Source organism: Candidatus Kuenenia stuttgartiensis (genome assembly GCF_900232105.1).
GTDB lineage: Bacteria > Planctomycetota > Brocadiia > Brocadiales > Brocadiaceae > Kuenenia > Kuenenia stuttgartiensis_A.
In genome coordinates, this window is record NZ_LT934425.1 from 1,845,184 (window position 1) to 1,902,854 (window position 57,671).

Here is a 57,671-nt window from a genome sequence, read left to right on the forward strand (position 1 = left end):
GTACGGGTGGAGGTATAATTTTACTTCCTGTTTTGGTCGCAATATTTGGGGTGCGCGATGCTGTTCCGATGTATGCCGTTGCCCAGCTTGTTGGCAACCTGAGCCGTGTTGGATTTAACCGGCGATTTATACAACTTCCTGTCGTTTTTTGGTTTGTTGCCGGAGCCATTCCTTTTTCCATTCTAGGCGCCTGGCTTTTCACCAAATTACCAGATACCGGTCTTCTCAGGATTTTGGGTGGCTTTTTAATCTGTTCCGTCATTTGGCGGCATTGGCGCGGACGTCTGATCACAGGATTCCGCCCGCATTGGTTTGCCCCCATTGGGTCCATGTTTTCTTTGGTTTCTGCAATTTCCGGCAGTGCCGGTCCTTTTCTTGCGCCGTTTTATCTTTCATACGGGCTCATCAAGGGTGCGTTCATCGGAACCGAGGCTTTAGGGACTGCGGCAATACACGTTGTAAAGCTTGTCTCTTATCAGAGTTTTGGTGCGATTTCATCATCTACCTGGGTATGTGGGCTTTCTATTTGTCCGGTAATGGTCATTGGCTCCTTCGTTGGAAAGAGCATATTAGAGAGATTATCTATTCAGGTATTTATGAGGATTATCGAAGTTGTGATTACCGGATTTGGACTATGGTTTCTCATAAAATGAAATTTTGGCAACACTTTGGTTTTTTGAAAATTTACTTGTTACGATTTTTTTTAATCTGTGTAAGCGGTGTAACCTGTGTAATCTGTGGTTCATCTTTCATATTTCGTATTTGTTTGGCACTGGTTTGTCTATGTTATGGTTGGGCGAATTATCGCTAAATTTCATTTAATTTGCTTTATTAATTTTGTATTATATTAAATACATTTTGTTTCATTTTTTTATCCATTGCTAAAAAAACTTCAATACTCATCAGCATCAATAGTAAACATAAGCAAAAAAAACAATGACCAAAAAAAAGAGAAAATACCTTTCTCCGGTAATGCTGGAGCATAAGGCCAGAGATGATTTTGAGAAAAAGAGATACCGGGAGGCAATGGAGAGTTTTGAAGAACTTTATTGGATGGACAATGAAAAATATCGTAGCGAACTCCTGGCCAGTTATCGTGCATTAGCGGATACATTTATTCAAAACAAAAAATGGGAGAATGTTGAGGATATTGTAGTTAAGATAAAAGAGATAACAGGCGGAGAATGCGATGATTTGTTAGCGGTAAAAATAGCAATTAAGAGGGGCGATTATGCCGCTGCGGCAGATGAGTATATTTCCCTTTTGTCGAAAGGCATAGAGGCGCCGGGCATTAACGAAATTCCAGGGATGGCAGATGCAATAGTCTTGCGTTTCCATGACAGTTCTTTTTTTAAGTCATACAATCCGGAAATATATAAAGAAATAATTGCGATACACAAGGCGCTGGAGAATATTGCACATGAACGTTATGATGAAGCCTGGGCAGAAGTAAAAGAGATAGGACGAAACTCCGTATTTTCGCATTGGAAGTTATTTATAAAAGGGAGTATTGCCTTTTATACAAATGAGGATGAAAAGGCGAAATTGGCTTTTTCCCTCATATCCGCAGACACGCTGTTGCACGATACCGCAAAGGCGTTTATGGTACTCATGGATAATACGCAGCAAAAATTGCCTGAGACTCTAAGCAAAAAGACTTTAAGGAAGATATGCTATTTGTCGGGATATCCAGAGCTTGCGCATGTATTGCCCGATGCGGATTATTTTTGGGAGGAAGGCGATCATCTTAATTCATACAGGTATATTCGTAACGGACTTTCGGATTTTCCTTCAGAGGAAACAGGCATTGTTGGCACCCTTACCAGGTTTTATTTCAGTAGTATTTACTATATGAGGGCAGATGATGCCGAGGACTTTATAGAAGGTATTATAAACAACCGCTCATTAACTGCTCAGGGAAAAATTGAAAATTTGCTCATAAAAAAAGCCGAATGTTTTCTCTCTAGGGGCTGGCGATTAAGTGATCTGGAATATGCAGGTATATGGGAAGATTTTCTCGATGTATATAAAGAGGTTTATGGCGAAAATAAAAAAATTGAAGCCATTGTGTACGCACATTTGGGGGGGAGTTTTGCCGTCGAAGAAAAAAATGAACCTTCCCCTTTTCATTGGATGGAACATAGGGAAGATGAAGTCTGCTTCCGAAATGCAAAACTCGCCGAACGCTATTTACTAAAGAGTATTGACCGTGACGAAGGCAGCAAGGATGCCTGTTTGCAATTATTAATAGTGTACGGGAAAACCCGCAAACTACAGAAGTTAAACAGACTGTTGGATAAACTGGTGGCTATATTCCCCGAGGACCCTTTTATATTAACCAACGCGGGGATTAGCTGTGTTAATCGCAATGTATTTGCGAAGGGAATAAAGTATTTGGAGCAGGCAAACCGCCTTGATCCGTTAGATAGCAAAATTAAGAAACAGTTGGCTCTGGCATATCTGCGAGCTGCCCCGCTAAATTTTGATAAAGGGCAGATACCACAGGGCAGAAAAATGTATGGCAAAGCAATTAACATTGGAATAAAAAGTTCGCATGATTTTAACAGAGGGATTGCCTATATTTACGCACGATGGTCTGGTCTTGAGTTTAAAAACCAGAACAAAGAGCGGGGGAATGAATTATTTCATTTGGCGCTAAACAACACAGAGAGTCCCTTCCCGCTTATTTATTTTACACAGTTGGTATACCGGTGTTATGGTGTGCCTGATATATATATACAAAAACGCTACGACGAGCTTGACAATGCATGGCGCAACGCACCCACCCCCGCCAATGTTGCTTTATTAATAGATATTTATTCTTATATATCGGAGATTAGCAAACCCCAATGGCTGGTTAGTGAAAAAAAAAGGATTGTTGAATATGCGTTTAAAACATTATGGGCGCCATGTTCCGAAACAGATGCATCAAGGATCGTAAAATTTGCATTACAAGAGAAAGAATTTAAACTCGGGGAAAGATATATTGCAAAAATGTTGAAGGAAGACAAAGAAGCCCCATTATTTCTTTACCATAAACTTACCTTAAGAGAGTTAGGCAAACGAGTAGTCCCGACAGAAAAAACCCTTCAGGAACTTGAACATATACTGCTTTTGGCGGAAAAGAGAAATAATTTGCAGTTGGTGCGTGAATTGAAAAGTGAGGTGGAGAACTTACGGGAATTTTTAGAGACTAAGAATATTTTGAATGGCCCCTTCCCCAAGGATATGCTTGATGCTTTCGACGAGGATGGCGACTCCGGTTTCGATATAATAAAAAGAATATTTGAAGGAATATCTCCATCAAAGAGGGCGCACAAAAAAAAGAAAAAATAGGATAACCATTAGTACTTTATCGTAACTATTACATTGTTTCGTTAAAATGTGTACGTAAAAAAATGTCATCGCGAGGAGTGTAGCGACGAAGCAATCTCTTGTTCCCAAAAGACTTAAGATTGCTTCGCTGTCGCTCGCAATGACGGTATCAATGTAGATATTTTAATGAAACGTTATACTATTCAGCGCAAACGATACACGGCTCGTTTCCAAACAGATACTTCACTATGTTCAGTACAAGGTTTGGAAACGCGTTACGTTCTGATCTCCGGTGGTTTAATAAATTACGCTGAATAGTTACACTTTATCAGTAATTTCTTTGCGTTTTTTGGCAAAATATTTAATAGTGAAACACGAAATGCTAAATACGAATCCACCCCCTTACCTCCTCCAAAGTGGGAGAATGTTCCCCGTCGGCGGGAGTAAGGGGGTGGATTTTGGAATTTGTTTCGTATTTCGTATTTTTTATTTCTTGCTATGCCAGCTTAGGTAATTATCAGATTTCAGATTATGGAAAGCAAAAGGTGATGAAAAATGACTCCGTATGAAATTTTAGGTATTGGCCTCTCAGCAGACGATGCGACGATCCGTAATGCTTATCTGGAGTTGGTAAAAAAACATCCGCCAGACAGGGCGCCGGAAATGTTCAAAAAAATTGCCAATGCATATGATCTGATACGGGATGAGAGAAAACGGTTGCACTATTATGTATTTAACAGAGATATGCCAATTAATCGTCCATTTGAGGCATTATTGCTGCATGCGGGAGTAACGAATAAGCGAAAACCCCCAAGTTTTGAAAGATTGAAGGAGCTGCTTAGTGATGTTTGATGAATCCCGAATGTGTGCATTTCAGGTTTTTTATAAATAATAATTTAGAGCAATTTTAATGGCGAACACTAATAAGATCCCCACTTTCTACTCAGATTTTCGAAGAAGATTGGTTAATTTTCTGGCAAAAGTTTTTTTCTCAGGTAGGTTACAAAAAAATGATAATATGCGCATCACGAAACCCGAAACCTCGATTCCGATGAAAGATGAATCCCAAATCCCGAATTCCCGGATTCCGGTTTCCGAAGAGGAATCTCTAATCGAAATCCAAAACCCCGAAATCCTGAATGTCGAAGATCTCGCCGGTAAAAATGAACCGGTAAATACAGACATTTGTTTAGAACTCCGGAAGACGGAAATGGAACGTGATTTCAGGCAATGGTTAAATGAATTATCTGAAATCCCCCGCGTAGAATTTACGGATGATGAACCGGATATCTATTCTTTCTATGAGGAGCTTTGTGTTCTCAGAAATGAGGTGAGAAAAGGCGGGCGGAGAAATCATGACGTTTTAACACGGTTTGGAGAAAGTCTGGCGGGTTTTCAAAATGTCCTTGTTGATATACAAAACCGGCTGGGTCAGGCAGATGCGAGAAAAAAGGAAGAAGAACTGCTTGCAAACAAGCGCCGTTTTCTGGCAGTGATTGATGTCTTTGAACGGATGGGAAGATTAAAAGAAAGATTATATACCCCGCCGAAAAAAAAACTTTTTAAAAATTACGGTAATTGGGAAAACGTTTGGAATCGGTTCCGGGAAGGTTTTGAGATTACGTATAGTTATTTAGAAAATTTATTGAAAAATGAAGGTATTACAAAAATGGAAACGCTCGGCAGATTATTTGATCCAGGCCAAATGAATGCAGTTGCCGTTGAGTATACGGACAAACATTTGCCTCATATGGTGATAGAAGAAATATCGCCTGGTTTCTTACAGGGAGAACGAGTTATTAAACTGGCAGAGGTAAAGATATCAAAAACGCAGGGGAGGGTATAGCATGGAAACAATAGTTGGGATAGATCTTGGCACCACGAATTCAGAGATATCCATTTTGGAGAATGGAAAACCAAAGGTTATTCCGGTGGACGATGATCTGATTATGCCGTCATGTGTCGGCATTGATATTACAGGCAAGCTTATTGTAGGGAAAACGGCGAAAAACCAGGCAGTTTCGAGTCCCGAATCTACAATCTTCTCCATAAAAAGAAAAATGGGCGAGGATGTCAAGGTACGTTTGGGGGAAAAGGAGTTCCGTCCCGAAGAGATATCTTCTTTCATCCTGCTTACGCTTAAAAAACACGCCGAAAAATATCTTGGCAGTGAGATTAAAAAAGCGGTTATTACCGTTCCTGCATATTTTGACGACCGCCAAAGGAATGCAACCAGGGACGCCGGACTGTTAGCCGGCCTGGATGTGGTAAGGATTATCAATGAACCTACATCTGCGGCTATTGCATACGATGCCGGTCACCCTGAAAATCACAAGCTTCTTGTTTATGATCTGGGAGGCGGCACGTTTGATGTGTCTCTTGTCGTTGTTGAAAATGGGGTAGTAGAGGTGCTGGCAAGTCACGGCGATACCAAATTAGGCGGAGATGATTTTGATCAATTGTTGTTCAATCATGTATTGCAGGTGTTTAAAAAAGAACATGGCGTCGATTTAAATGAAGATATAAGGGCAAGAAGAAGGCTTCTTAATACCCTGGAAAAGGCAAAACGTGAGCTTTCTGACCACCCTTTTGCGAAGATTAGAGAAGAATTTATTAGTAAGGAACTGCACCTTGAAATGGAGATATCCAGGAATGATTACGAGTCCATGATACGTCCGTTGTTGCAAAAAACATTGGACTGTATCCATATGTGCCTCAAGGATGCATCATTCATCCCGGGCGATATCGATAAGGTAATATTAGTCGGCGGTTCAACACGGACTCCTTTAGTCCACGAAATCATTACAAAGGAGATTGGAATAGAACCGCATTATGAAATCAACCCCGACCTGATAGTATCTATGGGGGCGGCAATACAGGGGGGTATTATTGCCGGACACAAAACGCAATCCATCCTTGTGGATATCACTCCTTACACCTTTGGCACCAGCGCTGTCGGAGACTATGACGGGGCAATTCATCACAATGTGTTTGTTCCTATTATCAAACGCAACACACCCCTTCCCGTGAGCAAAGGCGAAGTATTTGGCACTATGGTTGATAATCAGGAGGCGGTAGAGGTCAATATTTATCAGGGAGAAGAACCGCTTGCAGAGGACAACATTTTTATCGGCAATTTCATGGTTCAGGGGCTGAGCGAGGCACCCGCCGGGAATAAAATCATTTTAAACCTTGAACTGGATATTAACGGGATTCTGAAGGTTACTGCGGTTGAAAAAAATACGGGACTCTCAAAGGAAGTCACAATGGATACCAAAGACGTTGAATCAAACTTCAACATCATTGAGTCGCAAAAGAATGTTGCTTCGCTGTTTTCAGAGGAAGAATTTGACAGCGAAGAGTTTAAGCTTATAACGAAAGAGGATGGAGGCCATGAAGCTCCTGCAGAAGAAAGTGATGCCATTGCCAGGACTAAAGACTTGAGAAGGCGCGCCGAGAAACTTATGGACTCAATATCCCTGGAGGACGAAAATGATATTCGCAATTTACTGGAAAAGAGTGAAAAGGCTGTAAACGAACATGATCTCGTGGAGTTGTCGGAGATAAATGAATCCCTTGAAGACATTATATTTTATTTGGAGGAGTGATGGAGATTCAATGTCCTTCCTGCAAAAAGATAAATCCGGACTCACCGGAATGTGTAAGGTGCGGCTGTGAACTGGAATTATTAAAAACAATCCGGCAGGCTGCAGAAAAGGAAGTTTCACTGGGCAGGGAAAAGCTGGAAACGGGGAATGCAGGAAAGGCGCTAGACCATGCTACACGGTCATGGCGTTTAAAAAAATCAACCAATGCCGCAAGGCTGGCATTTCTGGCAAATGTTGCAGAAAAAAGATATGAGGACGCCATGCAATGGCATTGCCGGACCAAAAATCACTGCCATAGTGAAGAAGACTAATTCACTGATTGCGAATAGCGTAGGGGCGAAGCATTTACTATAAATTGTCATAAATGCGTTCATACCCAAACGGGCAAATGCTTCGCCCCTACTAAATTGTTACGATAGTTTTCCTGTAGTTCAGTAGTGTTTTTACCGCAACCCAAATAATGCCGAAAGAAAGGCCGAGAAGTACAACATCTGCAATAATAAGCGGCACATTGCCCTTTGGTATAAACTGGTGAACAAGCATTCCAACGAGCATTGTCAGCGTAGTGATGATCATAAATACCGCGGGTATTGCCGTGAGCCATAGATTCCTTCTTTTTGACAGCAGCCAGAATGAAATTATTATTAAGGTAAATGCCGCAAGAAGCTGGTTGCTCGTCCCGAAAATTAACCATATATTGCTTACCGTATTTTTGTATGCAAGCCCGATCATTAAACCAACCGCCATCCCCGAATTTACCCAATAATATCCAAGCATCTTCGGTGTGCGTTGAAAAACCGTTCTCCATAGTTCTTCAAAAAGATAGCGGTTTAATCTTACGGAGGTATCAAGAGTTGTAATGACAAATCCCTCTAAAAGAAGCATTCCGAAGAGGATCCCTAAAGGCAACGGCAATCCTAGCCCGATGTGAAGAGAGCGTCCGAGCGCAAGGGCAAAGGTTAATATCGGATTACATTTAAATCCTGATTCTTCAGAGGGAAATACAAGCTGTTTATACTGGACCATATCGAGTCCCATAATAACGGTAATGATAACACAAAGGGCAAGAAACGATTCCAGAAGCATCCCATAATAGCCCACCGTATGCGCAGCGCCTTCGGATTTGATTTGTTTTGCGGTGGTGCCGCCGGCGCAAAGTGCGTGGAATCCGGAAATAGCCCCGCACGCAATAGTGATAAAAAGTCCGGGCCACAGGAAACCGAGATACAATGCACCTTCTTTCATATTATTTGCCGGGAAATTTACTTCAACACCCCGTATCCCGGATGCAATAATTCCCAGAAAAAGCAATATCAGACCGATATAGAGAAGGTGCACATTAATAAAATCCCTCGACTGCAAAAATAACCAGACGGGTACACCGGCCGCAACGATGGTGTACAGGGAAATGAGGAACATCCAGTGTTTTGGTTCCATGGTTATCGGCATATAGATTCCGGCGGCAACCGAAACAATACAAATAAAAATAGCGAAAAGAGCGCATTTTATGACAGAAACGTTGCGTTTAATGTAAAGATAGCCCATCAGCGGCGCAAAAACGGTGACAATAATAACCGACATCGATGCTATTCCGCCGATAAGCACCTTGCCCCCTGCTTCATCTGCCCACCGAAAGAATTTCTGGTCTTTGCTGAGACCGATATGTGTACTATCAATGATTGAAGTCAGGGCGGTTGCGGATGCGTTGAGAAATGTTGCATTAACCAGAACCAGCATGACGATGGCGAAGGAAATGATCATAACAAACGCGGCCGGGCCAAATGACTTTCTGGCGATTTCGCCAATAGATTTCCCCCCTTCCCGCACACTTATAAAGAGAGCGGAAAAATCATGGACGGCGCCGAAGAATATCCCGCCTAGTAATATCCATAACCATGCGGGACCCCATCCGTAGATTAGTGCCATAACAGGGCCTATTATTGGCCCTGCTCCGGCAATTGCCGCGAAATGATGCGCAAAAACGATAGGGGTTGCAGTGGGCACGTAATCGCGTCCATCATTTATTTCTACCGCAGGGGTTTTTCTTCCGGAATCGACTCCCAAGGTATTTGATACGAATCTGGAGTAAAATCTACCCGCCAGCAAAAAGCAGACAACGGAAATGCACAGAATAAAAATGGGATTCATTGGTATGTTTTTTCGTAATATAAGTTAAAAAAATATGAGAACTACTATTCAGGTTTTGATAATAGCATCTTTTCCGTAACTATTCAGCGTAAACGATACACGGCTCGTTCCCAAACCTTGTACGGGGTGTAAATCTTCTCAACGCGTCCTGCCACCTTTTGTAATTGCTGATAGAGCTTCTCTATACCCTCATCATAATGCTCAATAACACTCGACGGCAAGGTTACTACAAGACAAATCTTTTCTAATGCGCTTACCGCCTCGGCAAGTTCCTGCATAAAGGCCTTGTTAGCATTTTCCCCTCTTTATCTCAATAATCCTTTGAGCTGCTTCATCTAAATCCATATCATAAAGCACAAGCGCCTCGTCTTCGTCAAAATTTATCTCAAAAGTTTTCTCTATTTCATACATTGGCTTAGTATCTTCGATTGTATCTGGGGGATTAACCGTTGACCACATACAACACATTTGGTGTGAGTCCGGGTTATGCTTATACTTCTTCTGATATTTTTTGTAAATTTTGTATAGCTTTGCGTATGTTTCTTTATATTCGTTGTCCATCTTTATCCTCGTATATCTTATGACTTCCGCTCTGTCGGGAAAAGTAAAATCCGGCTCTTTCTAATGCCTTGATTGTGTCTCCTGCGGTGACTTTTGGCAACTTCTCTGTCATACTGATACTTCCATGAGGGTCAAACTCACAGAGTCAGATTGTTGAATATCTTCACCGCTTGCGATTCTATCTTCTATATGAAGCCTTATAGCGTCTTTGATATTTTCCAATGCCTCATTATAAGTATTTCCCTGTGCATAGCAACCCTAGGATTCAGGACAAAAGGCAAAATAACCGTCACTGTCTTTTTCGATTATTACTGAAAATTTATATGTGACCATATGTTCGACCCCCTACATTACCGGAATTTTTCAAAAACCCAAATTATTGCCATGAATTAATACCTTCGTACTACTATCCATCAATTTCTTGTTTTTTATGCGTGTTTTTCATGCCGCCATTTCCGTAAGTGCTTTAATATCAAGGGCTGAAGCGGTCATCAGTGAACAAGAGAACTTCTGGCCTTTCTCCGTCAAAACATAGCGGTTGGCCCTCGGAACTTTGCGGATTAGACCGTGTGCCCGCAGCATCTTTATCCGTCGGGTCGTTCGTCCGGAATATTTCTTTTGCTGATCCTTGCCGGATTGTTCGGATTCCCGGTAAAGCCACTTACGCAAATCATGGTTGCGGAATCCATTTATCGCGTTTTCGCCTTTGGACAGGAACATCAGCATCTGGTAATCATCCTGCTGCCAGGGATTCAAACCTCGATACCTCTTGCCCTCTTTGACAACCTTGTTACAAGCGCTGCTCACCACTTCTTTCAGTTTCTCCTCTACCTGAGCCGCCGCCAAAGCATCCCCATAACGATCATTGCATTGTTGGCTCACCTCACACCGTCGATGAAGATCGCTTACGCCCTTACGCATCTTCTGCCATGACGCCGGTTTGCCTTCATCATCATTGGGACTCCGAAAGACCTTAAAGTCCCGCGTATTATTGATCGTTGTCTCAATACGCAAGAGACTACCGCTCTTGTTATACATCTTCACTGAATTATAATTCACACTGTGCTTGACCCGTATACCTTCATAGCGTCTTCGATAGTCGCTGATAACCTCATCAGGGGCAGCGCCTGCAAGGTTACGCCTACCCAAATACTTCATCACCGAAGAACTGTCGCAAACCCGCATCGCATGATGAACAAACGATGGAAACAACTCCTCCAATGCCTCAACCGATTTAAACATGATGTCCGTCGCCCACTCCGTCTCATCCGCAGACCAGTAATACTCCGGTTCCAACGGACGAAGAATCTGCGACAATGCCGGGCAACTGCCCAACGCAAGCCCGTTCAGCAGCTTCGCCCAGTCAGTCTTAAGCTGCTCATGGAGCAGAACCTGCGCAGCCGCAATATCCTCTATACGCACAAAACAGTTGCCGTCCTTAACATAATCAATACCTTGCTTCTGAAGTTGCCGCTCCAGCCAATGACGACCATTGAGACAAATGAAAATATTAAACGGCGCCCAACTCTGGATACGAACATGACCAAAACCAAACACTGGATCGTTAAAATAATGATACACAAAGACACACTTGCGGGGCGCCATTACCAACTCGAGCTTCTTGCTGGCCTTGTTGCCCTTGACCATCGGCGCAATACAAGGCTCTACCACACTCAACAGGCAGATGGAACCTTCCGTAATCCTCTTATCCGCCGCGATCTGGCGAGCCAACTTCTCCTTATCAACACCGCTGCTCATCAAATACCGCACCTCGATACCCAAATCTTTCGCCCGCGATTCACAACTGTCTCGCACCTGTGCCGTAAGCCCATTGACCCAACCGGAAAAATCCTTAAGCAGAATTCTCGCTTGGTTCATGAATGTTCCCATCCCACGCTCACTGGCCAACCACCGCAATGTCCCGCGAAAACGAATCCTGTCCAGACCGCTTATTGCACCCACGATCCTGTCTCGATATAATTCCATCAACTTATTCATAAGTAGTGTCCTCCAAATTGTCTGATTACTATTTACGAGGATACTACTATACTTTATAATAAACTAAAAATCACCTTTTTGGTTGCGGCCAAAGGCCGCGCTAGGTTCTTCGTGTCCTCTGTAGTTTATCCTGCTATACGACATCATTCACTTTAAAATATTTTCTACAAATTTCTATTAATTGATTATACAATTCTTCATTGTCACTTACACACCATTCCTTTTTGCGCTCTTCATTCATGAAATATATATTCCCATCATCCCATCCGTATAACTCTTTAAATTCTTCCTTGTTTTTCATGCCGTTACCATCTTTTTATTACCCACCTTACATCAACTTGTTAGATCAGATAACGAAACTGGCTTTATATCAAAAGCAAACTTGGTTGCACTCTTAGGCACTGTAAATAAATAAAGGTATCAAGTAGATCAATTTCATGCTCTGGAAACATGCAATCAAGGCTTCAAAGTGAGACGTTAATTTATTTACAGCGCCTTAACGGCGTGCATGTACGTGACAGCGCCGCCGAGAATTCTTGCGATTTCTCGACGTTTAGCAAAGAGCATCCTGCAACCGAACACTATTCCCGTGATGTTGCCTGGTAAATCATGTATTTGATTTCCTTTGTTGACTAGGATGCGCCACTCTCTCTCATATGACCAAAGCTTTGATTTTGTAGTCAATATCTTTGAGACAACCTTTTTATCTCCCAATTCGATGGGTTTAATTGTTGGAAGATTATCATCATACAGGACAGGCATACAATAATCCCAATTCCCCAATTCGTTAGAATCGGTTCGCTCAAATTCGATACAAAAACCAGTATGAGACTCTGAATAGTGCGACCACATCAAGATATTATCGTTAATCTCGCTAAACGGAAGCACCCCCATTTGTTTCATAGCTCTTATCGCTGTTTCGAGCGATACTTCATCTATCGGAAATCCATTTATATGCATTTCAGAAAGGTGAAAACTAAACTCAAATGGATCGTTTAATTTTTCTGCAGTTGAAAACCAAATCATTTTGTTTTTCAATATGTCGAGTGAACGATCGTAGAACCTTACATACTTGTATAGTTTATAGATGCCGATCTCATTGCAATTTGTGCAACGCAAACGACGCTTTTGAAACTCAGTTTGGCAGTTTAAACACTTAATCGTAGGTTCCGGCATTTGATTTCAAGGTCTCTCTTCGTACAAGTATTGCTGCATAATATTTATCTTTATCCCACAATTGCCCCACATGTTATTTTGTGATATAGCAAATATCAATCACAATCAGCAGGATTATGCTGAAAACCGAAAGATTTTTCATCTGAGAGATAACAATCCCCTGATTCCCCCTTTATTAAGGGGGACCTTAAAATTTTCCCCTTTGTTGAGAGGGACTTAATTGAAATCCCCCTTAACAAAGGGGGATATAGGGAGTTGTGTTTTTTTTCATTAAAGCAACTTCTTTTGTTTTGGCGTTGACGATTATTTCGTTATTTCATCCCTCAATCTTTCCTTACCAGCAAGAAGTCCATCCAACAGTTTCTTCTCCTTACTCTCAGAAGTCTGAAAGATAAGAATAAGGCACGTTGTCGTAATAGGGTGGGTCAGTAAAAACGGCATCAAAGAAATTATCTTTATAAGGCAGGGCAGTTGCAGATGCTTGAATAACAGCAACATGACTGTCCTGTGCAGGTTTAGATTTGAATCCTGAAGCCCAATGTTCCAGTTGGTGGTAATAGCTCATACTGTAAACCCTTTGCTTATAATAACAACGGCATAGTATCAACCTCGTTTATCCGCGTCAATTAATATCTATCTCATTGCACCACTTATTGTTCTAGCCATCCATTATAGCGTATTTTCTTCGTAACTTATTGGAAATATAGGACGTCATAGGTAAAAATAGTTTAATCTTCTTGAATGTCTTAGAATTATAGAAATGATAATTTATACATATACATTTATAGGTTTTTAAATTGTTTTAAGCCACTTGTTGTATACCCCTCCCTGCATACACCCTTTCGGGTCTACCCATTTTAGGGTATTGAAAAAAAAAGAAATTAGTTTAAAAATACTATTAATACCTTTTTTTATTAAAAGTATATTTATACTCAGGGATCTCCTAAAATGTGATTTGCGAAATGCTATAACTATTTATATTAACAAAGGTTAAATATATGTTAAAAATCACTGTTGGTGAACCCTTACGGTATATATGCTTTTTGTAATCATAAAGTCACCACTGTTGTTTTGTTAAATAAATTTACATCATTACTGTTTTAAACGAAAGGAGGCGTTGCATCATGAAGTATCATGCACTGTTTTTTTGCCTATTAACCGTGGGCGTTGTTGTAAATGTTCCTGTAAACTCTAAAGTGATTATGGCACAAGGGAAAGCAATGGAGCACGAAGAAGTTATAGCGCCAACAAAGGAATTAATGAAAGAAATAGAAAATCGGTTAAATAATATGTTGTCGGGAATTCTGGAGAATAATTTGAAATATGTTGCGAATGAAGCTGGTGCGATTGTTGATAAAAGCTACAAAATAAACCAGATTTTCTTTGATTTTAACAGGAAGGGAAATGACTGGTTTAAACGTGCAGGCATCGATCCGGCTGATACCGGGGAGATTGCAAAACGAGAAGAAGAATTTACATTATATCAGAGTGGAATAGTGTATAAGGCCTTGAACGTTCGAAAAATGGCCATGTCCGGGAATCAGGAAGAAACCTTAAGGGCATTTACGGATATGATTGAAACAACCTGTTTTGCTTGTCACAGAAAAAATAGGGACTGGCTGCTTGACCAACCAGGAAGTCACGGCCCTGGCAGGTAAAACGAAAGACTATGAATAAATATCTTCATGATTAAATTTGTCTAAATGCAGGAAAAACGCTGTTTTCAGGTTTACAAGAGTTTAATAATTATTGAATAATGACACGAGCATTAAACACTTTTGCTTCTTTTCATACATAAAATTTTCATAAGGAGAAAATGCATATGAGAAAAAAGGGTAAAAAACGAGCAATTATGGTTATTGTATCTTTTATAGCTTTAATAAGTGTTTTAGGTGTATTCATGGGTGGTATTGTTTCGGGAAAAGATATTGAAAAAAAACATAAGGCAGAATATGCACCAATAAGGTCGTTGATGTTTATAATAAGTTCTCATACATCAAATATTCTGGATGCTATCATGATGGGTGATTATGATTCGGTGAAAAAGGAAGCAGACATCGTCGTTGAGAAAAGCGAGAGCTTGTTGAGAAGTTTTTTCCCGGAAGGGGAACCTGTTGGTAAATGGATGGAAGGCTCTGGTATTTCAGGTTTAGATCAAAACAATCCAAAGATGGTACAGGCGGTGAAAGAGGATGTTGAAAAATACATACTCAAGATCACCAGCTCGGCAAAAAAAATAGCAGAAATTTCTACAAAACAAAATATTGCAGAGACGTATAATAGCTTTGATTTGATGCTAAGGGATGCTTGCTTTAAATGTCATGAGACCTATCGTTCCAAGTGGCCTGAATGGCCTGAATGGATGCAGATAGGCGGGGGATAAAAAAATTTAAGAAATCGTAAAAACCTTTTTTATGTTCTGCTGGAACATAGAAGGGAGGAGCAATGAGACCCGAACAAATAGAGCTGGTTCGGAAGACATTTGCAAAAATTCAACCTGTTTCCTACAAAGCAGCGGAAATGTTTTACAGGCATTTGTTTGAGACAGACCCTTCATTAAGACAACTTTTTAAAAGAGACATAAAGAAACAAGGGCGTATGCTCATGCAAATGATTGACTTTGCAGTCAAAGGTTTAGACGACCCGGAAATAATCCTGCCTGCAATTCAGGCGCTGGGAAAACGTCATGTTGGATATGGAGTAAAAGAAGAGCATTATGAAACTGTCGGCAATGCTTTGCTTTGGACTTTAGAGCAGGGTTTGGGAGATGCTTTTACCTTGGAGGTAAAAGAAGCATGGAGTGAGGCGTATAAATTACTGGCAGGTGTAATGATCGAAGCTGCAAGTGGCAGCAAATGCACCTAACTTTCGTTCTTTGAAAAAACATGGGCGAAGCATTTGCCAATTTGGGTATTTGCGTATTAATGACATCTTATAGCAAATGCTTCGCCCCTATATTAAAAATTCATTAATAAGGTTTCCTTACACCATAATTTTTTGTTTACTTTCTTCGACTGCAATTACCGTCCCGCAGCCGATTTCTTCATCTGTTAAGTAGCATGCGGGGTCATGCTCCCATATATCGCCGTAGAATGCCTCTGCCCTTGCTCTAAAGTTTCCTCCGCATATATTCAGCCATTTACACAAGGCGCAACGCCCTTTTATATAGGGGTTTTTATTTTTAAGTTTTGCCATTAGTTCATTTGATGTATCTTCCCATATTTCGCTGAACTTTCTCTTTCTCACGTTTCCAAAGGAATATTGCCTCCAGAATTGATCTGCGTAAACCTCGCCATCCCAACTAATACAGGCCAACCCTTTGCCGGAGCTGTTTCCCTCGTTCCACTGAAGAAGTTCCAATACATCCTTTGCCCTCTTCGCATCTTCTTTCAACAGACGTAAGTAAATATACGGGCCATCCGCATGATTATCTACCGTAAGCACTTCTATCTTCTTACCTTTGTCGTGGGATTCTTTTGTTTTATTTATTATTAAATCTACGACTTTCCGCGTTTCTTCGTGAGAAAGATCCTCTTCGATCAAATTGGAACCTCTTCCCGAGTATACCAAATGATAAAAACATACCCGTGGTATATTTTCCTTTTCAATAAGGTGGAATATCCCAGGGATATCATGCGCATTGCGCTTATTGATTGTAAAACGAAGTCCAACTTTTATGCCGGCTGCCATACAATTTCTTATGCCTTCTATTGCCAGGTCAAATGCTCCCGGAATGCCCCGAAAACGATCATTTGTTTCCCTAAGTCCGTCCAGACTGATCCCAACATAAGAAAGGCCGAATTTTTTCAGTTCATCCGCCTTTTCTTTCGTAATCAATGTGCCGTTAGTACTTATTACCGCCCGTAATCCTTGCGCTTTGGCATATTCTATCAATTCCAGAAGGTCTGGGCGCATGAGTGGCTCTCCACCGGAAAAAAGAATCACCGGGGCGCCGTACTCAGCTATGTCATCCAACATTGCCTTTGCCTCTTTTGTTGATAATTCATTTGGATATTCGATATCTTTCGATTGAGAATAACAATGTACGCATTTTAAATTACATCTTTGGCCTACATTCCAAACAACAACGGGTTTTTTATCTTTTGAAAATTGCAATAAATGTGACGGAAGTTTTTTGGATTCTCTTCCATATCTTAAAGCATCAGAAGGTTCAACCGTTCCACAATATAATTTTGATATACCAATCATATCTTTCTCCTGTTAATACGAAACATACACAACAACGACTAACAACACCTACTTTAAAATAGCATTATTTTCGCAGTATATATTTCTCTCTACGATGAATAAATTATCATTTATGTAATAATTTTTATTCTAACAAAATAACGTCCATAAATATATTCTAAAATCTACTGCCCAACTGCATAAAGGCGCCAGTCGGCGCAGCCAATGTAAATATTGTTTCGGGAATCTATTGCCGGCGAAGAAAGCAATGAGTTTTTAAAATCAAGTTTCCACTTAAGAGAGCCGTCTTTATTTATAGCGTATAAATTACCATCCCATGACCCGACATAAATAATGTCCTTTGCATCAACCGTTGGAGTTGCGGTGACAGGTTTATTTGTTTTAAACTTCCATTTTAAACTTCCATCATTCTTCACTGCACATACACCGCCATCGTGTGTGCCAATGCAAATTGTTCCATCAGAGCAGAGTACCGGCGAAGAGTGCGTGCGGGAGTCAAGATCAAATCCCCATTTCAGGGTACCGTCCAGATTAACTGCATATAATTTTCCAGTTACATCGGCAATATATATTACACTGTTGCCAATTGCGGGAGAAGCGTCTATTTTGCCTTCTGTCCGGAATTTCCACATCAAACCACCATCCCTTTTAATGGCATACAGGTGTTTATCCCACGAGCCGACATAAATTGTATTATTTTGCCCGATAGCAGGAGAAGATGCAATAATTGCAGATCCTGTCTTAAATTTCCATAAAAGCTTTCCCTGAGCATCGACCGCATAAAGATTGCCATCATAGGCGCCAAAATAAATATTGCCCTCTGCATCAATAACCGGCGAGGAATGGATGGACGTATTTGTGTTGAATTTCCATTTCATTTTTCCGTAAGCATCAACTGTATAAAGATTTCCATCAACCGCTCCAAAATAGATGTCTCCGTTTTCCCCCACCGCGGGCGTTGCAAAAATCTCATCTTCCGACTTAAATGCCCACAAAACATTCCCTTCAGGGGCTATTGCTAACAAATTACCATCCGTGCTTGTTATATAAATATTTCCTTCTTTAGAAATTACCGGAGAAGACCATATCTCACCGGCGCTGGAAACATACCACTTTATCTCGTTTTTAAAAGGCCCATCGAAAGGCGTTTTGCCAGTCCTTTCTCTGTTGTATTTGAACATGGGAAATGCACTGTTGGCATCTGTTGCGTAAACATTCCCGCTATCGACATAATCGCATATCACAATAGTGCACAGAATAAAACAAAATATGCGTATCAAGTCCTTTGCCGGATTATTTTCTAATTTCATTTATTTTTTTTCCTTATTTAAATTAGGTTGGGTTTTAAAAAACTAAAAACCTTACAACAAATGAGGCTAAAATAGCGGCTTTTAGTGCTGCAGACAGGAGGAAAACCTTGGCTATACACCTTGTTTTGTCCTACCGAGAACGCAGGTAGAACCTGCAGGGATAAGATATGCAAAATATGCTGGATACCGATATAAATAAAAGGGGAAATCCACTGCTATTAAATGTCAGGGATAATCAATTCCTGGCCGGCCTTTAATACATTTGCATTTTTTATATTGTGTTTATTTGCCTCTAATATTTTTTTCCATTTTGATCCGTCTTTATAATGCTTTAAAGCAATTTTATACAATGAATCTCCCGCCTGCACGACGTGTTTCTTTGCGGCTGTTGTTTGTTCAGTTACTTCATGCGCCACCAAACGCGTACTTCTTTCATCTGATACCTGCGCAGGGATTTCATTTTTATTTGGTATAATGAGTTCCGTACCCACGCGAAGATTGTTGCGGTCATAAATCCGATCCTGGTTTGCATTAAAAATCAGCAGCCATTTATTATCATCGCCATAATATTTCCTGGCAATTTTATGCAGGGTGTCCCTCTCTTGCACCTTATATATCACGACGTTTGGGTTTTGCGACGATTCTGATTCTGCGGGTAGAATGCTTTTTCCCTGATACTCGTGTTCCCGGCTTTTGATAGCCTGTTTTTGACTGCCTGCCGCAACTTTGTTTTCGGCATTGCCTGCATTCCTCAATTCACCCTCAATTACATAGTCTTGCTCTTCAACTGCCGGTTCCTGTCCAATGTTTTCTCTTTTTGGCTCTACCCCTCCACGGATTTCGTCCTCCTTCTTTGCCAGGTCTTCGCCTTGTGGAGATAAGCCTTCCGGATGCTTAGGAAGTTCATTCAGACTTAATAAATCCCGTGATACATCACCATCTATTTCCGGAATGGGGATAATAGGCTCTTTTACATTGGTTCTTGTGCTAAGAAAAACTCCGATAATTGCAAGAATAATCACTCCCAAGATAACGCCGACCTGCACATCTCTTTTCATAATTTTTGTCCCTTTCTTTTGCCGCAATAGGAATGAATACTTAAAAATCAACGCAGAACCATGTCTTGCTTTTTGTTAAAATGTTATTTCGTCCATCCAATACTATAGCCAAACAAATATGATTTTAGAAATTTTGCGATAAAATGGCTTTCTAAAAAACAGATTTATCTGACTAAGCATACTATCAAACATACCCCTTAATCTCCTCTAAGAAGAGGAGCCGGGGAGTGTGTAAATTTTTCGAAAAATTTAATATAATCTCTTAATATCTATAGGGTGGGTTGGCGCACGGGCAACCTTGTTTGTCCGTGCGCCAACCCACCCTTAATTTACCCTCTCAGCAGGGACTTTTTATATTTTCCCAACTTGGGATAGTTTAGAGGAATGGGCTAAACTATTACCCAGACAAAAGACTCCTGCCGGATAAATCATTAGCACTATTCAAATTTACCGATACACAAAGCCTTTAAAGGCCTACCGTCTGTTTTATGCCTTATTCGCCGATACAACCGCCTTTCCCTTTTGCTTTTGTGAGGTATGTCTTACTTTTGGCGCAGATTGCCCTCTAAGCAACAACGGAGAAGCTATAAAAATAGAAGAATACGTGCCCACTATAATACCCGTTAACATAACAAAGGCAAATCCATGAATTTCCGCTCCGCCAAGGAAGAACAAGGAGAACAATACACCAATAGTAGTAGCGCTTGTCAATATCGTACGGCTTAACGTCTGGCTAATACTTTCATTGATGAGTTGTGCGTTTAATATCTTGCCGCGTCCCTCCATGTTCTCTCTGATTCTGTCAAAAACAATTATCGTATCATTCAGCGAATATCCCACTACAGCAAGAAACGCCGCAACCATTGAACTGTCGAATTTCATATTGCCGAATAAATAGTCCGCTACAGCCACAACTCCCAACGTTATAAGAATATCATGAATAACCGCAATAATTGCTGCAGAACCAAATCTGAAATCCCCAAAACGAAACCATACGTAAAATATAGTCGCTGCGCACGCAAAGAAGACCCCTAATATAGCGCGGCTTTTCATCTCATCTGCCACCGTTGAGCCAATGCTTACAACTCTCTTTAGTGGATTGGGAACAATAAACGCCTTTTGAATCGCTTCCTTTGCTGCTCCAACATTTTGTTGTTCGTTAAAGGATAACGCAACCGTTTGATATTCCTTGTCCATTGCCAGATTTTCAGTCAATAAGCCTGTATAACCCGCAGAATCCAATGTCTTTTCTATCGTTTCCTTGCGAAGGGGTTTCGACAATGTCATGTTGAAGAGGTAATCGCCAATTTCCTGAAAAGCCACATCGATCTTTTCTTCGTACAGGTTGTCTTTGAATTTGTTTATAATATCCTCTTTGATTTTTTCCTGTATCTTTTCCGCGCTCAATGGATTCAGGTGAATTGCAAATGTTTGCGCTGGCGCGTCCAGGGTATAAACACTTTTAATCATGTTTTTCACCGCCCTGATTTTGCTTATCATGCTGACAAAATCTGATTTGCTTATTTTGTCTTTCAATTCCACCTTTACAGCAGATGTATCCCCATCAAAATAAATCCCAGGCAAAGAAATTTTATCGTTAAAGGATTGCTTTATATTTTGCAAAGCCGTTCTTGATCCTTCAATTCTTAGCTTGTTAACAGTACCTTTTTTTTCACTCCCGGGCTGTTCGGTCACTTTGACATTATTAAAACCCTGCCTGTTTAATTCAATTTCTAACAATACAGGGGCTATTCGTCTGTTTAAATCAACCTCTATAAAAGGTACTGACATTTGTGCCTGCAATGTTTCAACCACCTCACCCAGAGTTATCTTCGCCTCCTGGAATACAAGATGGTCTTTAAGTCCATTTACCATTGCACCTATCAAGCGTGACCTCTCTGGCTCCTCATCAATTCCGGCAATATTTAATAAATATTTATTGGCAAGGAGGTTAACAGGCATTATGGACGCCACATCTTCCTCGCTATATCCAGCCTGTTTCAGATTTTTTTGCACTGCTAATTCATCTATTGGCCTTTGCAATTTTAAATTAAATATTGTCGGCTTTATAAAATCGATACCCTGTAATAATTCCGTCTGGCCAAATACATTGCTTATATCCGTAGCAATTTTTTGCTTTTCCTTTTCTTCGTTTATCTCTTTAATTCTTATGCCAAACTCATCTGCTTTTGAAACAAACTGAGTCAGGTTTTCGCCTGACCATATGCTCTGCACCTCTGCTTCCCCATAACCTGCATCTTTTAATGATGTTCTGATAAAACCAGGTGTTGTTTCGTTTTTCAGGTGTAAATGCACGAGCGTTCCGCCGGTAAAATCTATATCATACTTTTTGTCTCCGCGAATGACAAAAAAGGTCATGCCGCCAAGAACACAGACCCCGGAAACGATAAATAAAATATGCCGTATGCTAAGGAACCTGATGTCTGGAACACCAATTAGCCTCAACATCGAAAAACTCTTTACCCATTTTAAATCCATTAACAATTCATATATTGTTCTCGTAACAAATATTGCGGTAAACAAGTTTATAATCAAACCAATGATCAATATCCATGCAAAGCCTTTTACCGGGCCTGTGCCGACTGAGGCAAGTATTACGCCGGTAATTAACGTCGTAATATTAGAATCGAAAATTGCGGAAAACGCCTTTTGGTATCCTGCTTTCACCGCAGCGCGAATAGGTTTTCCCTTTGCCCTTTCTTCTCGGATTCTTTCGTAAATAAGCACATTCGCATCTACGCCCATACCTATCATGAGCACTAACCCTGCTATTCCGGGAAGCGTTAATGTTGCGTTCAGCAATGCCATTATCCCAATGATCAAAAACACATTCAATGCGTTCGCAAAATTTGCAACCCAACCTATGCCCAGATAGTAAATACCTATAAAGAGGACAACAAAGATTCCCCCGATAATACCAGCCGTCAGGCCTTTATTGATAGAATCCCTTCCCAGACTTGGGCCAACCATGGTCTCCATTTCCAGCTCCAGGTCTGCCGGAAGACTTCCCGCCCTCATTGTCGCAATAAGTTCATTGACTTCGTTCTGTGTAAAACTCCCCTCAATAATGCCCTTTCCCGGTATGCGGTCACGTATTGTTGGGGCGGAATATAAAATTCCATCCAAAATAATCGCCAGCGGCTTGCCGATGTTTCTCTCCGTAATTTGCCCGAATTTCGATTTTCCTGCAGCGTCAAATTCAAAACCGACTACAGGCTCTATCCCCTTTGTATCCGCATAAATTCTGGATAAATGTTCTCCGGTGATTTCTGTTGTATTTCTCACGAGGAACCACTTTCCTTCCTCTCCCTCTTCACCTTTTCGTTTCCGCAGCCAGTGTTTGTAATATCCGGGAACGCTTTTCCCTTCCATTGCGTCTTTATATTCAACGCTATCAGTGCTTGCGGCCAGGCGGAACTCCAGTTTCCCCAGCTTGGTTATGCGGTTTTTCAGGCTTTCCGTTTCACTCCTTGTTGCCCCCGGTACCTGAATAAGGATTCTCCTATGACCCTGCTCCTGTATCCTGTATTCCATCACACCCTGCGGATCTATCCTCTTTTTTAATACCTCAATAATTTCTTTTGTAATGCCAGGGCGGTCTTCTCTTTCATCTACCCGGACCGTATAAAGCAACTCCGAACCGCCTTTAAGGTCCAATCCAAGTTTAATCTTTCCCTTTGTAAAATATTCAACGGTTTTGGTGGTTATCTTTTTGCCATCTGTACCAATTTCCTCGCCGATGATCGTTTCACGGATAATAGGATTCGTTACCAAAAAATGTGTCCATGCTTTCTCAACTATTTTGCTTTCAATGACTTTGCCATCTGCTTCTTTTACCATCTCTCTCTTTAAGACCTTTTCCGCTGGTGGGTACAAGATCATAAATCCAATAGCAATCACTATCACAATGAGAGGTATCTTCCACCTTAAGTTTTTTCCCATTTCCGTTTCCGTCTCCTCAAACGGCTCCCTTTCCGTTATTCATGAAAAATTTGTCAAATCAACACAAAAGAGCAAAGTATCTACTTCTTTTCCTTGCCCTCTTTTCCTTTGCTCTCTTTTTCCTTACTTTCTGACGTCATCGCCTCCGCTTCTGTTTCTTCTTCAACATCACTATCATGCGAGGTTTCCAATACCGTGGCAATTGAACTCCTGTCCACCTTAACTTTAACGTCTTTTGACTCATCTATGCGAATAACCACCTCAGTTTCCCGCACAGAGGTAACAACCCCGTGAATACCTCCCGCGGTAATGACCCTGTCACTCTTTCTTATCCGGGACAATAATGCTTTACGCTCCTTTTCTTTTCTCTTTTGAGGCCGGAGTATTAAAAAATACATTACCACAAACATAAGTATAAATGGAAGCAATAAAGACATCATCCCGCCGGGCCCTTTTCCAGCCGCTTGTAATAGAACAAGCATAATATTCCTCCTTACTACTAAAAAAATTAAACGAACCTTTCCCCGTCAACTTCACCATATGCGACCAATGCCGCCAACACAATATTGCTGAAAAAAATCTTTCAATTATTTTTGTACGCTGAAAAAAACTGTTCCTTAAAGCTTCGGAACTCTCCCCTTTCAATAGAGTCCCTTATCTGTTGCATTAACCGTTGAAAATAAAAAATATTATGCAATGAGAGCAACGTTAGCCCCAATGTTTCTTTTGCGACAAAGAGGTGTCTCAAATACGCCCTTGAAAAATTTTTACACGTATAACAATCACACATTTCATCCAACGGCCCTGTATCTTCTTTGTATCGGCTATTGAGTATTTTCACCTTTCCCAAATGAGTAAAAGCACAGCCGTTTCTACCGTTGCGAGTCGGAATAACGCAGTCAAACATATCAACCCCCCGTTCTACCGCGTGAAGAATATCTTCAGGGAAGCCAACGCCCATTAAATATCTTGGCTTTCCCGGAGGCAAATACTCAACTGTATAATCCATGACCTCGTTCATCAATAAGCTTCCCTCGCCAACGCTTAATCCGCCTATGGCATAGCCCTGAAAATTCATTTTTTCAAGATGTTTTGCGCATTCAATGCGAAGTTCCTCGAAAACGCTTCCCTGAACTATGCCAAAAAGCGCCTGGTCTTCATTATTATGGGAATCCAAACACCGCGCAGCCCAATTAAGCGTTCTCTCAACTGCAACACTTGCCATGTCTTTTTCACAGGGATACGGAACGCATTCATCAAATGCCATAATAATATTTGCCCCGATGTCATTCTGTATTTTTATCACCTTCTCAGGGGTAAGTAACAATTTTGAACCATCAATAGGAGATTGAAATTCCACACCATTGTTTGATATTTTTGTCAATTTGCTTAACGAAAAAACCTGGAATCCCCCACTATCCGTTATAATAGCGCCCTTCCATCCCATAAACCGGTGAAGTCCGCCAAGTTGTTTAATAATTTCAGCGCCTGGCCGCAGACATAAATGATACGCGTTACATAAAATTATTTCCGCTCCTGTTTCTTTGATCTGCAGCGGGGTTAGCGTTTTAACCGTACCTTGCGTTCCAACCGGCATAAAAACCGGGGTAGGGATAATCTGACCGGCCAAATGTAATTCGCCACGCCTTGCTTTTGTTTGTTTATCTGTTGCCAAAACCTTGAAAAACAATTATTTCCCCCAAAAGAATGGGTGATTAATATATTCGCCTTAACTCACTTTTTGGATAATAATGTCCCAAAATCTCTCTCCAGTTAAACCCTTTTTTCGCCATGCCCTGTACGCCATACTGGCAAAGCCCGACGCCATGCCCCCAGCCTTTGCCGGAAAAGGTAATATTCTTGCCATTATTCCTGGCGGTAAATGCGGTGCTATATAAATTATTTGGCCCTACCAGCAGCCTGAATCTGTTTGCATTCATCAGTTCCTTCCCTTTTGCAGCAATAATTTCAACCTCAGAACCATGCTCCCCAGGGCCATGATTTACCGTTTTAACAGAAACGATATTTGAAACGTTAACCTTCGCTTTTTGTAATTTCTGTAGTATTGAGGATTTCTCAATATTAACGCTCCATGTGTAATATTTGGAATTTTCGCAGTACCCGCATTTTACCCCAGACAGCGGAGGAAGCTTTTCTTTGCCAAATACCAAATTGACGTCCTCGGTATGTCCGCCGCAGGTGCTGTGAAAATAGGCAGAAAATATCTCTCCGTGATATGCCATAACAATGCCCGCCGTATCCTGTACAATTTTTACGCTTTTCGCAGTTTCTCCAAGCATGCCCCTGTATGCAAGCTCAGACTTATCCAGGTGGAACGGTTCGTTTTTTTTGGCCTTCCTTCTGTTTTCCACATAAGTTCTTATGGCGACTGCCTGGGAACGTAAAGCGTCTTCTTCCCATGAATTCGGCATTTCGCACCCAAGTACGCCTACCACAAAATTCTCAATATTAATTTCTTCGATAACCGAAAATTCTTTGTCTGTTTGCGGTAATATCCGTATTTCGCCGCGATAGGGGATTGAATCCAATACAATACCGCTACCCCCTAAATCTTTGATCCGTAACTCGCTATTGTAATGCCTCTTGCCGCCTAGGTTAATCCAGCCATTTTCGATAAAAACATTCGCTTTATCCAACTTCACACCTTCATCTACCACATTGGACAAACCCCCCAAAATCTGATATCGCCCATCAACCGACAATTCAGCTTTTTTAACCCTATCCAGAAGGAGTATCCTGACGTTGAGAGCACTTTCATCACGGGAAGCATAGTCCCGCCCCCCTTCTTCTATTTTTGTAATATCCCTCTTGCATGACAGATGAGTGACTGCAACAAGAAACGGCACAATGAACATTATTGCTATATAGAATGTTTTGTGCATGATTTTATACCAAAAAAATGGCAACAATTTAGTTTTTGAAAAACCACGGTAAGGGGGAACATGTCATCTTGAACAATGGCATATTTCGCCACCGCTTTTTGCCGGCAACCCCCCGGAAGTATCTTCATTCTCCTTGTACTGAAGGCTATTTCCCTTATATAATTCCCGGGTCGTATCTTTGTATCTTTCATATTCACTGAAGACACAACCACAATAGCCCTGCCGGTAAATCATGTTTTTTCGTGCAATTTCATTGCTATGCTCAGATAAATAACGATAATCACGATACAAAAAAGGTATCTCTTTTTCTTTTGATAGCCTTTCGGAAATTTCTTTTAATTGTACATGGTCCTGGTACCTGCTGAATAACATTGTAGAGGTGAAGGCGTCATACGTATGTTTTTTTGCATACGATGCGGCACAATCAAGCCTCATGGCATAGCAATCTGCGCAACGGTTGCCTCCCTCATAATTCACATTTTTCAAAAAATCTCTTAATCCATATTCTTCGTTAAAAATAATTTTTACTGGATTTTTTTCCTGAAAAACCCGCAATGCTTTTATTCTACGGCGAAACTCAAGCAATGGATGTATATTCGGATTATAAAAAAACCCGGTAACGGCAAAACCTTCTTTTTTCAATTCATTGAGTGGCGCACATAAACAACATGCGCAACAGATATGTAATAATAGCTGCATATTTGTTTGAAAATTCCTTTGCTATTGAAATATCTTTTTTTGCGCCGGCATTTGTTTGTGAACACCGAGATGCTCGTATGTTTGTTTTGTGGCAATTCTCCCCCGCGGCGTTTTTTCCAAATAACCTCTTTGGATAAGGAAGGATTCATACACTTCTTCTATAGTATCTTCTTGTTCATTTACCGATACTGCTATCGTTTTTAATCCGATAGGGCCTCCTCCGCTTTTTACTACCGTCTGCAAAATCTTGCGGTCCATTTCGCATAAACCATTTTCGTCTACGCCCAACATCTCCAGCCCCCTGAGTGCTATTTTCTCGTCTATCACATCCTTCCCGTCTTCTCCTAACACCTGGGCCACATCCCGAATTCTCCTTAAAAACCTGTTTGCAATCCTCGGGGTGCCACGCGACCGCTTTGCTATTGCTTCTGCACCCTTTACCTCAATTGGTATCGCAAGCTTACGCGCAGAATTACACACAATTTTATACAGATCTTCCCATGGATAAAATTCCAGTTTCTCAAGTACCCCAAACCGTGACCGTAACGGTGCAGTAAGCAACCCCTCACGGGTAGTGGCTCCAATAAGTGTAAACCTTTGCAGGTTTATTTTTACCGACCTCGCTTTTTGCCCCTGGTCAATAATTATATCGATGGAGAAATCTTCCATTGCAGAATACAAATATTCTTCTACATTAGTATTTAATCGATGAATCTCATCAATGAAAAGAATTTCACCTTGCTGTAAATTGGTTAAAATGCCCGCAAGGTCTGCCGGTTTATCCAATATGGGACCGGAAGTCGTCCTTATAGCGGTATTTGTTTCACTCGCAATGATTTGGGATAACGTCGTTTTCCCCAAACCAGGCGGGCCGGAAAACAAGACGTGATCAATTGGTTCACCCCTTTTTTTTGCCGCTTTTATATAGATATGCAGGTTTTCTTTTATACGATCTTGTCCTATGAAATCATTAAATCTTTTCGGCCTAAGCGTAAGATCAAGATTACTATCTTCAATTGCCGCGGAAGAAGACAATACCCCTTCATTTAACATGCCCGATTCCTTACTTAGTAAATTAAGAACCATTACAGCACTCTATTATGTTTTAAACTTCAAGGCTTCCCGCACAAGAACTTCTATATTGTCCACCAAATTCAATTTTTTTACGGCCTCTTTTACTGCGTTTTCCGCCACAGGCCTGCCATATCCTAAAGAAATTAACGCCATAATTGCATCGTCGGCAAATGCCCTTTGTCTGCCATCCATTTCTATATCTATGGATGCTTTTGCCCCTTTAACGCTTTCCTTTAGTTCCAACACAATTCGTTCCGCTGTTTTTTTTCCCACTCCTTTGATTCGCATTAATGCCTTTGTGTCTTCTCTGGCTATTGCACACTTAATATCGTTTGCCGTACTGCCGGATAGTATGGCAATTGCCATAGTTGGCCCAACACCATTTACCGATAGCAATAGCTGGAATAAGCCCCTTTCTTCATCTGAGGCAAATCCAAACAGTTTTATGCCATCTTCTCTCAAAAACAACTGAGTATGAATTGTAACTTCGCCACGGCTGGGAATTTTTTCAAAAGTAGAGATTGGAATGTGTAATAAATAACCAACGCCTGCAACTTCCAAGACCAACTTGGTGGGAGATTTGCTAATCACTTGCCCCCGGATGTAATCTAACATAAGAATACCTTCCGCAACACACTGCTATATAACATCCAGCGCCATTCCTGCCATTTTCTTTGAGGCCTTTCCGCAAACACGCCTCCTGCCACTTTATACCGCCAACATTTATATCTGTCTGAAAGGGGTTTCTATTTTGTTGATTTCCAAGAAAAACTTACTTGTGGAACACGAAAAAATGCTGACCTTCAGATTGCAATCTGCCTAAACCGACCATGGCAAAGCAAACTGCCAAATCAACCTTTTGCCCTCTTCAGGGAACCAGTCTTTTTGCCAGTGGATTTCTCGATATTGTGCCCATCATAGGATTGTCCCAATTGTAATCCTTTTTGTATCAATATTGCCTTTATTTCGTTAAGAGAGGTTTCCCCAAAATTTTTAAATGTCAACAAATCTGGTTCTGAAATTCTTGTCAGATCTCTTAAGGTATGAATATTCATTTTTTCAAGGCAATTTCTGCTCCGAACGGAAAGTTCGAAGTCGGAAATGGGAATATTTAACACGTCACCTTCATGTCCCTGTTTTTTCGACGCCTCCTCATCAAAAACCATTTCCGAAGAAGCCTTTGCACTCTTCAGGCAAAATGAGGCCCTTTCGTGCATAGGCTCTACATCCAAAACGGCTTCATAACAAAAAATTGCGTCATCATATTTTCCATTGTCTTCGTATAATATCCCTAAATTCATGTATGCATTTTTATGGGCAGGACGGAGGTTGGTGCATCGTTCATAATATTCAATCGCAAGGTCGTCTTCCCCGGCGATATCGTAATTAAATGCCATTTGAAAAAGAGATTTCGTATGATTTGGTTCGATCTGAAGCGCCTTGTCGTAATGCACGAAAGCCTCTTCGTACATCCCCAAGGACTCCAGGCAATGTCCCCATTGATAATGCAGTTCAGCGTTGTCGTTGTGTGACTGTGAAAAATTCTTTATTACCTTTAATGCCTCATTGCTGTCGCCCGCCATTCTTTTTGTCTCGGCAATATCCATGCAGATATCAAATTCTTCATCATCTGATTTTTTCGCCCGTTCAAAACACTCTAACGCATTTTTATAATCACCCAATTCCTGATAACATTTCCCCAGGTAATACGAGCCTATTTTCCTTGTCTTTACTTCATTCAATAAGCCCATAGCTTCTTTCGTTTCTCCAATGATCCACAAACATATTCCCAGCAACAGCTTTTTGTCTTTCAGTTTAGCGTTATCAGTTTCCTTCCTTATTCCTTCCCTTAATGACTCTATTTTTTTATCAAAGATCTTCCTGTTTTCTAAAAAGCCTAAAACTTTTTGTTTTATCTCAGCAACAGTCTCTCTTGAAATTGTTTCAGCGTCAAGGAGTTTGTTGATATCTAACTCAGATACCGTATCTGCCATATTACCGAATCTCCATCTGTTTTACTAAAATGCAATTACTTAAAAGACGTTCTTTTAAGGTATTTAAGGGATTGAGTTTAACAAACTTAAACTTTAAATTCAACTAAATTTTCCGCCTGAAACGTTACAACATATATATAAATAATTACTTATGATTTTAAGGGAAAATGAACTTTTAAACACTCCTAAATTATAAGATTAGTTCCTAAAAAAATTTCATTTAGAATTTTTTCATTTCCCCATGGCTTTGAAAAAATGATATAAGTGGAAAACATCCGGCGGGACAAAGTTTCAGTAGCAAAGGTAAAAAGAGGTTGAAACCACAGATTTCCAGGCTTGTTTCGTTTTTGTATAATAAGCTTCCATGCAACACTTTTTTTGTTTTTTATCATTTGAAAATGCAATAATCCTATGGAATTTATCACAACTAACTTCGAAAATCTTATTTATATCTATGAACATATTTTCTGGCTTAAAGAGTGCCTTACCCTATTGCAATCGGCACTTGTTTTTCTCCTTGTATTATGGATTTTGCGAAGAAAGCAAAAAATAGAATTTCTCCTCTATCTTTCCGCTTGCATTGGCATTGCATGTGTGTATTTTGGCGACAATGAATACTGGAGTGATAATGACATTCTCAAATTTATCGCCCCGGCTTCATTATATTTTTTTTATAATACAACTGGGAAAGAGAGAAATGCCATCCTCTTTGCGTTTCTTACGCCCTATTCTATAATCTCTTACGAGTTTTACCGCGGTTTGGAATTCGCAATAGCATCCATACTTTCACATTCCCTGGTTATTTTCAGCATTATTATTGCGAAAAACACCTACTATCTCTCTCTGTTTATTAGCGTAGTGGTAGGCCTTCTCTTTAATTATATCGGGGCTACTACCTCGCCCGGCACAAACGATCTTTTTATAAATCCTGTACTGCTCACATTAGCCACCATTTGGCTTGAAATATATAAAAAAAATCCTCTTTACACAAATTTTCTGAAAATCTTTTGGATTACGCTTATTTGTTTTGCTTATTTCGGTAGCTGGCTTTTTTGCGTTACTCAGCCATTTATCGCCTCATTCTTTCAACCAAATCATCCTTAACAAGGATAAGCCGGATCCAAATAAGCATAAAACAGGAAGAAAAGAGACAGAGAAGGTTGGCATTGCAGCCTTTTTCGAAAAACCACACATGCCTACCCCTGCCGACAAGCCCCGCTTCTCGCGAAAAAAGTTGATCATTTTATACGTCTCTAAAACCATAAATGCACAAACAAAGTATCCTTGCAAAATGAAATGCTTGTTTCTCGTCCGAAATAAAACATAGCGCAAGGTAGATATTATAAATAACCCATACCTGTTAAGAGCTTAAAATCAGATCCCTGCAATAGTATAATTTGTCACATAAGCTATGCATTGAATAGTGGTTATATCATTCAGCAGAATGCTTTAGCAAAATGCCTGCGTGAGACTCCTTGCACTATAGGCTTGTGCTGTATATCAAAATTTTAGCATAGACGTCCATGGACAACACTGTGCAAGTTCAACTAAGACAAACATAATTTGCCCCTGCCGCACAGCATAAAAAGCACATTTTGTAAATATCCTGAGTATGATTAAGTATATATGACATATTCATGTGTATAAAAGGTGTATTGTTTTGGGAGCGCAATTTGCTTGACTTGTGACTACTTCTTTTTAAAAGAAGTGGTGTGACAAGAAGGTACTATCGTATAAAAATATTCTTAAGATTTACAATTAAGGAGGTAAATGAGTGTGTCGAAATTAAACGGTGCTCAAGAGCCCGTTCCGAATGCCGGCTTTTCCGGAATGGGACAAAATTTTAAAAAAGACTTTAATGCGGGATTTCTGGTTTTTTTAATTGCACTTCCGTTGTGTCTGGGGATTTCTCTTGCCTGTGGTTATCCGGCAATAGCAGGCATATTCACTGCGGTTGTAGGCGCAGTCGTTACAACGTTTATTAGTAATTCACAGTTAACAATAAAAGGGCCGGCCGCGGGGTTAATTGTTATTGCAATTGGTGCAGTTACCGATTTCGGGTATACCGGGGGAAGAGACATCGCCGCAGATATTCAAGCCTACAGAATGGCGCTGGGGGTAGGTGTCGCCGCCGGCTGCTTACAGATTATATTTGGTCTTCTCCGGGTAGGCTCACTTGGGGATTTTTTCCCCTTATGTGCTGTACATGGCATGTTAGCCGCTATTGGCATTATTGTCATTCTCAAACAATTTCCCATAGTATTAGGCGGTACTGCGGCAGGTGAACCTTTTGAATTAATGGCAGAGATACCCAGGGTTATCATTGATATGAATCCTTACATTGCGGCAATAGGCATCGGCAGTTTAATTATCATGTTTGGTATCCCAAAGATAAAGCATAAGTATAAAATACTGCAAAAGATTCCTCCTCCAATGTTTGTGCTATTTTTTGCAATACCGCTTTGTTTATCTCTTGGAGTGCCAAATGAAGGCATTTATGTCTTTGAAGGATATGAATATAACCTCGGAAAAGAATTCATGGTAAATATTCCAGGCAATATGTTCAAGGCAATCGCCTTCCCGGATTTTTCTTCATTAAAATACATTGCAGGATGGAAATGGGTAATAATGTTTGCACTGATAGGAAGCATCGAATCCCTTCTTAGCGCAAAGGCGATAGATATTCTTGATCCATGGAAAAGGAAAACAAACCTTGACAGGGATTTGTTTGCTGTTGGAATAGGAAACACACTGTGTGCATTTATCGGCGGACTGCCTATGATATCTGAAATTGTGCGTAGTAAGGCAAATATAGACAATGGTGCGCGCACACGTTTTGCAAACATGTACCACGGTCTATTGTTGCTGCTTTTTGTCGCGCTTGTGCCTTTTTTACTTTGCAAAATACCCCTGGCGGCGCTAGCCGCAATGCTTGTATACACAGGGTTTCAGTTAACCGCGCCAAAGGAATTTGTTCATACTTACAAAATTGGCGTGGAGCAGTTGGTCATATTTGTCACTACATTAGTAGCAGTATTGGCAACGGACCTGGTCATCGGAATCGCCATAGGCATAGGAGCAAAATTTTTCGTACATATCATAAACGGCGTACCCCTTCGGTCATTATTCAGGCCGTATCTGGATGTTAAGATAAAGGACGATAAGACGGTAGTAATTTTCGCAAGCGATTCGGCTGTTTTCAGCAACTGGATTCCGTTCAGAAAACAGGTAGAATACTTCCTTAAAGAAGATAAAAATGTAATATTGAACATGTCAAAAACAAAGCTTATTGATCATAGTGTTATGGGAAAGCTAAACGAGTTCGAGCATGAATTCGAGCGTAAAAATCTTACCCTGGAAGTAGTTGGTTTAGAGGCACATCAAAAGCTGTCGGGACATAAACTTTCTGCCATGAAACATAACAGGGAATTGATCGTAAGAAAACATGTAAGCATTGTTGCTGAAACGGGAGCCCAGGCGTTGGTAAGGAAAGGCTTTATGAACCTTGATATTGCCAGGTTTGCAAGCATAGAACCGGTCAAAAAGCTGACGGACACACCAAATGCAGCATATTCTTTAGTGCGTATTGAAGCACTGCTGCAAAATGAAAAAGCCGATGAGCTTTTTGAGTATTTACGTGAGGAAATATTACCAAAGCACCCCGATACAATTGTCAGCATCGAAGATGTCGAAATGGTGTTGCCTTATGAAAGAAATCCGCAAAAATAGGATAAATGTGATTGCCAAAAATTACCGTGGCACTTTTTGTGTCACGGTAATTTTCTTCTCTGAGTCACCTGAAAACAAATAGGGTGAAAATCGTTGCCGGCAGGCATGTTTTCCAGGGATTAATTGAAATTTGAAGAGGACGACGGAAGGATATTTATAACAGGGCTTTTTTTCTGATAAACCGGTGAAATACAATAGAAATAGTGAAGATAACAGTTGCAACAACTACAAGGTACGCTTCCAGCACAACAAAGGGATGCAATACTTCTTTTTCATCCATTTCCACAAGGAGAAACCATTTCACATCCCTTAAACCGTCAAGGGGTGTATATGCGCTGATCACGGGAAGGTTGCGATAATCCTTCACTCGTTGTATATAGGTATTGCCAAGAATGACATCCCGCGAAGATTTTGTGTCTATTTTCATTTTTAAAATAGTATTTTCCCTGAGAAATCTTGACTTTGTTCTCATTAATTTGTCTTCGCCAATAATATAAATCTCTCCTGTTTTTCCTAATCCTTCCGATTGTGACACAATAGCGTCAAGTTTCGAATAGGGTATTTCAACAATAATTACCCCTAAAAATGTAGTGGCATTATCAAAAACAGGGCAGGCGCCAATGCACATGAAGTCTCTCGTTTTCTCGTTAAAGGTTATATCTGAAAAATGAAGGCGTGTTAACCCTTCAGTGAAGACTTCATTGAGTGTCGTTGAAACAAAATGACTGCTTTTTAAATTTTCTCCACGAAACGATTCGCCTTTTACTCCATAGACAACAAATCCCTCTGCATCCACGAGGTATATGTTTTGGAGGCCATGCTGCGTCAAAAAATGCATAAAAAGGTATCCATAATCCCTTTCTGCTTGTTTATAACGGGGATCACCAAAACCGCCTTCCTTAAACGCGGCGGCAAAAACCGGTAAACTCTGCATAATGAGCGGATTTTTGGAGAGGATATTAATGTCACCGTACCGTTCACGGAAAAAGCTCTGTATCTGTGTTTTTTTAATTTCCCGAACGGAAAAGAGGTGGTTCTGAACCTGTTTTCGAAGCCCAGACCCAAGGATTTTAAAGGAGAGCAACCCCATAGCAATCAAAAACGTAATTATCGCTATTATAACAGTTAAAAGTGTTTTATTTACAGAGTTCAAGGTAATTAATGAATGAAAAAAGGTGTATGGGCATGAGTATTCTGTGAAATCTGTAATAACAATAAATTAACGATAGATAAAATTCCAGATTTTTTCAGATATTCCAGGTAAAATACTATGTCGGTCATACGTTTTGACCGTATATCAATGTTACTATTAAACAGTTTTGCAAAATGAATATTTGGGAAATAATACTATTTGCCGTATCAATGGTTATCATGATTGCGGGCATGCTGGGTATTGTGCTTCCAATACTCCCCAGTATCCCGTTAATTTGGTTCGGGGCTTTTTTTTATGCCGTCTTCACGGGTTTCAGCGAAATAACGTGGAAACTGTTGTTGCTATTTGCTCTGTTAACGGTATTTTCCATAGTTATCGAAAACATAGGCAATGTGTACGGCGCCAGGAGATTCGGCGCTACGAAATGGGGGATTGCAGGGTCGATCATGGGCAGCGTTGCAGGGTTTTTCTGGGCAGGGGCAATTGGATTAATTGTAGGGCCTGTTATCGGCACCATTATTTTTGAAATAATTGGCGGGAAAAATTACGCAGGCGCTATGAAATCAGGCCTGGGTAATTTTATCGGTTTTGTTGGCGGAACCCTGATGAAAGGGATTATTGGAACGACAATGATCGTTATTTTTGTATGGAAGGTTTTTGGCTAAGAAAACCACCTCCCCTTGCCAACGTTATTTGCCATCAAAAGCGGCTGACGGTTTTTCTTGTTTTTGCGGCAATATGACCGTAAAGGTACTCCCCTTGCCGACCGTACTTTTCAGTTTAATGGCGCCATTATGAAGGTTTACTATATGTTTGACGATAGAAAGACCTAACCCTGTTCCGCCCATTTCCCTTGAACGTGCCGGGTCTATCCGGTAAAACCTCTCAAAAATACGGGGAATATGCTCGTGTGGTATTCCGATACCCGTATCTGAAACTTCAATTTGTATTGTTTCCTCCGCCGGAGAGATTGAAAGCCTGATGTCCCCGCTCTCGTGCGTATATTTTATTGCATTGTCAAGAAGGTTTGTCAGTAGCTGCCTTAAAAGGTATTCATTTGATTCTACAGTGGGGAGGTTTTGTGAGATGTGCAGGCGAAACGATTGTTTCTTTTCCTCGCAGTGTTCCTTGTAGGTGTGCAATATATCCTCAATACACTCATATATGTTTAATTCATGAAGCTCCATTTTCAATTCGTTCGTTTCCAGCTTTGAGAGTTCCAAAATATCTTTAATCAAATTATCAAGTCTTTGTGTATGTTTCATAATAACTTTCAAACTGTTATACGTATGCCCGCCCCCAGCGGCATAGTTTTCCAACAGCGTTTCCACATATCCCCTGATTGAGGTAAGAGGTGTCCTTAATTCGTGAGAAACATTGGCGACAAACTCCTTCCTGGTGTTTTCCAATTTTCTTAAATCAGTAATGTCGTGGAATACAATGAGAATTCCTATGGTATTATTGTCTTTTTGAAGCAGGGAAAACTGCGTCTGAAGCAGCTTTTTCTTTGGGGAAGCGTATTCTATTTCTGTCGTAAATCCGGTATTGGTTTTCATTGTCTGTTTTACCAGTATTTGCAGCGTTTCATTTCTTATCCTTTCCCACAAATAATCCCTGCCAGGCGTTATCTCTGCTATGCCAAAAAATGTCATTGCCGTATTGTTTATAAGCAAAATCCTTTCCTGTAAATCCACCACTATGATGGCGTCGTTCATATTATTTATGATAGCCGTCAACCTTTTTTCACTATCGGAAATTATTTGTTGTTGCGCCTGCAAACGGTTTCCCATCGTATTAACTGCTTTGGCAAGTTCCTTCGTACCATTCCGGGAAGAAATATCCGCCCTCATCGTAAAATCACCCCGGAGAAAATCCATGGCAATTCCGGTAATTTCTGCTACCGGGGAAAGGATTCGTTCGATAATGATGAATCCTATGGCAGCACTAACAGCAAAAAGAATTAAAAGGCACACGGTAATTTTTTTTGAAACAGCGGAGATCGCGGCGTGAGCGTGTTCAAAAGGGGAAATAACGACAAGGAGTTTTATATCCACATCAGGAATAGCAATAGGTAAAGATATGCGTGATACCCGGTGTAATTTATCGTGAAATATAGTGTTTTCCCCGCCGCTAAGCAGGCGTGCGAGAACGTTATCCTCCGTGAATGTTTCCGGTATATTTTTATTTAAGGAAGTATAGGCAACACTTCCGGCAGCATCCGTGATAACAATGCCGACCTTGAGTAAATTACCGATATCTTCACAGGCAGAAACAATCTTTCCCCTGTCGTTTCCCTGCAGCACGTTTTTCAAAGAATTATATACTGCAGATGATTTTGAAAGAATATTTTCGTCGAGAAGGGTTACATGATGCGATTTCAGTGTTCTGTGAACGTAATAAAAGGCGGAGAAGAAACAAACGGATAACAGTAAAAAAAGGAGGAAACATGCTTTAAAAACCGGCTTGTGTTTCAACATGCTTGCCATTCCATGAATTTGTATCCAATGCCTCGTATCGTTATGATGTGGTTTTTAAACGACTTCAGTTTTTTTCGCAGGGACGCTATATGAACATCAATCGTCCTGTCAATAATAATTGTTTCCACTCCGGCGATTGCATCAATCAATTGGTCCCTGGTAAATACGCGGCCCGGTTTGCCTGCCAATTGACACAATAGTTTGAATTCGGTAAGTGTCAGGGGGATGACATCGTGTCCGATTTTTACTTCATAGTTGTCCATGTTAATTTTCAGATCGCCTATTTCTAACAATTCCTTTTTAAAGGAAGCATTCTTTGTGCGTCTTAGTACGGAATGTACCCGCGCTACGAGTTCCTTCGGGCTGAATGGCTTTGTAACATAATCGTCTGCTCCGAGTTTGAGGCCGCGTGTTATATCGTCTTCTTCTCCCCTGGCGGTCAACATGATTATGGCAGCATCGGACAATGCTTCATCTGACTTTAAACGCTTGCATACTTCCAGACCGTTCATTCCGGGAAGCATAATATCCAGGATGATAAGCGCCGGCCGTTCCGATTTCGACAACTCAAGCGCTGCCTCGCCATCCAAGGCGGTAATCGTTTTGTAACCATCCTTTTCCAGATGGTACATAATAAGGTTTACAATATCCCGTTCATCATCTACGATCAGTATGGTTTCATTCATTTGCGCAAGACTGCTCGTTTTCATTTCGATAATAATAATAGTACACTATTTGTGCAAACGTCTCTAAAGTGGCAGCTCCTTTTCCAAGGGTAGTAAGATATTCTTTAAAGGCGGGTATATTTTTAAAATTTTCTGACACATAATGCGCCACAAATGTTTCTGCGGAAAGAAAGTTTAGTTCAGGCCCCTTATCTTCGGGGCTCTGATAGATTTTAAACGCCACAATATCGGTAATTTTTTTTAAGTCGGTGTCTTTTGCCGTAGAGATAAGATTTTTTACCACCTCAAAGTCAAGGAAATGATTCTCCCTGTAATATTCATAAATTATATCTGCGAACTGATGAACAGACAATATTCCTTTGCTAAGATGTGACAGCCTTTCCCGGAAGGAAGGAATGTCGGGAAAATTTTCTGATATGTATTGGACGATAGCATCAATCGCGGCAATGTAGTTCGCTTTTTCCCCAAGATTTTCCTGGCTCTCATATATTTTGTATGCCACGAGTTCCGTTATTTTTTTGAGCGCAACATCTTTTTTGCCGGAAAGAGCATTTTTAAGCAATTGTTTATCGATGGTCATGTATTTTCCTTTGAGAAAGAAAACGGATAATTTTGTACTTGGACAAGATAAGGATATGTTTTAAAATATTGGAACAAATGTGGCAACAATAAAATTGGCAAAATAAAAGAAAGGGGTACGGTTAATTGCGTAATTTGCCACATTAATACATACCGTACAAAGGTAGTTGGTGTTTTAGAAAACGAAACGGTTGCATAGGGATTGACGCAATGTTTCTTTAACAGAGTACACATAATACAGGGTGGATTGTTCAAATGAAAACAGAATCAAAAAAAAGGGCGCTTTCACCAATAAAACTGCCCAAATATAACTTCACCCTCCGTGCTCCTGAATTTCAGAGGGAGGGGGAAGAGTTTATTGTCTGGTTTTTCGAAGGGATCATTGAAAAGGTACCGGATTATGTTGAGTGTCTTATGTATTTAGGCAATGCTTACACTGAAACGGGCAGGTACGAAAAGGGTCTTCTGATTGACCTGAAACTGTGCCGCCTGCGAAAAGATGACCCGTTTGTGCATTACAATCTGGCATGCAGTTATGCGTTGCTTAAAAATACAGAAGAAGCGTTTATTGCACTGGAAAAGGCAATAGATTTGGGCTACAACGATATTTACTATATTAAAAACGACAAAGACCTTGCGGTTCTCAGAAAAGACCTTCGGTATAAAAACCTGTTAAAAAAAATCTCAAAAAAGGCATAGTTTCAAGAACAGGAAAAGTAGTATCAAAGTAGTTTTTTAGGGTGCATTCCCGATTTTTTGTAAATATTTGCGAATATCTGTCGGTTGACAGATATTGTATTAGAAGCATCTTGCTTGATTAACCCTGACAGGGTTCGGAACCCTGTCAGGGTTGTTTTTTTTATTTTCAAGCTATGAAGGCAGGATTGGTTACCATAAAAATTTATCCGTACCGCATGAGTGGCCCGTTCCTGCTCCTTATTCCCTCTCCCGCCAGGCCTTGTACGCACATTGAATACCTTCCAGCGTAAGGTGCGGTGTTATGGAAGCGATTGACGGTATCTCCCGCGCCAGTATAGGTGCGCTTCCCCCTGTTGCAATGATCGCCGGTGTATCGCGGAGTTCCTTGCAAATGAGTTCAATGTATTGTTTTACCATTCCGATTGCGCCCCAGTAAATTCCTGACCGTATCGCTTCGACGGTGTTTCTGCCTAAAATAGTATCAGGTTTTTTCGTGATGGATACTTCTGGCAGCAGAGCAGTAGCATGGTGTAATGCCTTTGAAGAAATAGCCATGCCGGGAGCAATAATACCGCCGAGAAAGGCGCCGTGATTATTTATAACATCAACGGTAATTGCAGTGCCGGCGTCAATTATTATTGCCGAATCATGGAATCGTTCATATGCGGCAACCGCATTCAGCAATCTGTCGGCGCCAATTTTTTCCGGGTACTCTGCAAAAACAGACAAAGGAACGGGAATATCTTTTCCGATTTTTTGGGGTGACACATGTAACCGGGTTTTTATGCATTCGAAGAGAACCTCTTCTGGTTTTGGGTTTACGGAGGAAATAATCACGGCAGAAACACTGTTTTTGAGAGAACAAGTGGATATTGCTTTTGCGAGGCTATCATGCAGCATATGCGGCTCGCTGCTGCTGAGGGAAAAGGATGAGCGTAAAACATCCCCCTCAAAAACTCCGGCGTGGATGTTCGTATTGCCAATATCAATTGCCAGCCACATGGCGCCGCTCCCGATTAAGCAGTGTCTTTTTGTAATGTTTTGGACAACAAATAAATCAGGCTACTCAAATTTTTTCCAGTTATTGTTGAGACGGGGCAGACAGGGTGGGAAATATTTTCTTCAAGCTTTTTAATGCATGCAGCGCCAGTTTCTTCGTCAAGGAGGTCCATTTTATTCGCAACAACAATTTCGGTTTTTTCCGTGAGTTTTGGATTGTACTGTTTTAATTCATTACGGATGATACGGTATGCCTCTAACGGGTCTTTTTCCGGGAAAACAGAGGCGTCCAGCATGTGTACCAGCACCTTTGTTCTTTCAATATGCCGTAAAAATTCGTCTCCAAGCCCTATGCCTTTATGTGCGCCTTCTATGAGGCCGGGGATATCTGCGACGATAAAGCGCCGGAAGTTTTCTATTTCTACAACACCCAGTTGTGGCTGTAATGTGGTAAAGGGATAATCTGCTATTTTGGGCCTTGCCTTGGAAATACGGGAGAGCAATGTAGATTTTCCCGCGTTTGGCATACCAATAAGACCGGCGTCCGCAAAAAGTTTTAGCTCTAAAATCAGCCATCGTGCCTCGCCGGGCTGCCCATCTTCTGCCTCACGGGGGACGCGGTTCGTTGCGGTGGCAAAATGCTTGTTCCCCCTACCGCCCTTTCCGCCTCTGGCGATGACTATGCTTTCTCCGGCAGTGCTCATGTCCTTCAGGATACGGTCGCTCTCTTTGTCTTTTATTAAGGTGCCTCGCGGCAATAAGAGGACGATATCTTTTCCGTCCTTGCCGTTTTTGTTCGATCCTTTTCCGTGGATGCCATTATCTGCAATGTGTTTGACTCTGGAGGTAATGTCTAAAAGGGTTTCTATCTTTTCGCTTGCCAACAAGATAATATCACCCCCTTTCCCGCCATCGCCTCCGTTTGGGCCGCCATGTGGAACATATTTTTCCCTGCGGAAACTGACGCAGCCGTTTCCCCCATCCCCGCCTTTTACATAAATAACGGCTTCATCTACAAACACAATGCGTAACTCCGAAAAAATACAAGGATAAACAAAAAGGATACGTAATCAAAAAAACGATATCCCGAAAATAAAAGGTAAAATTTATAGTAATGCTATGGGTTTGCCTGGTTAATACTGTAGAGAGGTCTTAAAATCAGGGGTGATTGATGCACCATATCCCGCTCCCCATGTGTTTCACTTTCGCAACAGGCTGAAATAGGAAAACAGTTGTTCTTTTTTGGCAGGGGTAATATGTGTTTCTCCCGTTTCCCCGATAAGTTCGAATTGACCGCCGAATGCATCTGAAATTTTCTCCGCGTTGTATTGGACAACGTTCAGGCCGCTGCACTTCATTGGGCCGCCAACCGCAAAAGCGGCAATAATACAATATCCACCAGGCCTCAACGTTTTTCCTAAAATCTCAACATATTTTTCCCGGTCTCCCGGATCTGTCAGAAAATGAAAAACAGCCCGGTCGTGCCACAGCGAAAATTGCCGGCGAGAAGAAAACTCTGTTATGTCGGTTTCAAACCATTCGACATATTGCGCTTTATTCCCTAATCTGTTCCTGGCGAAATCAAGTGCTTTTGATGAGATATCCAGCGCCGCCAGCCGCGTGTATCCTTTCTCTAAAAGACGGTCTACCAATACAGACGCACCGCCTCCCACGTCGATAACGGGTTCATTTTTTTCCAACTGGCAATTTTCAATCAAGCGCAAGGAAACGGATGGTTCATTTTGATACCAACTAACCTCAAAAGGCGATTTATCCGAATACACCCGTTCCCAGTGATCTTTTCTCTTTGTCATATTAAAGGACATTCAGACATGCTGTAAATCTTTTACGTCACGAATTAACAGGGAAAATGAATTGATATAAACGTGTAATTCCCGCACGATTGCCTTCTACTGTACAGCTAAAATGTAGCGTTTTTTTAGTTTAACTCACTTGACCGTTGTGTTGCAACAGGAATTCTTTGACTGTTCAGTATCGACACATCAACAACCCATCATCGCATTATTCTCTTCTTTGTTTACTTTTAATTCCGGGAAGCCATCTTGGAACCTGCCGGCAATACTCTTCGTATTGCTTGCCAAAACGTCCTTTCAGCTCAGGCTCTTCAAAATAAACAACCAATATATGCGCTATTATACTAATCACAATCGCATAAATAAGTATACCCAGATTAGCAAAGAAGAGAACTTCTCCCCAGATTATCATGAGTTCCGCCAACATAATCGGATTGCGCATAATACGGAAAAACCCATCGGTAACAAGATTTTTCGGCGCATCCAACATGAGAGGAGTCCCCCTGCCTTTATGGCTGAAAACCCAAAGACAGTGTATCCACATAACCATACCGGCACATACAAGAAGCCCTCCGCCCCACATGCCAATTGCCGGAGGAATCGGCGCCTTTACCGTAATTATACGCTGCGCCGCACATGGCAAAACAACCATGAATACTGCAATGAACAAGAAGGCATTCAACAGCGATTTCCCCCACAATATCACCGTATTCTGTGTCTTGCTTTCCCGTACCCTTGGCCGATACAATTTAAATGCCGCCACCGCCGTTCCTTTCACGATTCCCGCCGGTACCATTCCCCTGTGATTTTTCCATGCCGGCAAGCTTCAATGCCAGGATTACCGCGCCTTTTGCCTGCTCTTCCGCAAGCAATACCGGCATTGCCCCATAAGCGCTAACTTGTTTTAGGTGCGCTCGAAGTATTTTGATATCTGTGTTTTTTCGGATTCTTGTATTTTCTGCTAAAGAACAAGCAATGTCATTCCAGCACTTAAGAACTTCCTGTAATGATAACGCTGGTTCTATAGCCCGTTTTACTTGATTAAGCATAAAAGCAAATTCACGCCATTTGCTTTTAGTCTTCTTGCTTGACAATGAAGTATCCCCAGGGGGAAAAAGACGTAGCAAAATCTATTAGTTTTTCTGTCAAAAGAGCAACGAATAGTTTGCCATAAAGCCAAGCTTTTGAGCTATCATCATCGTATTTAGGTAAGTGTCCAAATTGTGCTATTTGTTTAAATCTTTTAAAGACCAGTTCAATTTGCCATCGAACTCGATACCATTCTAAGATATCAAAAGCGGTAAATTGATTTTCAGGAAACGTTGTGAATACTATTACGTACTTGGCATAAATAAGGGTCTCCGGTTTTAGTTCAATGCCCTTTTTGCTTGCATGTCTTTTAAGTTTTTTATGAGCTATTTTAATGGCTTCTTCTGTTTTGCGTATTATACAAAGACGACCTTTGACATATTCAGTATTATCAACGTTTGGAATAAAAACGTTCCATGATTTTATAGCAAGGGGTCTTTTTAAATATTGGATTTCTTTCAATAAAGGAAAGGGTTTCTTTTCTTCGCCGAATATCCGTAGAGATTGCGAATTAACTCTAACGCTAAGATAAGCGCCTTTCCTTGTTGCATGATGAATTCCTTGGCCAGTACAGTAACCTCTGTCAGCTATAATATAATCATCTTTTTTCATCGGAAACTGCCGAAAAGATTCTCCTGTGCCTTCTCCTTCAGTTCCCGTAAGTTTAAAGAAATCGCAAGATAATGAAGGAACCTCAATACTATAATGAATGCGCCAAAGACTTCCTGTTTTCCCAGGTTCCTTTACTGTTGTTGCATCAAATAAGCGAAGATGAAAATTATTCCGTTTATTAATTTGGAGGCCACGCTCACGGAATAAAGATAAACATAATTTATATAGCCATTCTTTGCTCTTTTTTAATCGCTTTAATAAGGCAACATCGGATAAATCTGCTAAGTTAGCACGCTTGGCTAGAACTACTGTTTCACGCAATGAATAGCCACATCCTAAATGAATTAATAATGTTCGAAGAAGCTTTTCTTCAGATTTATCCTTGCGCAAGCCTTTTAAAGCATTTGTATCAACGGCTAAACTTTTCCAATCGTTTGGGAAGAAAGTTCTTAGAAGATCCCAATCTTCTCTCATCATGGCTTTATCCTCCTATAGAGTGATTAGCGGGATAATTAACATAAAAATACCATGATGAATAAAATTTGTCAATAAAACAAGTTAGCGCTTATGCGGCATTGCCCCAGGCGCAGACTGCCTTACTTTATGCACAAGGGGCTTTTCTACAAAATCGCTATTGCGCAATACACCACCCGCTAGTACCAGTGGAAAATTTTCTTTCGTAAAAGAAAGTGCTTTTGCCACCGCCAGTACTCCGTGGCATAGTTCAACGGCCGCATTTGTTAAAATATGCAGTGCAACGGTATCGCCCGATTTTGCCGCCTTATGTGCCAGTTTTGCAATACCGGCAACACCGGCGTATTCCGGAGGTTTTTTCAAAATATGCGCTGCCATTTCCGCTGGCGTGCTAAAGTGTAATTCCTTAAGGATATATTCCGCAAGATGGGTTTGGCGATCCCTTCCGTCGTATGCCCTCATGATTGCCCGCAGAGCCATCTTCCCTATTTCGTAACCGCTCCCTTCATTATCCAGAAAATTGCCCCAACCCCCTGCCCTTGCCGTTTTCCCGTCAAAACGTTCTCCATACACGATGGAACCAGTGCCGGAAATTACAACAATTCCATGCCGATTGCCAGCCCCGGCAACAAGAGAAATAATTGCATCCGTATACACCTCAATCTGCATATCTCCGGCAAATAAATGTTTATACCGTGAATCCGCACCATAACGGTCTGTTACCTGACAAATTACCTTTCTCATTGTATGCCTTGTCTCTTCCTCTACACCCCCGGCTATGCCTGCACACAAGGCCTCTATCCTGAATTCGGGAACGGACGAAGAGTGGATGGCACCGGAAATGGACTCCTGCATTGCGGCTCTTATATCGTCATTATTAACCAGATTGGGATTCGCAGGGCCCCCCCTTCCCTGCCCGATTATCTTTCCTGTATCATCAGAAAGGAGGCAAGTGGTTTTTGTACCCCCGCCATCAATTCCCAGTACACAACTTTTCATTATTGACTGCACCCTCCCATTCATCTTAAAAAGGTGTCTGCAAGACATATAATGTAGTCAAAGAATCTATGCTTTCAAAATAAGCTCTACTCTTTTATGGTCTTAGTGAAAGACCTAGTTTACCATTTAAAATACCCGTTTGTCGAACACTCTTCATAAACATATTTCTTGCATGTACAAGAATACATTTGTAGAATCATTTTTTTGTTTTTTAAATCCTTTTTTCACATGGTAACTATTTCCTGTAAAATACTTTATCAGGAAATACGTAATCATATATTTTGTTTAATCAGTAAAATCATTCTTTTTTTGAAGGGTACGCGGGATTATGCGCAGAGGCATTGAACATGAAGGTTGGAGACATCTTACATATGAAATTAGAGCTATCGTAGCGGTAGCAAATGAATTAAAAAAATTAGGCGTTGAAATAACCTGGGAGAACATAGGGGATCCTGTTCAAAAAGGAGAGAAAATCCCTCAATGGATAAAAGACATTGTTATTCAATTGGTATCAGAAGATAAGACATATGGATACGTAGCAACACAGGGCGTTCCGGAAACGAGAAAATTCCTTGCCGATCTGGTAAACAAACGCGGCGGGTATCAAATTTCGCCGGACGATATTATCTTTTTCAACGGATTAGGCGATGCCGTTTCCACCATCTTCAGTCTTTTGAAGAGGGAAGCACGTGTAATTGGACCTTCGCCTGCATATTCCACACACTCATCAGCAGAGGCAGCCCACTCCGGGTATGATCACCTTACGTATGATCTTGACCCTGAAAACAATTGGCTGCCGGATCTTAATGATATTGAAAATAAAATAAAGTATAACGATTCCATTGCCGGCATGCTTATCATCAATCCCGACAATCCTACAGGATCGGTATACCCGCGCTCCTTCCTTGAAAAGATTGTTGAAATCGCAAAAAGGTATGAGTTGTTTCTCATCTGTGACGAAATATATGCAAATATCGTTTATAACGGCGCGGAAACGGCAAATCTCAGCGAAATAATCGGCGGAGTGCCCGGCATGGCAATGCGCGGCATTTCCAAAGAATTTCCATGGCCTGGTTCCAGGTGCGGATGGATTGAGGTATTCAACCAGGAATCAAATCCGGAATTCAAGAACTATATCAAAAGTTTAATTAACGCAAAAATGCTTGAAGTATGTTCCACCAGCCTGCCCCAATATGCTATTCCGCTGATAATGGGTAATCCCAATTATCCGGCACATCTGAAAATGCGTAGGGAGAAGTATGAATACCGTGCGTATGAGGCATGCGAAATCTTTTCAAAGGTAGATGGCATACGAGTGGTAAAACCCCAGGGGGCATTCTATATGTCCATCGTATTTAAGGATGGTGTTTTAAATGCCCAACAAACCCTGCCGATCGAAAACATTGCTGTTAAAAAATACATCCTGGATAAGGTAAGTGGTGTGGAGGTAGATAAAAGGTTTGTTTATTATCTTCTCGGGGCAACGGGGATATGTGTTGTGCCATTAACAGGCTTTTGCTGCACAAGGAAGGGATTCCGCATCACGCTACTGGAAGCCGATGATGAAAAACGAAAATGGACGTGGAATACTATTGCTGAAAATATAAATAAATATGTAACCCCCTGCAATTGATTTTTAAAAAACGAGAACCATTCATTTGGAATGTCCTGCGGGTAAAAAGCAGTATGGACATGTTTTGAATACCCCCATTTTCAGGTATTGACAGGAAAAAAAAACTGTTTATATTTGAATATAGAGAAAAAGCCTCTGCTGCACAGTATAAATTGAGAAAACTAAGTAATTTGCCAAACTACCGGAGTGTAAAGCGAACCTGTTTCCAAACCTTGTGCTGAACATAGTGAAGTATCTGCTTGGGAAGGAAGCATATATTGTTTTACGCTGAATAGTTACGTTTGCGGAGAAATATAGAAATCATTTGTTTAGATTAAATCAAAAAAATAATTTTTTACCATGCTGGAAGGGGCATTAAAACCGGTTCTGATTTTGTGGGGGGTTAAGTATTTTAGTCCAGACGATTTTACCTTTATTGAAAGGAGGCATCACTTTGAAAATTAACCATTTAAGAAAGATGTTCTTGGTTGTACCGCTTTTTATATTGTGGGCTGTTATTGGAAGCAATTCATGGGGAAGTGGTATTAAACACGATCCTGACGAAAAAGGAAAACATTACCACGGTCATATTAACGATGAACCAGGTCCCAGGCATTATGAAACGATACATAGCGAAAAAGAAAAACCCAAACCCAAACCCAAACCTGAGCCTAAATCTGACATGTTAATAACCTCTATGGCATACCCAACAGGCAATAAGGACTGTTGCAGCGTTATTTATATGGAAAAAATAGCACCCAGGACAGGCGCAGTGGGCGTTCCTTATGAATATGTTATAAAAGTAACAAACCTTATTGACAGCAAGATTGATGATGTAGAGGTTATTCATAGCCTGCCAGGCAATTTTAACATAACAGGGTCAGACCCTGATATGTTAAAAAGTATAAACGACAGCATGAAAGAAGGTATTGCTGTATGGGAACTAGGCACACTGCAGCCTCATGAAACTAAAATTATCCGGTTAGCAGGTACCCCTACCAAAGAGGGTAAGATGCCGTTTTGTACCGACCTTGAATATCAATTGCCGGATATTTGCCTCGAACCGGAAATATTGCAGCCAAAGTTGTTGCTTTCCAAAAAGGCTCCGGAATCTGTATTGCTTTGCGATACCATACCATTGACTTTTGTAGTACAGAACAGCGGAACGGGAATGGCCAGGGATGTTCAGATAAAAGAATCATTGCCTGACGGATTAACTACCCAGGACGGACATGCCAGTGTGATCATGAAGATCGGCACCCTTGCGCCTGGAGAGTCGAGAACGGCGACACTAAATGTTACAGCAGAAAGAATTGGTGAATATCATAACATTGCAACAGCAGTTGCGGATGGCGGATTAAGCATTGAGTCAAACAAAACAAGCACGGTTGTATTACAGCCCAAGTTGGAGATTGTAAACACAGGACCTGACAACATCTATCTTGGACGTAACATTACCTATGATATATCGGTAAGTAACATAGGAAATGGTCCGGCATCGGCAACAGTAGTAACAGATACCATCCTTGCGAATGCTACATTTTTGAATGCGACCAATGGCGGAGCAATGTCGGCAGGTGGTGTAAAATGGAATCTGGGTACTTTACAGCCAAACGATTCAAAAAAATTAAGTATTACCGTACAGCCAAATGGTATTGGTACCGTTGAGAACAAGGCTACTGCCGAGGCGGTATGTGCAGAAGCGGTATTTGCAACCGTAACTACAGATGTTGCTGGTATTTCCGCTATATTGCTTGAGGTTGTTGACGTACATGATCCAATTGAGGTGGGACATGATGAGATATACATTATTACCGTTACCAACCAGGGAACTGACCACAGCAGAAATATCAGGATAACCTGTACACTGGAAGATAGTATGGAATATATATCCTCCGGCGGTGCAACTAGCGGGACAATCGATGGTGAAGGCAGGACTGTAACATTTAGTCCATTGCCAAGCCTGGCTCCAAAAGCAACGGCAACATGGAAGGTTGAAGTAAAGGCCTTGAGCGACGGCGACGCGAGGTTTAAAGTTAATATGACCGATGATCGTTTGACAAGGCCGGTAGAAGAAACCGAGGCCACCCATTTCTATGAATAATTTCTTATAAAAGCCGGGAGTTATTTATTGGTCGGTTAATGTGGTTAGTATGATATTTATGGGTACTCATAAATAGAAGCAAAAAAGCCAGCTCTTTTTGCTGGCTTTTTTGCTTTCTATAAAATTGTTTAAATAGCATGCATTTAATGGAGATACTATATATGAATAAATTTAAAAGAGCCGTATTTTTGCTTTATATTCTTTTCGCAACTTTACCATTTTTATACGGGTGTAGTTATACAAACAGGTATTTTTCGAATGAGAAGGAAGTTGTTTCCGCGCGAGGATACGATGAAACCCAGGCAGCATCGGAAAAAAAATCTTCCGTAAAAAAAGAAACAAAATCGGAAGCCGCAGCCGAATATAAAAGACTTCATATGTCGGATAAACAGCATGGGCTTGTTCTTATCGATAAAAACCTTCCTTCGGAACCTCAGGTAGGGCAATTATTCGACTATGTTATCACGATAACCAATGTTTCAGGCCAGAAGCTGATGGATGTAAAGGTAATCGAAACGCTTTCAAATAATTTTGAAATGAAAAACGCCACTCCAAAAGCTGATATAACAAAGGAAAATGTTATACAATGGAACATGGGAGAATTGTCTCCGGATGAAAACAAATCATTTCGGGTATTTGGTATTCCGGTGAAAGAGGGATCCATATCTTTCTGTACGGATGTCACCTATAATCTGCCTCCATTCTGTTCCATTGCAAATGCAGTACAGCCAAAGTTGCTGCTTACCAAAAATGCGCCACCGGCGGTATTGATTTGTGATGTGATACCTTTTACGTTTGTTGTGCAGAATTCAGGAACCGGATATGCCAAAAATGTCGAGATAAAAGAATCTTTGCCTGAAGGTCTCAAAACGCACGATGGGCTTTCCAATGTTGTATTGAAAATTGGTACTCTTGCTCCAGGTGAATCAAGGACGGTTACATTGGACGTAACCGCCGATAAAACAGGAGAGTACCGTAACGTTGCAACGGTAGTTGCCGACACTGGATTAAGCGCTGAATCTAACAAAACAACCACTGTTGTGCAAAAACCGGAATTGCAGATTACAAAGAAAGGGCCTGGCAAGATATACATCGGACGTGATATAACATACGACATAGCAGTGAAAAATGTAGGAGATGGTAATGCCGGAACAACGGTAGTGGAGGATACAATACCCGCAAATGCAACATTTTTAAACGCAAGTTCCGGCGGTGTACTGTCTGACGGCTCTGTCGTTTGGAACCTGGGTACATTGTATTCAAAAGATACGAGAAAGCTAAGTATTACCTTGCGTCCTAACGGACTTGGGTCTGTATTAAACAGGGCCACTGCCGAGGCAGTCTGTGCGGATGCCGTATCGGTAACAGCAGCGACTGATGTCTTAGGTATTGCTGCTATATTGCTGGAAGTAGTTGATGTACATGACCCGGTTGAGGTTGGGGAGGACGAAACTTATATTATTACGGTAACGAACCAGGGATCTTCCCATAGCAAGAATGTTAAAATGTCATGTACGCTTGAGGACGAGATGGAGTATGTGTCATCATCGGGCGCAACCGGTGGTAGTCTTTCAGATGATGGCAAGGTTTTCAGCTTTGATCCGCTACCAAGTTTGGCTCCAAAGGCAAAGGCAACATGGAAGGTTGTTGTAAAAGCACTAAGCGAAGGGGATGTACGGTTTAAAGTTTCGATGCAGGATGATCGCCTTGACAGGCCAGTAGAAGAAACAGAGGCCACTACTTTCTATAAATAAAAGTGCCGAATAACAGTTCGTTGTCGGTGAATTGTTTTTCCACGTTTTTAATCAGTATTTTATTAAGAGATAACCGTCCTTCCTCATTTCAAGTGAGGAAGGATTTTTATCTTTGTCCAATACAAAGATATAGTCAAACAAATCCGATTTTAGGCAACACTTTAGCCTTTTGAAAAATTCATGTAGTGCGACGAGGTTCGTCGCACTACATGAATTTTTCGTTCTCGCTACCAAGCTCTGCAGACGGGGTCAAAATTAACTTTGTTTGTCTCAAAAGTGGGGATGAACTACTATAAACCCCCGTTTTTACTCATATTTTACCGTTTTTCATCAACAAAGTGGGGAGATTAGACCCATAAAACAAAGCAAAATTACCCATTTGGCCAAGTATGTCCGGTTTGGGAACGAGCGTTTTTACCTTTTCAAAAATCTAATCTGTTGCAAAAATTCCAATAATAGCGATGTTTGCCGCGCAGTTTTTACACAGTCGCGCCATCTGCGCCTTAGTGGTTATGAAGCACTTCGTTTGAAAAGAACCTATATAAGCACAGACGGAAAAGATATGAAAAGAAGCCATGCTCTTTATTCAGGCAGTCTTGCCTTACTAATCATTCTTGTGTTAATTGCAATAGTACCTGCTAATAGCATTGTGTCTGCGGCAATGGAGACTTATGCTATTAAATCAACGGGCAGTGTAGTTACGGCAATATTCCTTCGCAATACCCCGGAAAATGGCTTATCACCGGAAAAGATACAATCCGTATTGAAAGAAAAAGGACTATTTGATTCGCGAAGAAATCCTTTAGGAAAAGGAATTACCCACGCGTATGAAATACAAAAAGCGGGAAAAGTTGTGCATGACCGGGTTGTTCATATTATATGGCAGCAATCCGGTTCACAAAAAAAAATGAATTACGCAGGGGCAAAACACTATATTTCTAAACTAAACAGTGACCAATTTGCGGGTTATAACGACTGGCGTTTGCCAACCACCGAGGAAGCCATGTCGCTAATGCAATCAGTAAAGAAAAAGTGCGGATTAAACATCGATGAGGTATTTGATCCCCTCCAGGAAAGAGCCTGGACTTCAGATATAAGAAAAGAAGGGACGGCATGGGTTGTCAGGTTTGATTCGGGATATTGCGACTACACCTATACAGATGCCAACATCAAATACCACGTTCGCGCCGTAAGGTAGCAAAGAAAGAGGGGCATCGGCTCCCTTGCGGGAGAGAGGCTGATTGCGAGGATTAAAAAACTCGTATGATCCTGCGGAGCGCTGCGTACCTATAATTGGCCAATGACGAAGCACATTCTAATTACAAAGCATAAGATTCAAATCCTATTCAAAACATTACAAAGCTTTAATTCTTTGAAACCGTAGTGACGAAGCATTTGCGACAAACGGTTGCTGCTCGCTATTCACGTAATAGCTAATTCCAATAAATTTTCAAGTAGTGCGGCGAGGTTCGTCGCACTACTTGAAAATTTCCAGTTTCAAAAGACAAAGATGTTGCGATAAGTTACTAATGCATTCCCTTACAAAATGTGGTTGCCTGCCCTTAGGCAGCTTTTTCACCATAAAGGCGGCGCGTGCATTTTTTTCTGTATTCATGTATGAGTGAAAGGGTGAAAGGCAGGACGAATATGGACGTCACAAGGCTGCATGAGAGGCTGATTGCGAGGATCAATCCAAGGCTTGAGACCCCCCGGTGTGAGGCTAACGCCAAAGACCCAAATCCTATTATGGTTGTGAGTGAAGATATGATGATAGCCTTTCCCGTGCTGGTTTGATGTATCCAAAGGCCTTCCTTTTCATTTAACCGCATCATGGTGTGGATGCTGTTATCAATGCTGATGCCCAGTATTAGTGGAAATGCGATTACATTTGCCGGGTTTGGCTGAATACGGAACAATTTCATAAATCCGATTGTCCATAAAATCGTCAGAAGCAGGGGATAAAGGGTGGTCAGGGTAAGTATTATATTTCTATAGGTTAAGAGGAGGATCGAAAAAATAATAGCCAGTGTGTAGCCTCCGGCGATCAAAAACCCCCGCTTGATTAATCTGTTTGTATCATAAATCTGAAATGGCGCACCAGTAGCTTCAGGCTGTATACTCCGTATTTCAGATACAAACTCGCCCAGTTTTCCTTCCGTCCAGATGTCTTCTTTGGGAAAGATATATACCATGTTTTTCCCCGTTTTCCCGACAAATCGTTCTTTCAGGCCGTAGGGCAAATCGTCTATGGTCATGGGTTCGGGAACCATTCCATGCTTCAGGTATTCAAGATGTTTGCGAATAGTCCGTTGTCCTTTGGATAATCTTTCCACAATTTCTGCTTCCGGCAAAGTTTCTGCATTCCGCAAAAAGGTATCTATTTTGTTGTTAAGGATGAGGAGGCGGTCGGCAAGGGGACCGCTACCCTCTTTCAGCAGCCCCATATTTTTGCCGAAAGTGAGCCGGAATCGCAGCCGTTCAAGAATGGTTTTCAATTCCTGATATCGTATCGCATCGCCGGCATTCCCGGGAATGGGTATAGTTTGTGCGAGGGCTTTCAACTCTTTTATAATGCCCACCTTTTTTTCCTGCTCGTCGGGAAGCACCGAAGCAATGCTTTCTACCTTTCCCACGCTTTTGAGCCGCAGGAGCTGTTCGGACACCCTCTCCGCTTCTTCAGGAGTATCTGCGACAATCGCCCCAAACCATGTGGCAGTGCCGGTTGATTGAATAATTTTTATTGCGTATCGGGTCGATTCCAGGTTGGGTGGCAGGAGGTTCAGCAGATTGTCGTCAAATTTTATGTGCCTTACAAAGAAGCATGAACCAATTGCAAACAATATGGAAACAATCGTCAGGGGGACTTTGCATGAAACTACTATACTGAACATCCAGTTTTTTACCGGTGTACATAATGAAGCCGCCGGAAACATTTTTTTCTCTGCAGTAATGAATTTGTCACATAAGATGATAAGCGAGGAAAGCAAAAACAGCGTGGAGATCAATGCGAGCAAAATGCCCGTTCCCGCGATTAGCCCTAGCTCGCTTAATCCTTTAAAATCGATTAACAGAGTGGAGTAAAACGATATTGCCGTGGTAACAGCGCCCAGGATGATGCCTTTTCCGGTATTTTCCATTGATTTACATAATGCGTCCCTTTTCTCATGACCGAGCTTCCTGCATTCTGTGTAACGTAACATGAGGTGGATGCTGAAATCTATTCCCAGACCGATTAAAACAACGGCAAATACAATGGAAAAGAGATTTAAGTACCCTATTGCCAATGTTGTAAAGCCAAACGTCCAGCTTATCGAACACAAAAGGGTGAGCATGCCGAGTAACGGCATTACGATTGAATTGAACGAGATGATAAAGAGTATAGCAACTCCCACAAGTGCGGCAATGGAAATGTATAACATTTCTTTCTGAGAAATTTCCATTTCGTCGGCTTCCATAGCAACGGTTCCTGTAAGGCCGATATCGACTCCGGGACACATTTCTTTTGCTGCTGCAACTTGTTTTCTGATAAAACTGGTGGAATCCGTACCCGTCAACAATCCGTCAATATCATTAACCGTTATCTCCATCAAGAGAATGCGTCCGTTGTCAAAGAGATTATAATATGCGGTATCCGGCGAATCGCCGAAAGCCATAGCAGCGGGGGAAAAAGGTATTCCGCCGTGAGCTTGCATCGCTGTTTGCAATGGAGATTCCGGCATGACATTGTTTTCACGGAGGTTGTTATTCATGTCCTGAAGAAGGGCGATAAGCCTGTCGATGTCTTCCGTGATGTTGCTGTCGTCTGTTGTTTGTGCATGGGTTTTCTGCGTCAGTGAATGCTCAAATTGGGCGAAAATATCTTCGTATTGGTATGCTTGGGGTAGTTGCGCCCTGTTTTCCATGGTATGTAACAAATCTGTTTTTATTTTGAGAAGTTCTTCAACATCAAGATAAAAGAGCCCCTTTTTCTCAAAATCTGTTTTGTTCACTTTATAGAAAATGTTTTTAATAAGGCGTGGACTGTTCTTTAGCCTTTTTGCAATTTGTTCCGCAGCGTTAATAAGAGCATCCGTATTATCTGATTCCATTACGATGATATGGTTATCAACCTGGCCAAATTCGTCCATTAGTTTCAGGAATCTTTTATTATATTCCTTTTCTTTCGAGATAAGGGAGTTTCGGTCAGGGTTAAATGTTAAATACTTCACCGTATAGAGCGAAGAAATGAGCGTAAGCAGGAGGGCAACGAATAATACTATTTTAGGACGGGAGCACGCAATGGCAGCGATTTTTCTGGCAATGATTTCAAACACCTTGCAATCTCCGTATCTTAACCATCAATGACGAAACAGCGCTTCCGATGTAGAACAACACTGCAGTGGACAAGTCAGTGCTTTGAAAAGAAGGTGCAGCAAAATAAATTGAACTATTTTTATAGAAGGTGTTTAACATTTTTTTCTCTTTTTCAGTTAGTGCGGGAAATATTCAGTACAACATTTGTTTTATAAGGGCTATATTATTACACAATGCCTTATCTATGAAATACCCATACAAATACGTATTGTATATTTCTACCCTATAATAATGAATAACTTCAACTTAAAAATGAGTAACAATGCCGTCTGCCCGAAATACATGCAGAATAACAACCGGTAATTTCTTTGCATTTTTTGGAAAAATATTTAATGGTGAATTCCGGATTTTTGTAACAATTTAGTTTTTTGAAAAATGTATTACCTATAAGCTCCGCAGGAGCGACCTGTCTCTTGTAAATCCATATTAAACAGGTCTGCCGGAATACGTACAGGCCGCTCCTACGGAGCTATTTACTCTATTGAATTTTATTGTGCTACAAACAGACCGCCCCTAACGGGGCGACATGGTATTTTTTCTATACCGTGAATTTTTTAAAAAGTTAAAATGTTACGAATTTTTTATTTTTTGTCTGTTTGGTTCCGGCTTGTCCATTTTAGGGGGGCTGCCATAAAACACATATATATGAACTATTACAAAAATAATTGTAAGAGCAGGGTATTTATAGTATCTTTGTTCCGATATGAAAAAGTGCGTTATTAATGCCGATGATTTTGGAAAATCTGATGCCGTGAATGTATGCGTGGAAACAGCGTTCAGGGAAGGTGTTTTATCCAGTGCCAGCATAATGGCGGGGGGGCTGGCGTTTCCCGGAGCCTGCAGCATTATTAAGGGGAACCCCGGACTTGGCGTGGGCATTCATCTTACACTGCTCCAGGGGCATTCGGTGTTAAAGCATAAGGATATTCCCGGACTTGCGGATGTTAAGGGAAATTTTTGCGAAAACCCTTTCTTTGCAGGGATGAATCTTTTCTTTAAAAGGGGAATTGCGGATCAGATACGACGCGAAATCAGGGCTCAAACAGAAAAGGCTTTAGAGTCGGGAATATCTCTGGGGCATTTGGACGGTCACTTAAACATACATCTTCATCCATCGGTAATATGGCATGCAGTGGAATTATGCAAGGTATATAACATCCCCTATATCAGGATACCCCGTGAGCCTCTATTTATGAATTTGTTCGTATCGGGGAAGAAGTTGTTGTATAAAATAAGCCATAAAATTATTTTTGAAATACTCGCCCGCAGGGCAGCGCCGTTACTAAAGGAATACGGCATCGGACATATTCCCCTGGTAATAGGCCTTCTGGAATCGGGGAATATTACGGCTGATTACCTGAAGAAGACCCTTCCGGGAATTGATAAGACGCCTTTTGAAATATATTGTCATCCGGAGCCAAATAATGCTGACTTCAGCGCACTTATGGATAAGGATGTAAAAAAATGTATTGTGGAAAATGGTATCAGGATTATTACTTATAGAGAAATAAAGGTGCAACAATGATAAAAACGTTCGGGTTCCTGTTTTTCATGCTCATAGCGCAAGCCTTCGGGCACACCTTCTTGAGCAAAGGGATGGTTGGGATAGGAGAACTTACCGCATACAGTGTAAGGGAAATACTTTTTTACGCCCTGGTTGTCATGAGAAATCCATGGATCGTTTTCGGGATATTTTTTCATGCGATCGGATTTTTTTCATGGATGTATATTCTTTCTTTCTCGAAATTAAGCCTGGTGCTTCCACTGACGTCTCTCTGTTATATAATGACCGCCTTTTTAGCTACATTCATGCTCGGAGAAGAGGTTAGCCCTCTCAGGTGGGCAGGGACCGCAGTGATAGTATTTGGCGTTTACCTTGTTACTCAGGGTTGATTTGAGCAATCGTTCCGTCTTTGCCAAGGACAAATTTTTTATTTTTCCAGGTAATTTTGTTGCCGCAAAAACTCAATAACCATGTATAAAATCCCAAAAATTCCTGTATAGGAACGAGCAAATACACCCATGAAAATGGAATCTTGCTCAGCAGGGTTCCTGTTAGGGTAATGCTAAGAAAACGCAGAATGATTGCCGTGCCAAAAAGAGAGATAGCGGGGAGAGAAAAAGAGGTAAAAAAACACAATAGCAGCGACCAGACAGAACCAAAAGATATGCCAAATAAAAAATATCCGACAGGTTCTGAGACCCTGTACGTCTTGCATAATCGTAATTGACGTACAAAATAATTCTTAAAATTCGATTTCCCGACAACGGTATTTACCAGAATTGTTGAGAGCGTAACGGGATTTCCGTTTTTACTGATTTTGTTTCCGAGATGGTAATCATCCGCCAGCATATTGCCTAACGCTTCGTACCCGCCAATCGATTCCAGCGACTGTTTTGTAAGAAACATTGAAGCCCCAAAACCGTAATTTATCCCATGAAAAATTTTTGCCATACACACGCCCTGGAATATATCAGAGAGTATGGTGATAACCTCGAGGTGCCCCCCGATCCCTTCGTTG

The 57,671-nt window shown here is 41.1% G+C and carries 50 protein-coding genes and 2 pseudogenes (2 of these 52 only partly in view); 19 read left to right on the forward strand and 33 right to left on the reverse strand.

Features of this window, described 5'->3' with window-relative positions:
• The 6 genes from KSMBR1_RS08440 to KSMBR1_RS08465 form a co-directional block, all read left to right on the forward strand.
• On the forward strand, window positions 1–653 hold the 3' portion of the coding sequence (locus KSMBR1_RS08440; protein WP_099324920.1) for a sulfite exporter TauE/SafE family protein. The gene continues 64 nt to the left of window position 1, outside the view; only the last 653 of its 717 coding nucleotides appear in the window; the start codon falls outside the window, past its left edge; the stop codon is at window positions 651–653.
• A 283-nt stretch (window positions 654–936) separates the two neighbouring features.
• Window positions 937–3,336, forward strand: a complete 2,400-nt coding sequence (locus KSMBR1_RS08445; protein ID WP_099324921.1) for a tetratricopeptide repeat protein — start codon at window positions 937–939, stop codon at window positions 3,334–3,336.
• Between the two features lie 534 nt (window positions 3,337–3,870).
• Window positions 3,871–4,167, forward strand: a complete 297-nt coding sequence (locus KSMBR1_RS08450) for a J domain-containing protein (protein WP_099324922.1) — start codon at window positions 3,871–3,873, stop codon at window positions 4,165–4,167.
• Window positions 4,168–4,333: 166 nt separating this feature from the next.
• Window positions 4,334–5,161 (forward strand): nucleotide exchange factor GrpE, encoded by an 828-nt coding sequence (locus KSMBR1_RS08455; protein ID WP_157820484.1) that lies wholly within the window; start codon window positions 4,334–4,336, stop codon window positions 5,159–5,161.
• 1 nt (window position 5,162) lies between these two features.
• Window positions 5,163–6,923: an Hsp70 family protein gene (locus tag KSMBR1_RS08460; RefSeq protein WP_099324924.1), complete on the forward strand. Its 1,761-nt coding sequence runs from the start codon at window positions 5,163–5,165 to the stop codon at window positions 6,921–6,923.
• Complete coding sequence (locus tag KSMBR1_RS08465; protein WP_099324925.1) at window positions 6,923–7,234, forward strand: hypothetical protein; 312 nt, start codon at window positions 6,923–6,925, stop codon at window positions 7,232–7,234. The genes KSMBR1_RS08460 and KSMBR1_RS08465 overlap by 1 nt, the downstream gene beginning before the upstream one ends.
• A 91-nt stretch (window positions 7,235–7,325) precedes the next feature.
• Here KSMBR1_RS08465 and KSMBR1_RS08470 read toward each other — a convergent pair whose 3' ends face one another.
• The 9 genes and pseudogenes from KSMBR1_RS08470 to KSMBR1_RS08505 form a co-directional block, all read right to left on the reverse strand.
• On the reverse strand, window positions 7,326–9,071 hold the full coding sequence (locus KSMBR1_RS08470; protein WP_099324926.1) for a carbon starvation CstA family protein: 1,746 nt from the start codon (window positions 9,069–9,071) through the stop codon (window positions 7,326–7,328).
• Between the two features lie 83 nt (window positions 9,072–9,154).
• Window positions 9,155–9,349 carry a hypothetical protein gene (locus tag KSMBR1_RS08475; protein WP_099324927.1) on the reverse strand — a complete coding sequence of 65 codons (195 nt, stop codon included), beginning with the start codon at window positions 9,347–9,349 and terminating at the stop codon, window positions 9,155–9,157.
• A gap of 10 nt (window positions 9,350–9,359) precedes the next feature.
• Window positions 9,360–9,632 (reverse strand): hypothetical protein, encoded by a 273-nt coding sequence (locus tag KSMBR1_RS08480; RefSeq protein ID WP_099324928.1) that lies wholly within the window; start codon window positions 9,630–9,632, stop codon window positions 9,360–9,362.
• Entirely contained in the window at window positions 9,616–9,744 is a 129-nt protein-coding gene (locus KSMBR1_RS08485; RefSeq protein ID WP_099324929.1) for a type II toxin-antitoxin system HicA family toxin, read from the reverse strand. Before KSMBR1_RS08485 ends, KSMBR1_RS08480 begins: the two co-directional genes overlap by 17 nt.
• Window positions 9,741–9,878, reverse strand: a pseudogene (locus tag KSMBR1_RS23345) (type II toxin-antitoxin system HicB family antitoxin); the annotation flags it as partial. The gene KSMBR1_RS08485 and the pseudogene KSMBR1_RS23345, both read right to left, overlap by 4 nt.
• Before the next feature lie 195 nt (window positions 9,879–10,073).
• A complete protein-coding gene (locus KSMBR1_RS08495) occupies window positions 10,074–11,630 on the reverse strand; it encodes a hypothetical protein (RefSeq protein ID WP_099323647.1) in 1,557 nt (518 codons plus the stop codon).
• Window positions 11,631–11,763: 133 nt separating this feature from the next.
• Complete coding sequence (locus KSMBR1_RS20940; protein WP_157820485.1) at window positions 11,764–11,931, reverse strand: hypothetical protein; 168 nt, start codon at window positions 11,929–11,931, stop codon at window positions 11,764–11,766.
• A 185-nt stretch (window positions 11,932–12,116) separates the two neighbouring features.
• Entirely contained in the window at window positions 12,117–12,656 is a 540-nt protein-coding gene (locus KSMBR1_RS08500) for a DUF2971 domain-containing protein (RefSeq protein WP_157820486.1), read from the reverse strand.
• 529 nt (window positions 12,657–13,185) lie between these two features.
• A pseudogene (locus KSMBR1_RS08505) lies at window positions 13,186–13,413 on the reverse strand (methyltransferase domain-containing protein); the annotation flags it as partial.
• A 517-nt stretch (window positions 13,414–13,930) separates the two neighbouring features.
• On the opposite strand from KSMBR1_RS08505, the gene KSMBR1_RS08510 reads away from it, so the two are divergent.
• From KSMBR1_RS08510 to KSMBR1_RS08520, 3 genes are all read left to right on the forward strand, one after another.
• Complete coding sequence (locus KSMBR1_RS08510) at window positions 13,931–14,464, forward strand: cytochrome c (RefSeq protein ID WP_099324932.1); 534 nt, start codon at window positions 13,931–13,933, stop codon at window positions 14,462–14,464.
• 164 nt (window positions 14,465–14,628) lie between these two features.
• Complete coding sequence (locus KSMBR1_RS08515) at window positions 14,629–15,189, forward strand: cytochrome c (protein ID WP_099324933.1); 561 nt, start codon at window positions 14,629–14,631, stop codon at window positions 15,187–15,189.
• A 62-nt stretch (window positions 15,190–15,251) separates the two neighbouring features.
• Window positions 15,252–15,671: a globin family protein gene (locus tag KSMBR1_RS08520; RefSeq protein ID WP_099324934.1), complete on the forward strand. Its 420-nt coding sequence runs from the start codon at window positions 15,252–15,254 to the stop codon at window positions 15,669–15,671.
• A gap of 117 nt (window positions 15,672–15,788) precedes the next feature.
• Here the strand turns inward: KSMBR1_RS08520 and ahbC are convergent, their stop codons facing one another.
• The 11 genes from ahbC to KSMBR1_RS08575 all read right to left on the reverse strand — a co-directional run bounded on the left by ahbC (window position 15,789) and on the right by KSMBR1_RS08575 (window position 30,016).
• On the reverse strand, window positions 15,789–17,015 hold the full coding sequence (gene ahbC / locus KSMBR1_RS08525; protein WP_099324935.1) for a 12,18-didecarboxysiroheme deacetylase: 1,227 nt from the start codon (window positions 17,013–17,015) through the stop codon (window positions 15,789–15,791).
• A 164-nt stretch (window positions 17,016–17,179) separates the two neighbouring features.
• Window positions 17,180–18,325 (reverse strand): outer membrane protein assembly factor BamB, encoded by a 1,146-nt coding sequence (locus tag KSMBR1_RS08530; protein WP_099324936.1) that lies wholly within the window; start codon window positions 18,323–18,325, stop codon window positions 17,180–17,182.
• Window positions 18,326–18,543: 218 nt separating this feature from the next.
• On the reverse strand, window positions 18,544–19,383 hold the full coding sequence (locus KSMBR1_RS08535) for a LysM peptidoglycan-binding domain-containing protein (RefSeq protein WP_099324937.1): 840 nt from the start codon (window positions 19,381–19,383) through the stop codon (window positions 18,544–18,546).
• Between the two features lie 486 nt (window positions 19,384–19,869).
• Window positions 19,870–23,346 (reverse strand): protein translocase subunit SecD, encoded by a 3,477-nt coding sequence (gene secD, locus KSMBR1_RS08540; protein WP_099324938.1) that lies wholly within the window; start codon window positions 23,344–23,346, stop codon window positions 19,870–19,872.
• Window positions 23,347–23,426: 80 nt separating this feature from the next.
• Entirely contained in the window at window positions 23,427–23,828 is a 402-nt protein-coding gene (gene yajC, locus KSMBR1_RS08545; protein ID WP_099324939.1) for a preprotein translocase subunit YajC, read from the reverse strand.
• Window positions 23,829–23,929: 101 nt separating this feature from the next.
• Window positions 23,930–25,036 (reverse strand): tRNA guanosine(34) transglycosylase Tgt, encoded by a 1,107-nt coding sequence (gene tgt, locus KSMBR1_RS08550; protein WP_099324940.1) that lies wholly within the window; start codon window positions 25,034–25,036, stop codon window positions 23,930–23,932.
• Window positions 25,037–25,061: 25 nt separating this feature from the next.
• Window positions 25,062–26,249 (reverse strand): SpoIID/LytB domain-containing protein, encoded by a 1,188-nt coding sequence (locus tag KSMBR1_RS08555; protein ID WP_099324941.1) that lies wholly within the window; start codon window positions 26,247–26,249, stop codon window positions 25,062–25,064.
• Between the two features lie 63 nt (window positions 26,250–26,312).
• Window positions 26,313–26,948 (reverse strand): epoxyqueuosine reductase QueH, encoded by a 636-nt coding sequence (locus KSMBR1_RS08560; RefSeq protein WP_099324942.1) that lies wholly within the window; start codon window positions 26,946–26,948, stop codon window positions 26,313–26,315.
• A gap of 21 nt (window positions 26,949–26,969) precedes the next feature.
• Entirely contained in the window at window positions 26,970–28,001 is a 1,032-nt protein-coding gene (ruvB, locus tag KSMBR1_RS08565; RefSeq protein ID WP_099324943.1) for a Holliday junction branch migration DNA helicase RuvB, read from the reverse strand.
• A 45-nt stretch (window positions 28,002–28,046) separates the two neighbouring features.
• A complete protein-coding gene (gene ruvA, locus KSMBR1_RS08570) occupies window positions 28,047–28,637 on the reverse strand; it encodes a Holliday junction branch migration protein RuvA (protein ID WP_099324944.1) in 591 nt (196 codons plus the stop codon).
• A gap of 236 nt (window positions 28,638–28,873) precedes the next feature.
• Window positions 28,874–30,016 (reverse strand): tetratricopeptide repeat protein, encoded by a 1,143-nt coding sequence (locus KSMBR1_RS08575; RefSeq protein WP_099324945.1) that lies wholly within the window; start codon window positions 30,014–30,016, stop codon window positions 28,874–28,876.
• A gap of 411 nt (window positions 30,017–30,427) precedes the next feature.
• On the opposite strand from KSMBR1_RS08575, the gene KSMBR1_RS08585 reads away from it, so the two are divergent.
• Together KSMBR1_RS08585 and KSMBR1_RS08590 are read left to right on the forward strand one after the other, a co-directional pair.
• Entirely contained in the window at window positions 30,428–31,120 is a 693-nt protein-coding gene (locus KSMBR1_RS08585; RefSeq protein WP_099324947.1) for a hypothetical protein, read from the forward strand.
• A gap of 726 nt (window positions 31,121–31,846) precedes the next feature.
• Window positions 31,847–33,745 (forward strand): SulP family inorganic anion transporter, encoded by a 1,899-nt coding sequence (locus tag KSMBR1_RS08590; RefSeq protein ID WP_420886562.1) that lies wholly within the window; start codon window positions 31,847–31,849, stop codon window positions 33,743–33,745.
• 154 nt (window positions 33,746–33,899) lie between these two features.
• Here the strand turns inward: KSMBR1_RS08590 and KSMBR1_RS08595 are convergent, their stop codons facing one another.
• Complete coding sequence (locus KSMBR1_RS08595) at window positions 33,900–34,844, reverse strand: cache domain-containing protein (protein ID WP_172953480.1); 945 nt, start codon at window positions 34,842–34,844, stop codon at window positions 33,900–33,902.
• Window positions 34,845–35,071: 227 nt separating this feature from the next.
• Between KSMBR1_RS08595 and KSMBR1_RS08600 the strand changes: the two genes are divergently transcribed.
• Window positions 35,072–35,563 carry a DUF456 domain-containing protein gene (locus KSMBR1_RS08600; RefSeq protein WP_099324950.1) on the forward strand — a complete coding sequence of 164 codons (492 nt, stop codon included), beginning with the start codon at window positions 35,072–35,074 and terminating at the stop codon, window positions 35,561–35,563.
• 24 nt (window positions 35,564–35,587) lie between these two features.
• On the opposite strand, the gene pnpS is transcribed toward KSMBR1_RS08600, so the two are convergent.
• From pnpS to KSMBR1_RS08615, 3 genes are read right to left on the reverse strand one after another with little or no spacing between them, the layout of a single operon-like run.
• Entirely contained in the window at window positions 35,588–37,375 is a 1,788-nt protein-coding gene (pnpS, locus tag KSMBR1_RS08605) for a two-component system histidine kinase PnpS (RefSeq protein ID WP_164994431.1), read from the reverse strand.
• A complete protein-coding gene (locus tag KSMBR1_RS08610) occupies window positions 37,369–38,061 on the reverse strand; it encodes a response regulator (protein ID WP_099324952.1) in 693 nt (230 codons plus the stop codon). The genes pnpS and KSMBR1_RS08610 overlap by 7 nt, the downstream gene beginning before the upstream one ends.
• A complete protein-coding gene (locus tag KSMBR1_RS08615; RefSeq protein WP_099324953.1) occupies window positions 38,054–38,641 on the reverse strand; it encodes a hypothetical protein in 588 nt (195 codons plus the stop codon). The genes KSMBR1_RS08610 and KSMBR1_RS08615 overlap by 8 nt, the downstream gene beginning before the upstream one ends.
• Before the next feature lie 254 nt (window positions 38,642–38,895).
• Here KSMBR1_RS08615 and KSMBR1_RS08620 point away from each other — a divergent pair, with 254 nt between their 5' ends.
• Window positions 38,896–39,339, forward strand: a complete 444-nt coding sequence (locus tag KSMBR1_RS08620) for a TPR end-of-group domain-containing protein (protein ID WP_099324954.1) — start codon at window positions 38,896–38,898, stop codon at window positions 39,337–39,339.
• Window positions 39,340–39,576: 237 nt separating this feature from the next.
• On the opposite strand, the gene KSMBR1_RS08625 is transcribed toward KSMBR1_RS08620, so the two are convergent.
• From KSMBR1_RS08625 to KSMBR1_RS08655, 7 genes are all read right to left on the reverse strand, one after another.
• Window positions 39,577–40,341: a type III pantothenate kinase gene (locus tag KSMBR1_RS08625; protein WP_099324955.1), complete on the reverse strand. Its 765-nt coding sequence runs from the start codon at window positions 40,339–40,341 to the stop codon at window positions 39,577–39,579.
• 14 nt (window positions 40,342–40,355) lie between these two features.
• Entirely contained in the window at window positions 40,356–41,360 is a 1,005-nt protein-coding gene (obgE, locus tag KSMBR1_RS08630; RefSeq protein ID WP_099324956.1) for a GTPase ObgE, read from the reverse strand.
• Window positions 41,361–41,537: 177 nt separating this feature from the next.
• Window positions 41,538–42,152, reverse strand: coding sequence for a class I SAM-dependent methyltransferase (locus KSMBR1_RS08635; RefSeq protein WP_099324957.1), 615 nt, complete (start codon window positions 42,150–42,152; stop codon window positions 41,538–41,540).
• A 208-nt stretch (window positions 42,153–42,360) separates the two neighbouring features.
• Window positions 42,361–42,948 carry a methyltransferase family protein gene (locus KSMBR1_RS08640; protein ID WP_099324958.1) on the reverse strand — a complete coding sequence of 196 codons (588 nt, stop codon included), beginning with the start codon at window positions 42,946–42,948 and terminating at the stop codon, window positions 42,361–42,363.
• Window positions 42,902–43,201 (reverse strand): hypothetical protein, encoded by a 300-nt coding sequence (locus KSMBR1_RS08645; protein ID WP_157820488.1) that lies wholly within the window; start codon window positions 43,199–43,201, stop codon window positions 42,902–42,904. Before KSMBR1_RS08645 ends, KSMBR1_RS08640 begins: the two co-directional genes overlap by 47 nt.
• A 25-nt stretch (window positions 43,202–43,226) precedes the next feature.
• Entirely contained in the window at window positions 43,227–44,330 is a 1,104-nt protein-coding gene (locus KSMBR1_RS08650; protein WP_076611654.1) for an IS4-like element ISCku3 family transposase, read from the reverse strand.
• 81 nt (window positions 44,331–44,411) lie between these two features.
• On the reverse strand, window positions 44,412–45,326 hold the full coding sequence (locus KSMBR1_RS08655) for an N-acetylglucosamine kinase (protein WP_157820489.1): 915 nt from the start codon (window positions 45,324–45,326) through the stop codon (window positions 44,412–44,414).
• Between the two features lie 328 nt (window positions 45,327–45,654).
• Between KSMBR1_RS08655 and KSMBR1_RS08660 the strand changes: the two genes are divergently transcribed.
• The 4 genes from KSMBR1_RS08660 (at window position 45,655) to KSMBR1_RS08675 (ending at window position 51,994) form a co-directional block, all read left to right on the forward strand.
• Window positions 45,655–46,959 (forward strand): pyridoxal phosphate-dependent aminotransferase, encoded by a 1,305-nt coding sequence (locus KSMBR1_RS08660; RefSeq protein ID WP_099324961.1) that lies wholly within the window; start codon window positions 45,655–45,657, stop codon window positions 46,957–46,959.
• Window positions 46,960–47,392: 433 nt separating this feature from the next.
• The gene (locus tag KSMBR1_RS08665; RefSeq protein WP_157820490.1) at window positions 47,393–49,042 is read left to right on the forward strand and encodes a CARDB domain-containing protein; all 1,650 of its coding nucleotides are present in this window, start codon (window positions 47,393–47,395) and stop codon (window positions 49,040–49,042) included.
• A gap of 161 nt (window positions 49,043–49,203) precedes the next feature.
• Window positions 49,204–50,796: a DUF11 domain-containing protein gene (locus tag KSMBR1_RS08670; protein WP_230405722.1), complete on the forward strand. Its 1,593-nt coding sequence runs from the start codon at window positions 49,204–49,206 to the stop codon at window positions 50,794–50,796.
• A gap of 526 nt (window positions 50,797–51,322) precedes the next feature.
• Window positions 51,323–51,994, forward strand: a complete 672-nt coding sequence (locus tag KSMBR1_RS08675) for an Lcl C-terminal domain-containing protein (protein ID WP_169703188.1) — start codon at window positions 51,323–51,325, stop codon at window positions 51,992–51,994.
• Between the two features lie 364 nt (window positions 51,995–52,358).
• On the opposite strand, the gene KSMBR1_RS08680 is transcribed toward KSMBR1_RS08675, so the two are convergent.
• A complete protein-coding gene (locus KSMBR1_RS08680) occupies window positions 52,359–55,109 on the reverse strand; it encodes an MMPL family transporter (RefSeq protein ID WP_099324965.1) in 2,751 nt (916 codons plus the stop codon).
• A 743-nt stretch (window positions 55,110–55,852) separates the two neighbouring features.
• Here KSMBR1_RS08680 and KSMBR1_RS08685 point away from each other — a divergent pair.
• Together KSMBR1_RS08685 and KSMBR1_RS08690 are read left to right on the forward strand one after the other, a co-directional pair.
• A complete protein-coding gene (locus tag KSMBR1_RS08685; protein ID WP_099324966.1) occupies window positions 55,853–56,674 on the forward strand; it encodes a carbohydrate deacetylase in 822 nt (273 codons plus the stop codon).
• On the forward strand, window positions 56,671–57,042 hold the full coding sequence (locus KSMBR1_RS08690) for an EamA family transporter (protein WP_099324967.1): 372 nt from the start codon (window positions 56,671–56,673) through the stop codon (window positions 57,040–57,042). Before KSMBR1_RS08685 ends, KSMBR1_RS08690 begins: the two co-directional genes overlap by 4 nt.
• Here KSMBR1_RS08690 and KSMBR1_RS08695 read toward each other — a convergent pair.
• On the reverse strand, window positions 57,029–57,671 hold the 3' portion of the coding sequence (locus KSMBR1_RS08695; protein ID WP_157820492.1) for a ceramide glucosyltransferase. 383 nt of this gene lie beyond the right edge of the window; only the last 643 of its 1,026 coding nucleotides appear in the window; the start codon falls outside the window, past its right edge — the gene reads right to left on this strand; it ends in the stop codon at window positions 57,029–57,031. The two genes, KSMBR1_RS08690 and KSMBR1_RS08695, sit on opposite strands and share 14 nt — an antisense overlap.

Excerpts from the sequence above, each read along its gene's own strand:
- KSMBR1_RS08575 (WP_099324945.1), bottom strand. The coding sequence starts at position 30,016 with ATGGCAGATACGGTATCTGAGTTAGATATCAACAAACTCCTTGACGCT.
- KSMBR1_RS08465 (WP_099324925.1), top strand. The coding sequence starts at position 6,923 with ATGGAGATTCAATGTCCTTCCTGCAAAAAGATAAATCCGGACTCACCG.
- KSMBR1_RS08450 (WP_099324922.1), top strand. The coding sequence starts at position 3,871 with ATGACTCCGTATGAAATTTTAGGTATTGGCCTCTCAGCAGACGATGCG.
- KSMBR1_RS08625 (WP_099324955.1), bottom strand. The coding sequence starts at position 40,341 with ATGTGGCTGGCAATTGATATTGGCAATACGAACATCCACGCCGGAGTT.
- KSMBR1_RS08635 (WP_099324957.1), bottom strand. The coding sequence starts at position 42,152 with ATGACAAAGAGAAAAGATCACTGGGAACGGGTGTATTCGGATAAATCG.
- KSMBR1_RS08520 (WP_099324934.1), top strand. The coding sequence starts at position 15,252 with ATGAGACCCGAACAAATAGAGCTGGTTCGGAAGACATTTGCAAAAATT.
- ahbC (WP_099324935.1), bottom strand. The coding sequence starts at position 17,015 with ATGATTGGTATATCAAAATTATATTGTGGAACGGTTGAACCTTCTGAT.
- KSMBR1_RS08480 (WP_099324928.1), bottom strand. The coding sequence starts at position 9,632 with ATGGACAACGAATATAAAGAAACATACGCAAAGCTATACAAAATTTAC.
- KSMBR1_RS08600 (WP_099324950.1), top strand. The coding sequence starts at position 35,072 with ATGAATATTTGGGAAATAATACTATTTGCCGTATCAATGGTTATCATG.
- KSMBR1_RS08590 (WP_420886562.1), top strand. The coding sequence starts at position 31,847 with ATGGGACAAAATTTTAAAAAAGACTTTAATGCGGGATTTCTGGTTTTT.
- KSMBR1_RS08510 (WP_099324932.1), top strand. The coding sequence starts at position 13,931 with ATGAAGTATCATGCACTGTTTTTTTGCCTATTAACCGTGGGCGTTGTT.
- KSMBR1_RS08670 (WP_230405722.1), top strand. The coding sequence starts at position 49,204 with ATGAATAAATTTAAAAGAGCCGTATTTTTGCTTTATATTCTTTTCGCA.
- KSMBR1_RS08615 (WP_099324953.1), bottom strand. The coding sequence starts at position 38,641 with ATGACCATCGATAAACAATTGCTTAAAAATGCTCTTTCCGGCAAAAAA.
- KSMBR1_RS08485 (WP_099324929.1), bottom strand. The coding sequence starts at position 9,744 with ATGACAGAGAAGTTGCCAAAAGTCACCGCAGGAGACACAATCAAGGCA.
- KSMBR1_RS08495 (WP_099323647.1), bottom strand. The coding sequence starts at position 11,630 with ATGAATAAGTTGATGGAATTATATCGAGACAGGATCGTGGGTGCAATA.
- KSMBR1_RS08445 (WP_099324921.1), top strand. The coding sequence starts at position 937 with ATGACCAAAAAAAAGAGAAAATACCTTTCTCCGGTAATGCTGGAGCAT.
- KSMBR1_RS08455 (WP_157820484.1), top strand. The coding sequence starts at position 4,334 with ATGCGCATCACGAAACCCGAAACCTCGATTCCGATGAAAGATGAATCC.
- KSMBR1_RS08515 (WP_099324933.1), top strand. The coding sequence starts at position 14,629 with ATGAGAAAAAAGGGTAAAAAACGAGCAATTATGGTTATTGTATCTTTT.
- KSMBR1_RS08560 (WP_099324942.1), bottom strand. The coding sequence starts at position 26,948 with ATGCAGCTATTATTACATATCTGTTGCGCATGTTGTTTATGTGCGCCA.
- KSMBR1_RS08470 (WP_099324926.1), bottom strand. The coding sequence starts at position 9,071 with ATGAATCCCATTTTTATTCTGTGCATTTCCGTTGTCTGCTTTTTGCTG.
- KSMBR1_RS08640 (WP_099324958.1), bottom strand. The coding sequence starts at position 42,948 with ATGGTACCGGCGGGAATCGTGAAAGGAACGGCGGTGGCGGCATTTAAA.
- KSMBR1_RS08660 (WP_099324961.1), top strand. The coding sequence starts at position 45,655 with ATGCGCAGAGGCATTGAACATGAAGGTTGGAGACATCTTACATATGAA.
- KSMBR1_RS08530 (WP_099324936.1), bottom strand. The coding sequence starts at position 18,325 with ATGAAATTAGAAAATAATCCGGCAAAGGACTTGATACGCATATTTTGT.
- KSMBR1_RS08620 (WP_099324954.1), top strand. The coding sequence starts at position 38,896 with ATGAAAACAGAATCAAAAAAAAGGGCGCTTTCACCAATAAAACTGCCC.
- KSMBR1_RS08645 (WP_157820488.1), bottom strand. The coding sequence starts at position 43,201 with ATGCTTAATCAAGTAAAACGGGCTATAGAACCAGCGTTATCATTACAG.
- KSMBR1_RS08685 (WP_099324966.1), top strand. The coding sequence starts at position 55,853 with ATGAAAAAGTGCGTTATTAATGCCGATGATTTTGGAAAATCTGATGCC.
- secD (WP_099324938.1), bottom strand. The coding sequence starts at position 23,346 with ATGGGAAAAAACTTAAGGTGGAAGATACCTCTCATTGTGATAGTGATT.
- pnpS (WP_164994431.1), bottom strand. The coding sequence starts at position 37,375 with ATGTTGAAACACAAGCCGGTTTTTAAAGCATGTTTCCTCCTTTTTTTA.
- KSMBR1_RS08555 (WP_099324941.1), bottom strand. The coding sequence starts at position 26,249 with ATGCACAAAACATTCTATATAGCAATAATGTTCATTGTGCCGTTTCTT.
- KSMBR1_RS08585 (WP_099324947.1), top strand. The coding sequence starts at position 30,428 with ATGGAATTTATCACAACTAACTTCGAAAATCTTATTTATATCTATGAA.
- KSMBR1_RS08650 (WP_076611654.1), bottom strand. The coding sequence starts at position 44,330 with ATGATGAGAGAAGATTGGGATCTTCTAAGAACTTTCTTCCCAAACGAT.
- KSMBR1_RS08655 (WP_157820489.1), bottom strand. The coding sequence starts at position 45,326 with ATGAAAAGTTGTGTACTGGGAATTGATGGCGGGGGTACAAAAACCACT.
- KSMBR1_RS20940 (WP_157820485.1), bottom strand. The coding sequence starts at position 11,931 with ATGAAAAACAAGGAAGAATTTAAAGAGTTATACGGATGGGATGATGGG.
- KSMBR1_RS08460 (WP_099324924.1), top strand. The coding sequence starts at position 5,163 with ATGGAAACAATAGTTGGGATAGATCTTGGCACCACGAATTCAGAGATA.
- KSMBR1_RS08500 (WP_157820486.1), bottom strand. The coding sequence starts at position 12,656 with ATGATTTGGTTTTCAACTGCAGAAAAATTAAACGATCCATTTGAGTTT.
- KSMBR1_RS08690 (WP_099324967.1), top strand. The coding sequence starts at position 56,671 with ATGATAAAAACGTTCGGGTTCCTGTTTTTCATGCTCATAGCGCAAGCC.
- ruvA (WP_099324944.1), bottom strand. The coding sequence starts at position 28,637 with ATGTTAGATTACATCCGGGGGCAAGTGATTAGCAAATCTCCCACCAAG.
- ruvB (WP_099324943.1), bottom strand. The coding sequence starts at position 28,001 with ATGTTAAATGAAGGGGTATTGTCTTCTTCCGCGGCAATTGAAGATAGT.
- yajC (WP_099324939.1), bottom strand. The coding sequence starts at position 23,828 with ATGCTTGTTCTATTACAAGCGGCTGGAAAAGGGCCCGGCGGGATGATG.
- KSMBR1_RS08535 (WP_099324937.1), bottom strand. The coding sequence starts at position 19,383 with ATGAAAAGAGATGTGCAGGTCGGCGTTATCTTGGGAGTGATTATTCTT.
- KSMBR1_RS08475 (WP_099324927.1), bottom strand. The coding sequence starts at position 9,349 with ATGCAGGAACTTGCCGAGGCGGTAAGCGCATTAGAAAAGATTTGTCTT.
- KSMBR1_RS08610 (WP_099324952.1), bottom strand. The coding sequence starts at position 38,061 with ATGAATGAAACCATACTGATCGTAGATGATGAACGGGATATTGTAAAC.